Annotated in this window: 37 protein-coding genes (2 of these 37 cut by a window edge); 20 read left to right on the top strand and 17 right to left on the bottom strand. The window is 46.7% G+C overall.

What is annotated here, in order from left to right; genetic code table 11:
• The 3 genes from H6F86_RS24670 to H6F86_RS24660 form a co-directional block, all read left to right on the top strand.
• Positions 1 to 1,075, top strand: partial view of an AAA-like domain-containing protein gene (locus H6F86_RS24670; RefSeq protein WP_206756091.1) — the 3' portion only. The gene continues 284 nt to the left of window position 1, outside the view; only the last 1,075 of its 1,359 coding nucleotides appear in the window; its start codon lies beyond the left edge, outside the window; the stop codon is at positions 1,073 to 1,075.
• Positions 1,072 to 4,851: an AAA-like domain-containing protein gene (locus H6F86_RS24665; protein WP_190452253.1), complete on the top strand. Its 3,780-nt coding sequence runs from the start codon at positions 1,072 to 1,074 to the stop codon at positions 4,849 to 4,851. The genes H6F86_RS24670 and H6F86_RS24665 overlap by 4 nt, the downstream gene beginning before the upstream one ends.
• Positions 4,852 to 5,167: 316 nt before the next feature.
• A complete protein-coding gene (locus H6F86_RS24660; protein WP_190452251.1) occupies positions 5,168 to 5,317 on the top strand; it encodes a hypothetical protein in 150 nt (49 codons plus the stop codon).
• Positions 5,318 to 5,553: 236 nt separating this feature from the next.
• Here H6F86_RS24660 and H6F86_RS24655 read toward each other — a convergent pair whose 3' ends face one another.
• Positions 5,554 to 6,144: a rhomboid family intramembrane serine protease gene (locus H6F86_RS24655; protein WP_190452248.1), complete on the bottom strand. Its 591-nt coding sequence runs from the start codon at positions 6,142 to 6,144 to the stop codon at positions 5,554 to 5,556.
• Between the two features lie 198 nt (positions 6,145 to 6,342).
• Here H6F86_RS24655 and H6F86_RS24650 point away from each other — a divergent pair, with 198 nt between their 5' ends.
• A complete protein-coding gene (locus tag H6F86_RS24650) occupies positions 6,343 to 6,618 on the top strand; it encodes a GIY-YIG nuclease family protein (RefSeq protein WP_190452243.1) in 276 nt (91 codons plus the stop codon).
• Between the two features lie 440 nt (positions 6,619 to 7,058).
• On the opposite strand, the gene H6F86_RS24645 is transcribed toward H6F86_RS24650, so the two are convergent.
• The gene (locus tag H6F86_RS24645; protein ID WP_190452241.1) at positions 7,059 to 7,853 is read right to left on the bottom strand and encodes an SDR family oxidoreductase; all 795 of its coding nucleotides are present in this window, start codon (positions 7,851 to 7,853) and stop codon (positions 7,059 to 7,061) included.
• Between the two features lie 672 nt (positions 7,854 to 8,525).
• Between H6F86_RS24645 and H6F86_RS24640 the strand changes: the two genes are divergently transcribed.
• Positions 8,526 to 9,932, top strand: a complete 1,407-nt coding sequence (locus H6F86_RS24640) for a glycoside hydrolase 100 family protein (RefSeq protein ID WP_190452239.1) — start codon at positions 8,526 to 8,528, stop codon at positions 9,930 to 9,932.
• A 256-nt stretch (positions 9,933 to 10,188) separates the two neighbouring features.
• Here the strand turns inward: H6F86_RS24640 and H6F86_RS24635 are convergent, their stop codons facing one another.
• Positions 10,189 to 10,704, bottom strand: a complete 516-nt coding sequence (locus tag H6F86_RS24635; protein ID WP_190452236.1) for a hypothetical protein — start codon at positions 10,702 to 10,704, stop codon at positions 10,189 to 10,191.
• Positions 10,705 to 10,856: 152 nt separating this feature from the next.
• Complete coding sequence (locus H6F86_RS24630; RefSeq protein ID WP_190452234.1) at positions 10,857 to 11,372, bottom strand: DUF2059 domain-containing protein; 516 nt, start codon at positions 11,370 to 11,372, stop codon at positions 10,857 to 10,859.
• A gap of 421 nt (positions 11,373 to 11,793) precedes the next feature.
• Here H6F86_RS24630 and H6F86_RS24625 point away from each other — a divergent pair, with 421 nt between their 5' ends.
• From H6F86_RS24625 to ggt, 3 genes are all read left to right on the top strand, one after another.
• Positions 11,794 to 12,558: an AhpC/TSA family protein gene (locus H6F86_RS24625; RefSeq protein ID WP_190452308.1), complete on the top strand. Its 765-nt coding sequence runs from the start codon at positions 11,794 to 11,796 to the stop codon at positions 12,556 to 12,558.
• Between the two features lie 225 nt (positions 12,559 to 12,783).
• The gene (locus H6F86_RS24620; RefSeq protein WP_190452232.1) at positions 12,784 to 13,200 is read left to right on the top strand and encodes a hypothetical protein; all 417 of its coding nucleotides are present in this window, start codon (positions 12,784 to 12,786) and stop codon (positions 13,198 to 13,200) included.
• A 196-nt stretch (positions 13,201 to 13,396) separates the two neighbouring features.
• Positions 13,397 to 15,118 carry a gamma-glutamyltransferase gene (gene ggt / locus H6F86_RS24615; protein WP_190452230.1) on the top strand — a complete coding sequence of 574 codons (1,722 nt, stop codon included), beginning with the start codon at positions 13,397 to 13,399 and terminating at the stop codon, positions 15,116 to 15,118.
• Here the strand turns inward: ggt and H6F86_RS24610 are convergent, their stop codons facing one another.
• A complete protein-coding gene (locus tag H6F86_RS24610; RefSeq protein ID WP_190452229.1) occupies positions 15,119 to 15,304 on the bottom strand; it encodes a hypothetical protein in 186 nt (61 codons plus the stop codon).
• A 110-nt stretch (positions 15,305 to 15,414) separates the two neighbouring features.
• Entirely contained in the window at positions 15,415 to 16,434 is a 1,020-nt protein-coding gene (locus tag H6F86_RS24605) for a M28 family peptidase (protein ID WP_190452226.1), read from the bottom strand.
• A gap of 145 nt (positions 16,435 to 16,579) precedes the next feature.
• Between H6F86_RS24605 and H6F86_RS24600 the strand changes: the two genes are divergently transcribed.
• Complete coding sequence (locus tag H6F86_RS24600; protein WP_190452223.1) at positions 16,580 to 17,107, top strand: DUF4131 domain-containing protein; 528 nt, start codon at positions 16,580 to 16,582, stop codon at positions 17,105 to 17,107.
• Positions 17,108 to 17,342: 235 nt separating this feature from the next.
• On the opposite strand, the gene H6F86_RS24595 is transcribed toward H6F86_RS24600, so the two are convergent.
• The 8 genes from H6F86_RS24595 to cas6 all read right to left on the bottom strand — a co-directional run bounded on the left by H6F86_RS24595 (position 17,343) and on the right by cas6 (position 27,561).
• Complete coding sequence (locus tag H6F86_RS24595; RefSeq protein WP_190452221.1) at positions 17,343 to 18,290, bottom strand: TnsD family Tn7-like transposition protein; 948 nt, start codon at positions 18,288 to 18,290, stop codon at positions 17,343 to 17,345.
• Between the two features lie 9 nt (positions 18,291 to 18,299).
• The gene (locus tag H6F86_RS24590; RefSeq protein WP_190452219.1) at positions 18,300 to 20,000 is read right to left on the bottom strand and encodes an ATP-binding protein; all 1,701 of its coding nucleotides are present in this window, start codon (positions 19,998 to 20,000) and stop codon (positions 18,300 to 18,302) included.
• Positions 19,987 to 22,281, bottom strand: a complete 2,295-nt coding sequence (locus tag H6F86_RS24585) for a DDE-type integrase/transposase/recombinase (RefSeq protein ID WP_190452217.1) — start codon at positions 22,279 to 22,281, stop codon at positions 19,987 to 19,989. Before H6F86_RS24585 ends, H6F86_RS24590 begins: the two co-directional genes overlap by 14 nt.
• Complete coding sequence (locus H6F86_RS24580) at positions 22,275 to 23,084, bottom strand: TnsA endonuclease N-terminal domain-containing protein (protein ID WP_190452215.1); 810 nt, start codon at positions 23,082 to 23,084, stop codon at positions 22,275 to 22,277. The genes H6F86_RS24585 and H6F86_RS24580 overlap by 7 nt, the downstream gene beginning before the upstream one ends.
• Positions 23,085 to 23,755: 671 nt before the next feature.
• A complete protein-coding gene (gene cas5, locus H6F86_RS24575) occupies positions 23,756 to 24,394 on the bottom strand; it encodes a type I-MYXAN CRISPR-associated protein Cas5/Cmx5/DevS (RefSeq protein ID WP_190452213.1) in 639 nt (212 codons plus the stop codon).
• Positions 24,391 to 25,302: a DevR family CRISPR-associated autoregulator gene (locus H6F86_RS24570; protein ID WP_347241043.1), complete on the bottom strand. Its 912-nt coding sequence runs from the start codon at positions 25,300 to 25,302 to the stop codon at positions 24,391 to 24,393. The genes cas5 and H6F86_RS24570 overlap by 4 nt, the downstream gene beginning before the upstream one ends.
• Before the next feature lie 46 nt (positions 25,303 to 25,348).
• A complete protein-coding gene (gene cas8a1, locus H6F86_RS24565) occupies positions 25,349 to 26,857 on the bottom strand; it encodes a type I-MYXAN CRISPR-associated Cas8a1/Cmx1 (protein ID WP_190452211.1) in 1,509 nt (502 codons plus the stop codon).
• Positions 26,858 to 26,871: 14 nt separating this feature from the next.
• A complete protein-coding gene (gene cas6 / locus H6F86_RS24560) occupies positions 26,872 to 27,561 on the bottom strand; it encodes a type I-MYXAN CRISPR-associated protein Cas6/Cmx6 (RefSeq protein WP_190452210.1) in 690 nt (229 codons plus the stop codon).
• A 673-nt stretch (positions 27,562 to 28,234) separates the two neighbouring features.
• Between cas6 and H6F86_RS24555 the strand changes: the two genes are divergently transcribed.
• Complete coding sequence (locus H6F86_RS24555) at positions 28,235 to 30,163, top strand: hypothetical protein (protein ID WP_190452208.1); 1,929 nt, start codon at positions 28,235 to 28,237, stop codon at positions 30,161 to 30,163.
• A 505-nt stretch (positions 30,164 to 30,668) separates the two neighbouring features.
• On the opposite strand, the gene H6F86_RS24550 is transcribed toward H6F86_RS24555, so the two are convergent.
• The 3 genes from H6F86_RS24550 to H6F86_RS24540 all read right to left on the bottom strand — a co-directional run bounded on the left by H6F86_RS24550 (position 30,669) and on the right by H6F86_RS24540 (position 32,377).
• On the bottom strand, positions 30,669 to 31,223 hold the full coding sequence (locus H6F86_RS24550; RefSeq protein ID WP_190452206.1) for a hypothetical protein: 555 nt from the start codon (positions 31,221 to 31,223) through the stop codon (positions 30,669 to 30,671).
• A 183-nt stretch (positions 31,224 to 31,406) separates the two neighbouring features.
• Positions 31,407 to 31,685 carry a hypothetical protein gene (locus H6F86_RS24545; protein ID WP_190452204.1) on the bottom strand — a complete coding sequence of 93 codons (279 nt, stop codon included), beginning with the start codon at positions 31,683 to 31,685 and terminating at the stop codon, positions 31,407 to 31,409.
• Positions 31,686 to 32,209: 524 nt separating this feature from the next.
• Positions 32,210 to 32,377: a hypothetical protein gene (locus H6F86_RS24540; protein WP_190452202.1), complete on the bottom strand. Its 168-nt coding sequence runs from the start codon at positions 32,375 to 32,377 to the stop codon at positions 32,210 to 32,212.
• Positions 32,378 to 32,488: 111 nt separating this feature from the next.
• On the opposite strand from H6F86_RS24540, the gene H6F86_RS24535 reads away from it, so the two are divergent.
• The 10 genes from H6F86_RS24535 to H6F86_RS24490 all read left to right on the top strand — a co-directional run.
• Positions 32,489 to 33,802 (top strand): glucosaminidase domain-containing protein, encoded by a 1,314-nt coding sequence (locus H6F86_RS24535; protein ID WP_190452200.1) that lies wholly within the window; start codon positions 32,489 to 32,491, stop codon positions 33,800 to 33,802.
• A 300-nt stretch (positions 33,803 to 34,102) separates the two neighbouring features.
• A complete protein-coding gene (gene drmD / locus H6F86_RS24530) occupies positions 34,103 to 37,261 on the top strand; it encodes a DISARM system SNF2-like helicase DrmD (protein WP_190452198.1) in 3,159 nt (1,052 codons plus the stop codon).
• A 42-nt stretch (positions 37,262 to 37,303) separates the two neighbouring features.
• Positions 37,304 to 37,795 carry a hypothetical protein gene (locus H6F86_RS24525; protein ID WP_190452196.1) on the top strand — a complete coding sequence of 164 codons (492 nt, stop codon included), beginning with the start codon at positions 37,304 to 37,306 and terminating at the stop codon, positions 37,793 to 37,795.
• A 41-nt stretch (positions 37,796 to 37,836) separates the two neighbouring features.
• Positions 37,837 to 38,637 (top strand): endonuclease/exonuclease/phosphatase family protein, encoded by an 801-nt coding sequence (locus H6F86_RS24520; protein ID WP_190452194.1) that lies wholly within the window; start codon positions 37,837 to 37,839, stop codon positions 38,635 to 38,637.
• A 62-nt stretch (positions 38,638 to 38,699) separates the two neighbouring features.
• Positions 38,700 to 39,278 carry a hypothetical protein gene (locus H6F86_RS24515; protein WP_199305476.1) on the top strand — a complete coding sequence of 193 codons (579 nt, stop codon included), beginning with the start codon at positions 38,700 to 38,702 and terminating at the stop codon, positions 39,276 to 39,278.
• A gap of 15 nt (positions 39,279 to 39,293) precedes the next feature.
• Positions 39,294 to 43,496: a type IIL restriction-modification enzyme MmeI gene (locus H6F86_RS24510; RefSeq protein WP_190452192.1), complete on the top strand. Its 4,203-nt coding sequence runs from the start codon at positions 39,294 to 39,296 to the stop codon at positions 43,494 to 43,496.
• A gap of 205 nt (positions 43,497 to 43,701) precedes the next feature.
• On the top strand, positions 43,702 to 51,492 hold the full coding sequence (locus tag H6F86_RS24505) for a hypothetical protein (RefSeq protein WP_190452190.1): 7,791 nt from the start codon (positions 43,702 to 43,704) through the stop codon (positions 51,490 to 51,492).
• A 1-nt stretch (position 51,493) separates the two neighbouring features.
• A complete protein-coding gene (locus H6F86_RS24500; RefSeq protein ID WP_190452188.1) occupies positions 51,494 to 54,211 on the top strand; it encodes a DEAD/DEAH box helicase in 2,718 nt (905 codons plus the stop codon).
• Between the two features lie 109 nt (positions 54,212 to 54,320).
• Positions 54,321 to 57,077: a DEAD/DEAH box helicase gene (locus tag H6F86_RS24495; RefSeq protein ID WP_190452185.1), complete on the top strand. Its 2,757-nt coding sequence runs from the start codon at positions 54,321 to 54,323 to the stop codon at positions 57,075 to 57,077.
• A 210-nt stretch (positions 57,078 to 57,287) separates the two neighbouring features.
• Positions 57,288 to 57,671 carry the 5' end (the start) of a UvrD-helicase domain-containing protein gene (locus H6F86_RS24490; RefSeq protein ID WP_190452183.1) on the top strand. It continues 1,707 nt past the right edge of the window, so only the first 384 of its 2,091 coding nucleotides appear in the window; it begins with the start codon at positions 57,288 to 57,290; the stop codon falls past the right edge of the window.

The raw sequence follows: 57,671 nt of genomic DNA, 5'->3' as shown, positions 1-57,671 counted from the left end.
GCACTTTCGTCCTGAAATGATGAAGCCTCTAATTGTAAGTAGGCAATCACAACCACTGCTTGACTTAGAATTTCCGGGTAGCCCAATGGCGATCGATTCTCCCTTTTACATTGCTCGATCGCCGATTGAAGAACGCTGTGCTAAAGAGATTAGAAAACCTGGTGCACTTCTTCGCATTCGTGCCCCTCGACGGATGGGCAAAACGTCTCTACTGCACCAGGTTATGGCAACGGGAACTCAACTGGGTTATCGATCATTGCGGTTAGACTTACGGCAAGCAGAGCCAACTTGCCTGCAAGATCTGGACAGCTTTTTGCGATGGTTTTGCCTGAATCTCAGCCTTAAATTAGGGATCTCTCCTCAGCTCGAAGAGTACTGGGATCGCGATCGTTTCGGTAGCTTAGTTAGTTGCACAACCTATGTGCAGGGATATTTATTAGAGCAACTAGAGCAAGGCTTGCTCTTGGGGTTGGATGAAGTGGATTGGCTGTTTGAATTTCCGGCGATCGCCCACGGCTTTTTTGCCCTCTTACGAAGCTGGCACGAAGAGGCGAGCAACCTGGAAATCTGGCAGCGTCTACGTTTGGTTGTCGTCCATGCAACGGAAGTCTACATTCCACTGAATCTCCATCAATCTCCGTTTAATGTTGGGTTGCCCATTCGCTTGCCAGAGTTCACCCCTGAACAAATGCAGCAATTAGTACAAGCCTATGGGCTGTCCTGGTCAACGGCTAAAACGACCAAGTTAACTGCTTTAGTTGGTGGGCATCCTTATCTGTTGCAACTGGCTCTCTACCACTTGCAGACTGGCGAACTGACTCTGGATGAACTGCTGCAAACTGCCCCAACTCAGGCTGGCATTTACAGCAGCGATCTCCGGCGGCACTGGCAAGTTTTACAAACCTATCCAGAGTTAATGACCGCATTGCAAACTGTAATTCAAGCTGGATCTGCTGCTTTAGATCCGTTACAGGCTTACAAACTCGAAAGTATGGGATTGGTGCAGTTACAAGCTAATCAAGCCAGGGCTAGTTGTGAATTATATCGACAATATTTTGGTGAACGCAGCTCATGAACGTACATCTAGCAGAGTATGAATATCAGGTTGGCGGTAGTTTGCGGGTTGGTGCGCCCAGTTATGTCACTCGTCAGGCAGACCAGGATCTTTATGAAGCGTTGAAAGCCAGACAATTTTGCTATGTGCTGAACAGTCGGCAAATGGGCAAATCGAGCTTGCGGGTGCAAACGATGCATCGCCTGAAAGCCGAAGGCGTTACTTGCATCGCGATCGATATGACCCGCATTGGTAGCGAACACATCACACCGCAGCAATGGTATGAGCAAGTGATTTCAGAGCTTTGGCGGGGCGCGAACTTAATTGGAAAAGTCAACTTAAAAGCCTGGTTTGGGGAAGAGGGCGATCGTAGTTCAATTCAATTATTGATTCGTTTTATTGAAGAAGTGCTGCTAGTACAGTTGCCAGGTTCAATTGTCATCTTTATTGATGAAATTGATAGTATTTTAGGGTTGAATTTTTCAGTTAACGATTTCTTTGCCCTCATCCGAGCTTGTTATAACTACCGGGTTGATAATCCAGCGTATCAACGCTTAACCTTTTGTTTATTTGGAGTAGCATCCCCGTCTGACCTGATGACAGACAAAACCCGAACTCCCTTCAACATTGGGCAAGCAATCACCCTTAATGGTTTTCGGTTTGAAGAAGCGCAGGGGTTAGCCGCAGGCTTGGCGGAACACGTCACCGAGCCACAAGTAGCGCTTCAAGAGATTTTGAGCTGGACAGGAGGACAGCCCTTCCTAACTCAGAAAATCTGTCGATCGCTCGCGGAGTCAACCAGTTCATCTGCCCAGCAGTGTGTGAATGACTTTATCAAAAACTGGACATCACAGGATGAGCCAGAACACTTACGCACCATCCGCGATCGACTTTTGCGAGATCAAAAACTTGCCAGTGGTCTACTGGGCTTGTATCAACAAATTTTGCTGCATGGTGAGATTCCCATCGATGACAGCAAAGAACAACAGGAATTACGTTTGTCAGGATTAGTCGTCAAACAAGACGCAACGTTAAAAGTTTACAACCCAATCTACGCTGCTGTATTCAATCAAACCTGGGTGGAAACCATGTTAAACAACTTAAGACCTTATGCCGAAGCACTGAACGCCTGGATTACTTCAAATAAAGCAGATAGCTCTCGTTTGTTACGGGGACAAGCTTTAGAAGAGGCGTTGCAGTGGTCAGTTGGGCGCAATTTGAGCTATCAGGATTCTGAGTTTCTTAGAGCAAGCCAAACGGCTGAAAATCAGGATGCCAAACAAGCGAATCAAATTCTTACTCAAGCCAATCACAAAGCCAAATGGATGATCCGTGGTGGTGCAGGGCTTTTAGGCATTGCAGTACTCTCCGCTGGGGCGATCGGGCTATGGTCAAACAAATCGATCAGTACCGCTAAAACCCTGACTCAATTAGAAAAAACAAGCAGCGATGCGTTGAAGCAGTTTGAATTTGACCAGCAAGAAGCTCTTCTAAATGCCTTGAGAGCAACAGGTCAATTAAAACAACTCACCCAACCGGAAGAAAAGTACCCAACGTCTAGCCCGGTCGTTGCCCTCCAAACCATTCTCGATAACATTCAGGTGAAGAAAATACCGCCTTCTTGGAATACAAGAATTCAGTTAACGGCTCAGGGTGTTCGCTTTATTGCTTCAGAACACCACAAGGCTAGTGTATGGGATTTGCAAGGAAACCAAATTGCATCTCTTCATCGACACTCAGCTAACATTTCATCAGTAAGACTTAGCCCCGATGAACAATTTGTTGCAACAGAACCTTTGGCAGGTTGTACCATCCATCTCTGGAATGTTCAAGGTCAGCAGCTAGCAACCTTGAAAGGACAGGGGAACATCCTTACCAGCAATTTTAGCCCGAATAGCCAATTTCTCCTAGCGACTGAGATGAACCGGGCATGTGATGATTCAGTTAGTTCGAGCAGTCGTACAGGAAGGTTGTATAGTCTCCAGGGTCGTCAGCTAGCCGTATTCAAGGAACTTCCAGTTACTGATAAGGCCGCACAGTTTAATCCTCAAAGCGATCGTATTCTTACTCTAGAAGACACTGCCAAACCAGGTCACCCAATGATGCGGCTTTGGGACCTGCAAGGGAAGCAACGAGTTGCCTTTCAAGGAAAACTCAATACTTCGGTCGTAAGTGCAACATTCAGCCTAGATGGTCAGCTAATCGCCAGTGTTGAGAAGGATTTTGAAGGTCAGAGCGCTATTAGCTTGTGGAATGTGCAAGGTCAACAATTGGCAACATTCAAAACCCAACAGCACCTACCTGAGGTGATTCGATTTAGCTCAAATGGTCAATTGATCGCAACGGGTGGATATGATGGTACTATCCAATTGCGAAACCGTCAGGGAAAGTTAATCCGAACCTTCAAGGGTTATCCAGGAAGTGTAGCAGCGATTCAATTCAGCCCAAATAATCAACGAATTGCCACTGTTGGTGAGACTGAGGCAAGAGCAACTGGTCAGGCAACTGGATATATATGGGATCTTCAGGGCAATCGCTTAGATTCGTTTGACAGTTCAGGTGATAACCCACATGATAACCTTCACTTTAGCCCAGATGGCTCTCGTATCTTAACAACAGCTCGCTTGAAGTATTTTCAGAATCCTCATCGTAAAACACTGGGAGCCAATCGAGGCAAAATCCAGGTTTTACGAGTGAGTTCTAAGGGCGATCGCATCATGGCTTACGTGGAATCTGAAGGGACAATTCGGGTTTGGAACAATCAGGGCAAGGAACTGGCAACCATCAAAGTTGGTGAATTGCCGAGGTTTGAATCAGGATACGCAATGCAATTTAATGCCGATGGCGATCGTATTCTCACTTTTAAGGTGCCTAAGAATCCCAAGCAGGAGAAGCACGGGGTACGTGTTTGGAACTTGCAGGGGCAACAGGTCGCCTTCCTTGAAGGATCTTGGTGGAATGGAGACTTAACCCCTCCAAGGCAATACTATGCTTCAGTCGTGGATCAAATGTCAGGGGTGCGAGTGTGGGATTTGCAAGGAAATGTAGTTACCACCATCAAAGGGAAGACTGATCCCAGCCGCCAGCTGCTTATAAATCGAGTTCGGTTAAGCCCTAGTGGTAATTACGTTTTGATGACCAGCAATGTTGGTGGTAGCACTTTATGGACATTAAAAGGGCAACAACTTGCTGAGATTGAGGAGTTAAAATTTCAGAAGATATTCTTCAGCAATGATGAACAACGCTTAATTGCCTTACAACAGTACGATAGCATCGCACGACAATGGAATCTTCAAGGAAAACCATTAAAACCCATTAAAGTAACATTCGAATCCGAGGAAGATGGTTATTACGAAGTACCATTAAAGCCCTCCACTGTGTTCAATGCGAAAGCTGATTTATTTGTAACAGCTAACGATCGCGTTTTCCTATGGAACTTGCAGCGTGGACAAATTGTTGAGTTAGATGCTCGAACAAAAATTTCCCCCTTTAATGATCCGGATCAGCAAGTTCAAATGAGCGATCGGGGCAATCGCATTGCAACCTTAGGGCAAGACAATAAAGTCCGAGTGTGGGACAACAAGGGCAATCAACTGGCTGAACATGAAGGCTACAAAATGGCGTTGAGTGCCGATGGAAAACAGATTGTTGTAGTTTCGCAAGCCGACAATATTCCCAGAGTTTGGCAAGTCAGCGATGTGGATGGGCTGCTGAAACGGGGTTGTGACTGGTTACGGCTTGCGATTGCGTTGGATCATGATGCAGGCGATCGACGCTTGTGTGACATTGACAAATAGAGTGGTACCAAACTCCAAAAGCTGCAACCTGAAACCACAGTAACCTGATGAGTTGCGGTTATTAATTAGGGAACGAATTTAACTGCCAGTTCACCTATGCTGAGGCTGCTAAACAGACCGAAGTGAAGCTCGTGATCTGAGTTGGTAGTGGCTCCGAGTAAAACTTTCAAGCAAAGGTTTTACTCGGAGTTCTTCACCTCTAGACGACAGTTTTCACCCGTATGAGTGGTTTAACAAGCCGCTTACTGAAATAACGTAGTCTTGTTTGAAGCTAAAGATAGGCTTTCGTTTCATCCTTTGCAATCCGGTTGACTTTATGCAAAAACGCTATTGGTATTTGCAATGGGGCGCATCGCTCTATCTGGTTCGTTCCTGTACGATCGCGCACCTACCGTTTCTGAGAGTACCTGTCTTTGACTCTAAAGAAGAAGCGTTAGACTATCGCGCTTGGCTTTCTATGTCATAGGCTGTGACAAATCGCTTACTGATCAAGCGACAACGTTAGCGAACATTGCCAACGCTGCTCGTTGTCATCTCACATCAACGACGATCGCAGCTAAAATTCCCATACAGCAGTGCTTCGAGTTGTCTTGATTAGTAATGATCGTTTTGCGATCGCTTTTTCATCACAGGGCTAGAAGTGATCATCCTGCCCATCGCTACCGTCACTGTATCAGCGCTGTCTGCGATTAATGGCTGACGTTAGAACGTGGCAAACCACTGCCGCAACTCCGGCAAATAACGTGCTGTGAGGATACCACCGACAAATCCAAACAGATGCCCTTGCCAGGAAATGCCACGTCTTCGTGACGGCAGGATGCCCCAGATAAGTGGACCGTAGAGCAAAGCAACCACGACTGAAATAACGGCAGAGAAAAGCTCTTGCTCAAAGTAGCTCCGAGAGAGCAAAAAGCCGAAATAGCCAAAGATGATGCTGCTAGCACCAATGTGCATGGTGCGGGGTGCTGCAAAGAGCCAAACACCTGCACCACTGACCAACCAGATCACAGCCGTCGCGATCGTGAATTCGGTGACTCCACGCAGTAAGGTCAGCCAACCGAGTACAGCGAAAGGTAATGTATTTGCCATCAAATGCTGCCAGGTACCATGCAGCAATGGCGCAAACAAAATGCCCCGCAGTCCAATTTGAGTCCGGGGCGCAATGCCGAAACGATCCAAGCGTCGCCGCAACAACACCTGGTCAACAAACTCTAACGCCCACATAAGCGTGAGCAAGCCACCGATGATTTTGGCTTGGGTAGCAACATCACTAGCAGACAGGGAAAATGGCATCGATCGCAGACATCACGTTCTATAGTAGTTTAAGCGACCAACTACGCTTTAGCTTGAGTAACTCAAGCAGCATAAACGAGCAACTGAGACACTACAACCGATCGTGCCGTTGACGTGTAGTGCCTGTAGGAGCAGAATCATTTGAAGCTAGTGTGCTCTAAAGTGAGCTTTAACGTACGGGCATTGGCAGCACACCTTATGAGCCATTTTGTCTATCTTGTGCAATGCGCTGATGGCACACTCTACACAGGGTATGCCAAAGACGTGCAACAACGAGTAGCAGTGCATAACACTAGCAAGGGTGCTCGCTACACGCGCAGCCGTTTACCTGTTGTCCTGCTTGCCTCCTGGTACTTTCCCACAAAATCAGCCGCACTCAAAAGGGAGTATCAGATTAAGCAACTCAACCGGCAACAAAAACTGGAGTTAAGCAAAAGCTCAGTACCTTTTAACATTGTTGCAGAGCAGCAGTAGGGCATTGGTCGTTAGATTGACCCTCTGTGCTGCCAAAGGCAATCACGTCGGTTGAAATCCACGACCCGCATCCAGCGCAATTGCACCGTAGCTACCCGCCAAAATGAGACTAGCATCTACCCTTCAAATTATCCGTTGAACATTCCATCACCTATAGCAGTCGAAGAAAACGTTAGGACAGACATCAACCTTGAAACATCCTTTAAGCAAGGGCTTCAATTCATCCCTTATCCTTCATCCTTTTGCTATAGGCTGCGCTCTGAAACTCATTATGGTTTGGTTCCGCTAGGTAATGGGAAAGGGGTTGCACTACTGGTGCGATAGCGAACGATGTACAAACCGTGACCCAATATGATCAAAAGTTGCGCTCATAGCCTCTTAGGAAGTTATGCCATCGCTCTAGCGAAATTGGGTTGATGGAACGATCGAAAGTGGGAGCATTATTGTTTGCCAACCTCATGTCCCAATACCAGCTTCCAGAAGCTAGAAACCCCCTCCCGTGGAAAGAACCGAGGCAGCGTAGCAAGAACAGGATTAATCAGATTGCCAGGAATCACGATCGACTCTCGTTTTTCAAATGCTTTGAGGGCATCTTGTGCAACAGTCTCGATCGAGGTATCAAATTTTGTAGCTACATTAACTAGAAACGGCGGAAAGCCTGCTTCTTTGAGGAATTTAGCGCCAACTGGTCCTGGACAAACGGCTAGCACATGCACTCCATAGCTGCGATTCTCCGCCCACAAAGCTTCGCTAAAGCTAAGGATAAATGCTTTTGTTGCCGCGTAAAGCGAGAAATAGGGCATCGATTGAAACCCTGCTACCGAAGAAAGATTAATTACCCCTCCAGTTCGACGCTGTCGCATCCCAGGTAAGAAGCGATGGGTCAGATCCACAAGCGTCGCGATATTAACCTGCACCGTTTTAAGTTGAAAGTCTCGATCGCTTTCGGCAAAATCACCATAATCTCCAATGCCAGCATTATTCACCAACAAATCAATTGAGCGTCCAAGGTGCTGCACAGTCTGAAAGATTTTTTCTGTAGCGTCTGGTGCAGTCAAATCCTGCACGATTATATCTACTTGGATGTGATGTTGCTGACTAAGTAAATTAGCAAGTTCTTGTAACTTGTCCTCGGAACGAGCAACCAGCACAAGATCAGTTTGACGCGCTGCTAATTGTTGGGCGAAGGCGGCACCGATGCCAGCAGACGCTCCGGTAATCAAGGCTGTTGTCATATAAGTTTACATTTCACTTTACTAAACAGATTGAATGACATTTCTCATTTCTGCATCACTCCAAAGAACTATTACAGCGGCGCTTAAAGGGTAGTAATCCAGTAGCCGTGTTCCACTACTTGGTTGCAGCGGACAAACGTGTTGGAGTGCCTACTATCTTCAAACACCATGTTGAAACGATGGAACAGAGGCATCAGTTGACAAACCTCCTGAAAAAGAGACTCACTGCAATGCTCACGAATGAGTTCTATAATTTCGCGATTTGTCGTTTTTGTGAGGAAGAAGTGATGTCATTTAGTGCCGCAAGTTTAATGCCATCTTTGGTGCTGCCAAATTGGTTAGTCAGTAAGGGACACTTGTTGGAAACTAAATGCCCTGGCAAGATATCAATACCAGCTCTGTGTGTAAGGATTTTCCCTTTCCCAACTTGCCTCCCGTGTACTGTTAGCAAGGGCGGTATGAAGTTGTTTATCTGCAATCTGGCAGTAGAATTAGATACCCTGGGCATTAGCTTAACAACGTGGTACCAGGGGCGATCGCAACATCCATCAATACGAAACTACAAAAGATCTTGATAGCTGAGTGGTTGCTTTGGAACGACCAGGAGCAGTAGTAAAAGATGAAGGATGAGAGCTGGAGTGCTGGTTATTTGGTTAGTTAAAGAGTAGCTGTATGCTGGCAGAAAATACCTTGGTGAAAGAGGCTTACGCAGCCCTTGAAAACGCAATCCTCTATTATCGGGGGCAGCCCGTTGGCACTGTTGCTGCTCGTGATCCTGAAGCAGTGGCACTCAATTATGATCAATGCTTTGTCCGAGATTTTGTTTCCTCAGGTTTGTTTTTTCTGATGCAGGGTAAGCCAGAGATTGTACGCAATTTTCTGGTGGAGGTGCTGAGGCTGCAAAGCCGTGAACCGCAGCTAGAATGCTTTCAACCAGGGCAGGGGCTATTTCCTGCCAGCTTTAAAGTTGTTGAGCGAGAGGGCGAAGAATATCTAACGGCTGACTTTGGCGAGCAGGCGATCGCACAGGTTGCTCCGATCGATTCCTGCTTCTGGTGGTTGATTCTGCTACGGGCTTACGTCAAAGCAACGGGCGATCTGAAGCTGGCTCACAGACCTGATTTCCAACATGGAATTCATTTGATTTTGCAGCTTTGTTTGGAAGCTCGCTTTGATATGTTCCCCACGCTCTTGGTGCCTGATGGCTCGTTTATGATCGATCGACGCATGGGAGTCTACGGTTATCCACTGGAAATTCAAGCGCTATTTTATGCGGCTCTACGGGCAGCACGAGAACTTTTGCTACCCAGTGGTTCTGGCAGCACCTACCTTCAAGCAATCGAGACCCGTTTAAGCCACTTGACCTACCACGTGCGGAAATATTACTGGCTTGACCTCAAACGCCTGAATGAAATTTACCGCTATAAGGGTGATGAATTCGGTGCACTGGCAGTGAATCGCTTTAATGTCTACTCAGACACCATCCCCCCCTGGTCAATTGAGTGGCTTATGGGAAAAGGCGGCTACTTGGCTGGAAACCTGGGACCGGGACAAATTGATTTTCGCTTTTTTGGACTGGGGAATTTGATGGCAATCATCGCTTCGTTAGCAACGGCATCACAAGCTCAGGCAATCATGGCGTTGCTGGAACAGCGCTGGCAGGAGTTAGTGGGCTATATGCCGATGAAAATTTGCTTCCCAGCCGTTGAGGGGCAAGACTGGCGCACCATTACTGGCTCTGACCCGAAGAATATTCCCTGGTCTTACCACAACGGTGGCAACTGGCCCGTTTTGCTCTGGCTTTTAACCGCCGCCGCTTTGAAAACTGGAAAGGTAGAACTCGTACACAAAGCCCTAGCAATTGCTGAACAACGCTTATTGGATGATCAATGGCCTGAATATTACGACGATAGAAATGGCAGACTGATTGGCAAAGAAGCCAGAAAATACCAAACCTGGACGATCGCAGCTTTTCTAGTCACTAAAGCTCTGTTAGCCAATCCAGAATACATAGCGCTCATTAGTTTCGATGAAGAATCTTTTAATGAAGAATCTAATGCAACGGCTTGTACTGTTTGAGCTTAATGCTCCATAGTCTAATTAGAGACGATCCCACAACGTCATTGGGGACATCGATCGCTCTTCTTCAGTCCAAGTCTCCCGCCGTGGCTTGAGATGTTCCATGCTTGAGGTGAGCGATCGCAGTTAAAGCTACTTTAATCACTTAATATCCCGTTCACTTATGGTTAGTAAGCTTTCAGAATAGTGTGCAACGGGATTGCTAGCTTGCCGTAATAATCCTTATGAGATCGGCTCTCACTTCACAGTAGTTACCTTAGCCACGCCCTTCAATATATCCTTTGATGAGTTGGGTAATAGCTAAGATCTCAAGCATCAAGTAAGTAAAAGCATTAGCTAGCAAAAATGATTGCTTCACTTTTCCTTGCTCAACTGCTTTGAATCTAGAACGACCGACAAATGATTCCAGCACAACAGAAAATAAAAACATCGGAATCAGTGTGACGATAACTTCTAAGGGCAGGAACGGAAAAGAACCCGGTTGCACTGGCACAGTTGATCCAAAAATTATAGTGCCAACGAATGCCCCAATCGGTAATACAACAAGCAACCCTCCAACAATTGTTGATAAAACATTTGTACTAAGAGCAACTAAAATTGCTTTCTTAATAGTAGTTTTAAGTAGTTTTTTGTGAACAAAAGCTTCGATCGCAATAACCGGAATCAGTAGGAGAATTTGATAGAATATGCTCTGAGAAAACAGTGGAATACCCGCATTGGCAAGATAGAGAGAGTGGTTTCCTAAATAGAAGGAAGATGCAGAAAATAGCATAAAAACTTACAGGAATTTGCGTTTCTTAAAGCATGAATAGATGCAGACTAATGGCTGAGAGCATCAACAAAGTGTCTCTAAAGCAATACCGAAACGCTTCGATATTGCCCGATCCAATAATTTGTTATGTCCCTTCTGATTTAGCTGTAAGTTTAGTCTGGCGGCAAACTTATCTTGCCGTTGTTATAATTGTTCCACAAATCAAATCCCATTTTGAATCTTTGTTTCGATGTATCCAGATATGCCTTGACTTCAGACTGCAACAACTTTTTCATCAAAGGCTGCTTTGACAAATTTAACAGTTCCTTTAATTCATCTTCCGAAAAATCGGCTTGTAGTCTTGCGGCATAGGCTTCTTTGTAGTGTTTCCACCCAATTTCCCGCGCAAACATCTTCCTAAATCTTGCGTAAAGCTCAAAATCGTCACCCTTACCAATCAAAATGCCCATCAAATGGTCAAAATGCATATCGTATCTTCTTGAAATTCCTATTGCTGGCAGCACCTCGCTTGCTAATTTATACTTAGAGGTCTCTCCGGCAGATATTGGAGATTGATCTTTACTTAAAGGCAGTTGTTGAGAATTTGCTACATATACCGTGAAGAGGGTAAAGCAGACAACCAGCAACAATGCTAGAAACTTTGAAAGTTGCAACTTTACTTTAAACATTAAAATTTAAGTATCTCAACTTTGATGTACATCGCGCCAAAAATCCAATCTAAATTGCGGCTGAGTTTCCCTGCTATCTAACTTTTCTATAGTGATAAAAATATATCAACTCTATGCTTTTATGCAAAGCTACCGCCCTTCTATTTTCCGAATCTAAGCAAAAAGAGACTCCTTGCTTTAGCTGTGATCGCGCTGTGAGCATCCGTAGGTATAAACGATCATTTATTTACAGATATGACTTGAGCATTCCGCAGCGAGAAACTGACGTAAAGGGCGATCGACCCAAGCCTGAAGCAGGAGGATTAGTAGTACTGGCTGAAGTGGTAGGGACAATAGCCTGCTGACACTACCCAGTAGTCATCAACTGGTTAGCCGCTTATACTTTTCGAGGTATGCTCTTTGCCCAAACGCCTGCACGCTTATAATGCCCTACAACCTTTTAAGCCAGATTAAGCGTCAACGAGTGAGTGATGGCGCTGTCGTACCCATTTTGGAGCCGTGCGAAGCAACTGCTCGGCAGCTAGTGTTGATCTGGCCCCAGCTAGGAGATTTTGATAGTCTCGAATATGCCTGGTGGCTGCAACGGGAACGCGGACGGCTCCAAGCCCAGGATATCAGCATCCGAGCCGTTGGCATTGGCGATCGCGCGGCTGGACAACAATTTTGCGCCTATACGGGGTTCCCCTCTGACCGTTTATTTGTCGATCCAACGGCAGAACTGCATCAAAGCTTAAACCTGTATCCCGGACTTGCTTTAAAACTGCCCGCTTTATCGACGACTCAGACTGCCTGGTTAAATCTGGTGCTGATGTGCGCTGGCATTGGTAGCCCCGGCACGCTGGCTGAAGTTTTACGAGGGTATCGGGGCGATCGCCGTGCACCGCAACTCATTGGAGATGATGAAGTTGTCCAGGCAACCCCGCTGCCACCTATCAAGGGTGAGTTCTTTCAGTGGGCAGGTGGCAAAGGTTTTCAACGTCCGTTTGAACTAGCAACCCTACGACTACGCAACATGGCAGAAGTGTTGAGCCACTGGAAAACCTATGTTCCTGATGCTGCCTATCTCACTCAACGGGGCGCGACCTTTCTGTTTGATGCTCAGGGAAATCTACTCTACGAACACCGCGATCCAGGTATTCTTGGTTTCGCAGCCGATAAGAGTTACCCCTTGTCCTTTCTCAAGTGAGTCCGCTGCCCTTTCGGTTTTATATCGCGATCAGTAGTGCTTCTGAACAACGACAAACTTTTATCAACCCTGTCGCTTTATGGACGGTAAGCCGCTGCATCTTTAGGCGACCTTTGGCTTTTAGCCCTCAGTTTTTTGCAAGACTTCTGCTCTTTTGTATCCTATTAGCCTGTTTCATAGCAGCGACTCGCCCATAATCATCACAACCTTCACTCGAACAAGGCTATGACTCGATTACGCCCCCCTCTATCAGTCATCCTGCCCGCTTCCATTGTTGCAGTTACGCTTCTCTTTGGTTCCTCCATCGCTACTCAAGCGTGTCCGCTAGCTGACGGCAAGGCGGGTCTGAGCCAGATGTTGCGCCAACCAGATGTTAGCGACCGCTCTGCTAGCGCAAGTCTGCCAGAGACCTCGAATCGGCAACCGCTTGATTACGTCGATGTGGTAGGTTTGAGCGGCATCATGGGGTTATTTGCGATCGCTCTTTCCTTTAAGGTGCGGCGTTCCCACGCTATCGAACCTACTGAAGCTGAGTTTCTCAATCGGTTCCCTCAGATTGAGCATCCAGAACTCGCGTTGACTTCAGTGCCTCAAGAAGCGTTACCGTCTCATATTGATCGAGAGCTTGTTTCGGTGCGTTAGCGATCGGGCAAAGGCGTGCAGTACGTCTCCTTAAGTTGTTCATGTGTTTCTCCTTGGTTGTGTGCGGAAATGACCCTTTGACAGCAATGTCAGGGGTCTTTTTATTTGAGGCGCAGAGGGGCGAGGTTTTGCTGTGAGCAGTCAGCCGAACAGTGTAGGGTGTAAGAAGCAATGCTGGATGAAAGAGGGCTGAGGAATGAAGCGATTGGTTACGCCTAGACGACTGGCAATGCCACTGGTTTGCCTGATAGTGCTGTTTGTCAGTAGTCAGAGTGGAGAAGCCTTTCCCTATCCCGATCGTGCCAAAAAAGGGATGGTAGTTTCTGCACACCCATTAGCAAGTGAAGCGGGTCTCACTATGCTGCAAAAAGGTGGAAATGCGATCGATGCAGCAGTGGCAACGACTCTAGCGATTTCCGTCGTGGAGCCAGCCTCAGCCGGTATAGGTGGCGGCGGTTTTTTGCTGCTGCGGTTGGGCGCTACAGGCGAAGTGAAGGCGCTCGATTTTCGCGAGCGGGCACCACTGGCAGCCACTCGTACACTGTATCTGGATGCTCAAGGAAAAGTACGCCCCAATGCAAGCACCGATGGCTATCTAGCGGTTGGTGTACCAGGTACGATCGCCGGACTTTATGAGGTGCAGAGCCGCTATGGCAAGCTACCCTGGAAGGCTGTGGTGGCTCCGGCTACACAATTGGCAGCGAAAGGCTTTCCAGTAAGTTGGCGCTTGGCAGCGGCGATCGCCCAGCAAAAAACACTTCAGCAAAATCCTGCTGCTCGCCAGATTTTTACTCGGAATGGTGTGCCGTTGCAAGCAGGCGATCGTCTGGTGCAAGCAGATTTAGCACAAACGCTGACTCAAGTAGCGGCTGATCCTCAAAATTTTTACACAGGAAAACTGGCAGAGACAATCGCCCGTGACATGGCTACGAATAAGGGTTTAATCACACTGGCTGATTTGAAGCGCTACCGCCCCCTTTGGCGCGATCCGGTCTGCGGCAACTTTCGAGCGACGCGTGTTTGCTCAATGCCGCCGCCATCTTCGGGTGGTGTGCATCTGCTGCAAATCCTTAACCTTTTAGGTGATACCGATCTTAAGGCGATGGGGTGGCACAGTCCTGATGCACTGCATTTATTGGTGGAAGCCATGCGGATTGCCTATGCCGATCGTGCGGTGCATCTAGGCGACCCTGATTTTGTAAAGGTGCCCGTTGCAGCCTTGATCAACCCTGCCTATGCCAAACAGCGACGTCAAGAAATCAATCTGCAACGAGCCAGACCGTCTAGTCAGGTACAAGCAGCTAACCCAGAAACCCTCAAGCGGCTGGGCAAAGAATCTAACGACACCAGTCATCTTAGCGTGGTGGATAGCACAGGTAATGCCGTGAGTCTCACCTTCACGGTCAACCTTGGCTTTGGTTCTGGCGTTGTAGTGCCAGGTACAGGGCTCATTCTCAACAACGAAATGGATGATTTTGCGATCGCTCCTGGTGTGCCCAATGCCTTTGGTCTGGTCGGCGGCGAAGCCAATGCGATCGCCCCAGGCAAAACACCACTGTCTAGCATGACACCTACGATCGTCACTGAAAATGATCAACTTCGCTTAGTAGTGGGCGCTCCTGGTGGCAGCACCATCATTACTACCGTCCTGCAAATCGTGCTGAATGTGTTGGTCTATGACATGGATGCTAGACGTGCGATAGCGGCTCCGCGCCTGCATCATCAGTGGTTACCCGATCAGCTCCGGGTCGAACGCAACGGTCTTGACCGCCTCACCTTGGACAATCTTCGTCAGCGGGGGCATACCATTGCAGAAGGTAACACGTGGGGCAATGCTCAGGCAATCATCCGTTCTTCTGATGGCACCCTTGAAGGGGCAGCCGACCCACGGGGCGAGGGTGCAGCGTATGGTTTCTAATTAATCAACGACCCGCAAAAGACCTCGACGCAAACGATCGAAGACTTCATTCAGCAAGGCTTGTTCATCACGGCTCAACTTTGCCAATGAAACCAGCAACCGTTGATCAACGCGAGTAATACAGCGAGAGGTCAGAATACGGGTCACAACATCTTGAAGGGAGGGAGACAACACTTGGGCTTCCATGTTTTTTGGGGCAACTCGATACTGTTTAGTATGCGGTTGTACCGAGGTCTGCCTGGTGATTGAACTGAGTCGTACAGTGTGACAATTCTACGATCAGAGCGTGATCCAGATCAGTTCGCTGTCGTTGTCAGAGCGTCTCGGCTATCCAATAACGTTGTGACAGCATTTACCACTCGTTGTGTTGCTCCAGCAAGGAACGCGCGATCGAGTGTTTCTGGTGTATCGCTGGGTTGATGGTAGTGGGGATTGCGGAAGTTTGCCGTGTCGCCAACCATCACTGCGCCAATGTTCCTTGCCCAAAAAGGTGCATGGTCACTCCGCAATACATCTGGAGTCAACAAACCTTTGAGGGGAATCGGCACTGTGATGATAGCTGGCAGCGTTGGTGAAGTCGAAGCAGACATCTGGAAAGCATTTAGCAATGGTAAATGCTCCTGATCGCCAATGACGCCTAGAAAGTCACCACGATCGCTCAGCAATTTCACAGGTAAGCCTTCAGGATATTTCTGACATCCCGGCGTGTAACAGGCATAGCCCATCATTTCTAGATTCACTACGCCAGCAAGGTTCACTAAATTTTCAGGACGCGATGTGAAATTGAGACTGCCTAACAAGCCGGTCTCTTCACGATCGAAAAAAGCAAGCCATAAAGGTCGTTGAGTGGAACGAGAACCTAATAGACGAGCCACTTCTAAGGTCGTAGCGATCGCGCTGCTATTGTCATCCGCACCGGGCGATCCTTGTACCGTGTCGTAGTGAGCGCTCACCAAAAGCGCATCCGCGTCAGCCGTTGTACCAGGACGTTGAGCAAAAACATTCACGCCCCCCTCGAAGACTTGCAGTTGTGGTTTCCAGCCAAAGCCTGTCAGCGTTTGAACCAGATAGCGACGGGCACGATCGCGATCGCTGCTTTCAAAACGCTCAAAGCTCAACGCTTCGATATGCTCAAACAAACGTGTGGAATTGACTTGGGGTGGCTGGCTTGCAAGAGACGCTTGAGGAGGGGTGCTAGATGTTGAAGTTGGGCTGTTGGGGGAGCGTTTTGGAAGGGGTGGAGAAGATGCCAGATTACAGCTTGTTATGACGAATAAGGCGATCGCCAACAAAACTCCTAAAATCGATCGCTGCATTACTTTGACCTTTGAACCAACGTGCGACGTTTCTGAGAAACCTGTAAAGCTTATCCTCACTCTAATCGCTTTACCGTTATGTCCGGCATCAGTAACAGATTGGGCACTCTTAGCGTAGTTTTTCTCGCTGGCTTTGGGGTGCGTTATGACTGCAACGGGTGCAGTAGTGTTGAGTCTTGCCTACATTCTGGGTTTGCTAGTAGCGAAGCTTCCCTGGGGCGGCTACGGGTTACTGGTGCTGGGTGTTGGGCTATCGTTCGGCATCAAGCGCGTCTGGCGATCGGCACCCAAATTATGGGTCTGGCTGCTAGCTGGATTGCTCGGACTTTTTGCCAGCCTGTATTGCCAGTTTAGAACCCCCCAGCCCGCCATAACGGATATCAGCCGCTTGATTCCGACTGCAAATGCGCCTAAGCAAGAATGGGTAGTGATTGGGGATCTCGATAGTGTGCCCCGCTTAACCCGCAGTCAAAAGGCACAATTCTGGCTGGAAGTCCGGCAGGTCAATTCGGTCAGTGGTGAAGTGCAATATGTGGAGGAGAAAGCACCCACTGGCAAGCTCTATGTAACGGTGCCACTCCTTCAAGCAACGGGACTCCATCCAGGGCAGCTGGAGTTTTGGAAAACGGTTGAACAATTTGAAAAACGGTTGAACAATTTGAAAAACGGTTAAACAATCGGAGTCACCATCTAATCCTACATCAGCACTAGCATTTCAATTTGCCGAAGGAGAATTCAGGGCAGGCGAAGAATGCAGACGCTAGGATTGGGCAATCAAAGTATCCCATCGACAATAGCCTTCAGACATGGTTGTGCATTTACTCAGCACCAACCATCGCGTTTTATGAACTGAACTGCCTATTCTTCCAACTTATCAGGAAGAGTATTGGATGTTCACGCGATTAGACTCAGTTAAAAAAGTGTTCCAGGGAGCCTGAAAGAAACTTAATTAGTAAGAGATGTGTGATGCGATCAATAACCTGATCTATGTCGCAAGCTAGAAGACAGCATTCAAGATACACTTTCATATTTGCCACTTTGTCAGGCTTTATTAAGTCTAATACTTCCAAACCATAGAAATTAGTAATATCTTCAAAAAGGGTTTGACTATTAAAATCAGATTTTGATTTCGGTAGAGTACTTACGTAATCCTGCTGAGTCAGGAAAGTTTGATATCGTTTTCTAAGCCACTTTAGCCCTTTGAAAGAAGGCGCACTATACATCAACCACTCAATATCATCGTAAAGAGTAAGTAGAGTTTGGAGCGCCACCTCAGAATATCGGTTTTTACTCCTATTATTTGGACAGTTATATGTATTTGCTGGGACATACTCTCTGTCAATGTTATGGAGGGGAATAAGACTATCCTGCAAAGGTACCTTATGATTTGAACATACGAATACACCAGGAGCTTGGTGCATTCGGTGCCAGTAGGCTTCACCATATCTCGCTTCTTCTTCTTCTAAACAAGCAGGGCAGAACTGGAGAAACTTTCTGTTGCTGTCTAGACCATCTGGAGAGAGTTTAGCTAGCGAAATAAATGACTCATTTGTCGCCTTTATCATCCGATGTTTCAGTAACCAAGCTTCAGATGGTGTTAAAAAGCTTTTATAAAAAGGGTATAGCGTGTGGTTCTGAATGAGATCCTCCACAAAGTGTGGGGATGCTGGAGGTAAACTCATCATCAGATTACTCAATCCGTCAGGCAAGTCCTGACGGAATAATTTCTTAGAAGAATATCCTAGTAAACCTTTAAGCGTTTTACGAAGTTTTTTATCTGCGCTCCGCATATGGCATCTGGTAAGAAGACTGTAAAAGTGTTCATCAGGGTAAGGATGAGGCAGAAAATTTACCATGCCGAGTGCTTAATAGAGAATTTTTAGAGGATTATCTAAAATGCTTCCTGATTCAATGAGGGCATCGTAAACTTTTACGTTGTTTTTCTTAGCGTTATCAGCTATGAGGCGCAGATCATCCTCTGCATAAGTTGGATTAAGCTTTTTTTCTTTAACTTTTTTCTTTGCTTCTTCAATAGAACTAGCTTCTTCTACTGCCTGTTCCGTTTGCAGCGCAATAATATATGCTTTGCTAACCAAAGAAGCAAGATCAGCACTTCCTTCATCAGCCGCAACAGCTTTTTCAGCAGACTGCTTTGCAACAGACGGTGCTACACCCAAATCCTGGACAAGTGCAACAATCACTTGACGGACTTTAGGCGACGAGTAAGAAACTTTTTTAGCCCACATTTGATTTTGCAGTCGCAGCGCTTCTAATTCTGCAATCTCTAGCTTTTCAAGGCATCTAATACGGTATTCGGCTGTCTCTAGTTGAATATTGCTGTATTTAAGTTTCCAATCATCTTTATCAGGATGCTCTCTGATGTATTTCAGCATTGGCTCAACCAAAACAAGGCTCTCGCTTGCAGCCTGTCGGATTAGGTCAATACTGATTACTTCATCTCCACCCAATGAAATGGCTCTCCACTGAACCATCTTGTATAGTTTAATGGCAATATCATGGATGCCCTGTGTGATCTCGTAAAAGAGACTCATAAGTTCATCCGAACAAGGCGTAAAAGTCCTTGTCCACTGATATTGCCACATGCCTTCGAAAAAGAACTCCCACTCTTTGGCATTAATGATTCTGTCCCACATAATAACTGCTGTACCTGTTGCTCTTCTAGCACTTACAAAAGTGTCTTTAAAGAGTCCTGACATTTCGTCTGTTCCTATACGAATTAAGGGAACTCCAAGCGTATTATCAAGTTTTGTCAAAAATTTAATAGCCTCGTCACGATCGTTTTTCAGCTTGAAAAATGCTTGCATTTCTTCAACAACTAGTACCCCTAAGTGATGCTTGTGTGCGAGTATAGCTACTTGAGCCAGCATGTCATCTACCGACTTATTTCTTGAAACATGCCTGTCAAAGTAGTTGCTGCCCAACAATCGATCAAAACCCATAAATATATCACTGCAAAACCCTTTGAGTGATGTTATCGGACTATCAATACAAAGCCAGACAATTTGATAGTAATCTCCGCCCAGTTCCGGATGCGCGATGATTTGAGGAAAGAGCTCTAGAATGCTAGTTCTATTTGCTGTTTTTCCAACTCCGGAGGGGGCAAAAAGAGTAATACTTGGGGCTGAAAGTGGAGCCTTGACAAAGTTTTCAATGTATTTACCACCTTTCGATGAAAGTGCGGTGTAGAGTTGTATTGCTCGCTGTGCATACTCAGGGCGTATAGGATTTCTTCCCAAATAGCCGCTAGCGATTACAGTCCATATTTTGTAATATAGTTCAATAGTTTTACTTTCTGGGTCAAAGTATCGAGATAACCTCTCGATACAGTCAAATCTATCGTAATTTCCCCACTCTTTTTCTCTTTCATCAAAAATGGGTAGAGTTTTCACATTTTTGATGAAATCTTGTATGGAGAGCTTAAGTGGCAGAGCCCTACTTAAGGGGTTTAAATTGTACTCAGGCTGTTTGTGATCACAGTATTTAGCTACAACAGCCCAAGAACCATTAGGAATTTTTATTACGTCTTTGTAATTAGAGACCTCCATTCTGATTCTCCTCGCGGCTTCGAAGTAGAATGTCTAAATGATCGGGTGCGTATGAAGTTAATTGAGTAGGATTTGACGTAGTTCTAGCTTCATCAGTTTTGTTCATTTGGTTATTAACTTGCTCAGTTGCTTGTTCAACCGATTTATCTATCTCAAAGCCTTCATCCTTGCTGCGGCTAAACTTCTCAATGGCTTTCTTCGTTGACATATCAGCTACCCTTTGTGCACCACTGGTTGGATTAGCTTGCAAGGCAGCTTGCGTCATGTCTGCACCAGCTTTGTCTATAGCACTTAACTCGGTCATCAAATTAACCTTCGCTTGCCTTTGGTTGCCCTCGTATCTCGACTGTTTCAGTTTCTCCTGCCCAAATTTACATTCCGTGTCTTCAAAATGCTTTCCTTCGTAAAGACCTTGAGGGTCAATGACATAGCATTTCTCAAACTCTTTGCCATCAGAAGTATGGAGATAAATAAATTTTGTTTTTCTTAAATCAAGGCTAGCTGTTAACTTTTTCTCGGACTTAGAAAGAGCCTTATTTCTAGCTCTCACAAGCCACCCTTCTTCATCAGCTCGATCACAGCGGTAGTAAAGTGCCTTACCATTTAAAGGCAACTTGATGCCGTTTTCTGTCAAAGTCACAGTACGCGTCGGCATTAAGCAAAAACAAACATAATCAAGGTCATCTTTAACTGGTCTGAGACCACCAGAACGTTTATTAATCATCCAGTGCCATAGTTCCCGGGGAATAGGGTTTATACCGGCAGTTAACATTTGCTGATCTAGCTCATAGTCTTTCAAATAATTCTCGTTGTTGTAAAAGAGGATAATTCGAATGATTTGTGCGGTGATTTGGTCTATATCGAGATTTGCTTTACGCCTATAATCCTCTTGACCTTTTTGTCTGTAATCAGGATCAACAAAACCAGATGAATAAGGTTTGATATGCCCTTGTATTCTTCTGAAGCATCCTTCGATCAACCCTTTCCAGTCGGGCCGACCAGAAGGCGCGTTTTCAATAGCGATATGGAGGTTTGGTATATACTTCTCTTCCACTGGCATATGTACCAGTTCGCCTCGATCGCCCAGAATAACTTTTGGTAAATGGTGGCAAGGCCATTCCTCAGGCATAATGTTAATTCCATATCTTTGACAAAACTCCACTTTATCCTCAGCGCAGTTAGCCAATGCCATCATTGCTCCCGTCCACGAGGGTCCCTCTAGTCCGACGTAGAGACCCGTAATCATCTCAGTGCTGACATCAATGACAACATAAACTACTGGTCTACCAATAACGTCGATTCGAGTGAATTTAGACGCAGCATAGACCCCAAGAATAGTGGCATCAATTTGAAAGCGTGAACCTGCCCCTACTGTCTCAGCTCTGGAACTTCCCGTAATAGCTCTTGCATTCTGCTCAAAGTACTTTGTTCCTTTTCTAGAAATGATTACTCGCTGAATGTCCTTCCTAATTTTTCTATAGTAAAAATCTTTATATTGATCAAGGCTAGGTACTTTGGACTGTGGTTGAAGAATAACTTTTTGAACCCCTTTCTCGTCCAAAAAGCTTTCTGCACTATAGAATCTAGCTAGCATCATGTCGTAGCTTCTGTCGAGCGAATTTTCCTTTAAGTTGCAATAATCCGTCAGTAAAGATAATCTAATATTACGCTGGTCTTCCTCAGATAAATTTATACCTGGTCCAATAATCGAGTCATGCGCAAATTGTCTGGGTCTTCCTCTCTTTTTATCACTAAATCCTTTTGGCTTTCCCTTCCCAGCAGAGTTAGAATAATCAGGCAGAAGAGCATTAATAGTTTTGCCTCTCTGAAAGTATCTTCTCAAATAAGAGTAAACAGTTTTTTCGACTAACTTTCCCTCAGTTCTATCAATGTTATAAGCCTCGACAATTTTTTTGATTGCAGAACCACGAAAATCTCTGTAGTATATATCCGGCTCTTGCTCAACAATAGGGGAAATGATATTCCAGGCTTTATCTCTAACTGCCAGTTCTCTGCTCGAAAAGTTATTGTCAAAAACTAAGCGTTCCCAAGGATCGCGAATTTGGATTGCTGTACCTCTTGAAACTGCTTCTAAGATTTCAGCTACTTCCTTAACTTCTGGAAATCCAGATTGAACATTAAGATCGAAGATGAAAGCAAATACATTATTAATGTCGATCCAAAGAACTCTTTTGGTTGACTCATGCTCTGAACCAACTTCCCACTTAATCACTTGACGTTCGAATAAACAGAATTCCATATTAGAAGAAGGTCTTAACAAATAATTTCTAAAATTTCATTGGTTAGAAGATAACCATTTATTGACTTCTGCTTCATATCAACAATTACTTCTTTTCTGGCTAGCAAATGTCTGAAAATACGTAGTGAAATCCCTTCGCCTGCAATATTCATTTCTTTGTCTAGAGCTGTTGTAATTTCATGAATAGCTTTATTTTTTGTTTTTAGTCGAATTTTAAGTTCGTGTTTCAACGAATGTAAATTTGGGTCATCTTCTAGCCAATAATCAGAAAAAAACCATTCAATATTCTCTGCCATGCCTCTGTGAATTCCTTCTTGGGTTATGATGCTCCAGCGATTGTTACCTTTTGCAGCATAATAACGCTTCTCCAACTCGAAATTTTGCATTACAGTCTTAGACTGTAATTTGTCCGTCGGTTTAACAGTCCAAGGAATTTGTATACGCTCTTCGCCTTGCTTTAGAGTTAGCATAAAATCTGTTGTAAGAACCCAGGGAGTGCCATCTTTACCCTGTGGGTACTTTATTCCCATATCTGCTGCGATTTTCATCGCTAGTTCAAGATCAAGAAGAGGATACTGCTCTCTAATATCCACAACTCTATTAGACCAAGCGCATAAGTGGAAGAGACGCCTTTCATGATCCGAAAATAAGTGGTGAACTCTGCCGGTTTGCCACCAATCTAGACGGCGTGCTCTTCCATTCGATGAAAATTCATCAACCTCAAACCATGGTCTATAGTTTCTACCTTCACCTATCCCACGTTGTTCTTTCAAAAAGCGATCCAAAGTGGCATGCGTCCACTTTTCTACACTAAGTTTACTCATAAAGTTGCCCCTGGATAGGTGTGATTAAGATTGCCCCACCACATAGAAAATCAGCCTTAGAGAAGTAAACAAGTAGGTTGTTTCGCGTCTTAACCTCTTAATTAAAAGCTTATGTTGATTTTAATAGAAGGTAATTACACGAAGTAGCATGACCTAATATTAACGTTCAGAGAGGCTAACGCTTTACGATGTCTTAACTGATCGCGTTGCTGCTCACAATCCATTTATTCAAGCCAACATTCGAGTTCTCAACGCCTCGCGACATCTCAGCTTATTGCGCTGACATACAGCTTGCCAGGGGGTGCTTTTTCATCCAGTTCTTAACGCCTTGCGACATCTCAGCTCATTGTGCGTGTTGTTTAATGGCTGCCTCATCCGGACCCGAAAAGTTCTTAACGCCTTGCGACATCTCAGCTCATTGCGCAGCAACGATTGAAACTCCTACCGCTACTGAGTTCTGACTCTGATATACAAGCACCTACTAAAAGAAGATAAAAGTGTTCGATGTTTCAGGTTTCCTATAAGTCTTTTCCTTGTACAGTCCTTGCTGTAAAAGCTTTGACACTTTGCAAGCATCTGAAATGAATCAAAAGCTTTAAAGCCTTATCAGACAACCTCTTCAATCTCAAGGCTACTCAAGAATGTTAACTGCTGACGGTGCTTGCAAAAATCTACGAACTGTCATGTTGATAAGGCTGAATCTCTGTCCAAGCGTTAGCTAAAGGATATGGCTGCATGAGCTTCTGCAACTCATAACGCTTCCAGTATGTGCCCTTCAAACCAACATGATTGACCCAATAAGGTAAGGTTAGATAGCCAGTTCTACTTTGAACTAGCCAGTACAATGCTTTCTGCTGTTCTTCTCCCACAATATTGATTGCATTTACTAAGTCATGGCTTTCACCCAAGCATAAGCCACCAAACCGAGTGATTGAAGCGGGATTAGCAAAGGCTTCTTGTATCCGCTCTGGTAGATTCGGGCGAGATTTGTCAGAACCAGCAACAACCCAAACAAACAACTCAACATTAGTGACTAACTCCTGATAGTCCAGTCGAATATTACTGGAATCAGCAACATCTCTTGTCTTAAAGCGATGCACTGTTCGAATTACAGTAGACTTTTCCAGTTTCTCAGCAAGAGCGATCGCCAGTTGCGTACCGCAGTGTGAATAACAGTTGAGTTCCCCAAGCACTGAAAGCAGCATCCCATAAACTGTCGCAGGCGGTGGTACAGGATAAGTTTCAATGTACTCTCTAGCGTGTGATTGACGAAAGCAAGCGATCGGTACTTCGACTCTAAGTGCAATCATGGTGATACCTGCAAATCTTTGGCGATGACGTTTTTAATTGCTTCTACAGCAGCCTTTACACCCGGAAAAACGTGAACGCCGTATTCGGCTAAAGCCTCAGAGTAAAGCCCACCAGCCCACAGTTCCTCTGGCTCTATATCTCCAGAGGAAATTTGTCGAATTAAGTTCTGAGAGGAAATATTTCCATCCTCATCCTCTTCAAAGCAATATAAAAGACGAGGTGCAAAGTCAGGTGTCCAGCGTAAAACCAAGCTACTAGGAGAGAAATCATAGAGAAAGTGAGCATGATTTCCCCCAACCGCCCTAAGTGAGGCGAGACAGTCAAGCACGGCAAGGGTACGAGTTTTGTCCTTAAGATGGTTGGGAGTCAATGTGAAACCATATTGATACCTAGTAGCATGAACTTCAGTGCTGTAAAGAGAAGTTCGTCCCTTCTCTCCAGACTTGGCGTTAAAAATGACGTCCCCCATAAAAGGATTTATAGAAACGGCACGCCCCACTTCTAAAGCGCCACGCCTGGCAATAACTGTGCCTTTAGGACGCTGATACTGTGCTTCAGCATTATTAGATGTAGACTTTGGTTTCTCGTGATTTTGGTCAGATCCATCAATTTTTGCTGCTTCTGCTTTCATAAAGCCAAAAATATCGTCGTCTGCGTAAACTTCACTATCAAAGTCAGTATTTTTTAGGGAAAACTTTAAGATGTCGTTATGCCATTCACGATTGATTGTATAACCTCTTTCTTGCAGGCTAAGTCTACATGCCCATCGAATTGCCTCTGCTGAGACGGTTGAATGGACTTCACCTTGCCACATAATTTTCTGGAGAGTAGCTAGATTGCCTTCACTTTGTCCACGATTGTTAGCAGCAGCACCGTAGGTGGTTAAAATGTTGCCGAATAAATGCACTATCTTTACTCCTGAAATGTCTTATAGCTACAGAAATTTCAAATGCCTATTCACTTTTTTGGGCTGCATCTTCTTTTACTAAATTTCCAACCTTTTTGTAACTAACCATGGAGAGTAAAAAGAGGTCTTTTGTGACTCTCCAATCCACTGTACCTGTAAGAATGGGCATCAATTCAGACTGATTATCCACAACGATTTTGTTTGGAGCAGCTTCCGCTAGAAAGCTTGTAAGAAAACCTCGAAAAGAAGCTTCATTTTTACAAAGTCTTAATTGATACCGAAGTTGCTGATTTTTTCGTTCAATCTGAGCAACCTCTCCCTCTTGAGTGCGATCGTAAATTTTGGCATAGATTCTTTTAAGCGTTTCATGGCAAGCCTGGATAAATAATTCTTCTGCGCTACTATTACGCTTTGTCTTCCTCAACATATACAGCAACACTTCCCTTCCATCCAAAATAAGCTTAAAGAATTCTGCATTCTGAGAATATTCAGACAAACCAAACCACCAAGGCTGATTATTTGCTAAATTTTCTGTAATTATTTTACCAACAAAACTATAAGCTAATTTGCTTCTTTGGTTGGTGCAGCCACAAATTATTGCTTCCAAATCAAACTCACGAAAAACTCTGTAAGAGCTTAAAGTCTCTTCTCTTACACATAAATCTAAAACAATGCTGCGGGTATTCTGCTGCGGTGACCAAGGAGCCTGATCAAATAAGATAACTTGACCCCGATGAGGTTGAAGTTCTTCCGACAATTCTTTTCCTGACTTACAAGTAATAGATTTCAATCCAGCATCACCTAAACCAAAAGCAAAAAAGTCTCCGTAATTAAGTTTTTCAGCTTGTTTTTGATCTCCAAGATAGCTTTCCAAACTAGTAAATTCAGGAATGACCAAAACGTACTGCCTCTTGCTTCCTTGAGCGCTATTTGGAAGTATGAAGTACCTGCAAGCAACAATAGCAAAAAGTAAAACAAGAATCAGTTCCACAGGTTCTTCAAATTTAGTATGCTTATGAAAAGCATTATGACGTACCGTTAAACCTGGATATAACCAACTCACAATGCCTATTGGTTCCGTTCTCAGCAATCCTTTCTGATCACAAAGCTTCTTCGCAAAGTCCTGATGTCCATACCTTTTCACTTTTTTATATTTAACTTCAACATCTCGACCATTTAATCGAATAAGCTCACTTCCCTGCCCATCTGAACTCACAGACTTGTTGTGCTGCAAGAAGGTTCTCGTTATACATTTATGGAGCGCTAACTGGGCTTCAATACTCATCTGATCTGAGCAAAGACCAGTTAAAACTATAATTCCTCTATCGCTTACTTGAAAGGCTTGATTAAGTAACCAATCTAAAACTTCAAAGTCTTCCCCATTCCAGCTGATGCAGATCTCACTTGAAGTGAGAGACCAATTTAACCTACCTGGTCTTAAGTTTTCTGTAGGGTAATTTTCTTGCAGCTTTCTGAGTGTCATCGAAAGCCCTGCAAGTCCAGCGAGGTGTAAAAGGGTCATTGCAGGGCAACCAATCCTTAATCTGATCTTCATAGAACTGTTCTGGCTTAGCGATTGCCAATTGTATTTAACTGAGGAGTAAAGAAACCGCAGCCCATTTTTTGCTTCCCGCCTAGGCCATGAACTTGTAGAAGTAAAGAATCCTGCTCACAAAGATTAGTTACCTCAAGACCAAACCCTATAAGCGTGAACTGCTTAACTCGCATGGTTCTCCGGCTAGGCTCACTGTTACTATTTGTCAGGAGGTTAATTCTTGCCTCAATATCAAGTTTTTGAAGCTGTCGATACGCTGCCTCTAGAAACGATGATGGTTCTTGGTAACCTCTAATTACTACGATGGGTGAGTAAAGATTCTGTGCAGCTTCTAGAGGATGGATCTGAGGAATACCCAAACGAATTTCTTGGCTGCCGATAGAAAATACCTTGCCTGCTAAAGAGTAAAAATTTGAAATTTGATCGTTAGGCAGTCGCATTCGTAAACGTGACTGTTTAGTCAATCGAATAATGTTTTTTTGAATGGGAGAACCGTTGATTAGCTGAATACTGATGCCTTCAAGATAGTGCAATAGAGGTTTGTAAGATGAGAGTGCAGCATATAACTGGTAACCGTGTTCGCGGTTTATTTCTTGTCCAGTTACCCCAAAAACCAAGTCTACATAAGTTTGATTCAGTAACTGGGAATTGTGACTGGAAGAAAAACGATTTGATAATGTCGTTCTCAAAATACCTGAAGTCATACTTTTTTACTACTTAGTAGAGCTAGTCTTTGCCGAGCAACACTTCGTCTGAGAATCCCTTAACAGAGCGCTCGAGTCTCTGCGTAGTAGACAGGTAGACATTCATAAGCATTAGTTACTAGAAGGACAGTGTTGTTAGAGCAGACGGTTGCCAACGTCCGTCTGCTCCAGTAGAAGAACCACGATGGTGAAAGAGAAAGAACCCATACAAAAGCAGCTGATGGTTCGTTGATCTAGTAAGATTTCTAGAGCTGATGTCTGGAAGAAAACGCAGCTTAAAAAGACTGCGATGGTAGTGCCCTCAGTGGTTTTAAAGCAAAGGTGAGGAAATTTTTATGAAGCGCTAGCTTGAGTTTTGTATTCAAGGTTGAATACGACTGAGCGTGCGATTCTTTTCCTAGCCCAGCCTGCAATGCTGCTACCCCTTGAGGAAGGAGTGTTGCCATGAGCAGGAGCCAGCGGTGTTTAATTTCCTCTAACGTTTGCGACCCAAGGCATTTCAAACAGAGAATCCAGCCACTGATGGTGCCCTAGCGGTCAGAGCAGCCTATAGTAGTCGAGCGTCTGACTGCCGAGAGCCTACAATGAGGAGAGCGTCGCTCCTTTAAGAACAAGTTACTAAACTTGTCATAAATAGTAAACCCAGTCGCTGGTCTGAGACAAGTTCAGACCAGTGAACTTTTGTGAAGCGCGCACTCAAGACCCGTCTTCAGCGGCAACTGCCAAGCATAAGTTGATGGTGAATCGAAACGCTGAACCCCAATCCCTGCTGGAGGTCTGGCAGTTATATGCACTCGAAACTCGGACCACTCACTCTGAGCCACGGGCGTATGCCAAATTGACCCTAGTAAAAACGGCTTTAATCCGCTACACGTTACCTTGCTGGGGGTTGCCCTCACTTCAAGGTCATAAAGTGACCGAAACTGAGACGGCTAATGCGTTTGAGTTCATGGCACGCATTAGCCTCGAACAGCTTCAATCAGCTCTGTTGGCACAACACCAGGTCTTTGAGCAGCAGCAGGTACCAGATAAAATTCGACGCAGCTACCGCTCCGCGCTCAAACAACTGCTCACTTGGTGTCAACAACAACCATGGTCTTGGGCAACAACCGCTGCAGAGCCAAAACTGCTCCTACCACCGAAGCGGCATAAGCGCTCAGCCCAGGTCTTGCATACGCGTAAGCCGTATGACTATGACCCGGAGCCGCTTCGACGCCAGGAGTATCGCTATGGTCTAGGGGCAGTTGAAGGCGATGTGATGAATGAGCGATTACAGGCAGAACTAGAGGCGTTTGTGCAATGGCGGCAAAACTCGTCACGTCTTGGGCTTGACGCTGTGCAAGCCTCCACTGTTGAGCGAGAACTGGCAGGTATTCGCCTCATCCTGGGTTGGCTCCATCGCGTGCAAGGGGTTCGGAGCGAAGCGTTAAGCCTAACCCAGATCATCCCGCTCGTACCGCTGCCGACTGTTAGCGACCCAGCAACGGCTGCACAAGCAACGGCAGCAGCACGGGCCAGTCTAGACTTAGCTTACCGCTACATTCGGTGGCTCAGAACAACGCCCGAAGAGGGTGGTAGAGGCCTCACAACGCAGCAAGTGGAGTTGTCAAATCTGCAGCTTTTCAAGTCGGTTGCTTGTTTTCTTTACTACAGAGAAATGCCGTCTGAGCACTTAGCACAACCATGGCGGTGGTTGGAACAGAATCCAGTCGTTCAAGCTTTTAGTCGAGAGCTTGCTCAATGGCGGCGGCGCGGTACTCACACAGTTAGTGGACAACGCGCTGAACCCTCCCATGCCAAAGTCATCGCGACGTGGTCCGAGGTTTTAGCTTTTGTGGAAGCGCTGCGAGCCGAATGTGTACCGCGGCTGCCGATTGAACAACAAACGCGCAAACAGGCTCTTAGCTTTGGACCTTTAAGAGCGCTACCCGCGATCGCTCAAAGCTACCAACGTTTTTTGCTGTGTGCCCTCATGAGTTACCTGCCACCGCAACGCCAGCAGGCATACAGAGATCTCTTGGTTGAGCCCAAGCCCTCACTCCAGCTTGAGGCCTTTAGTGGCTATCTCTATACAAAAAATAATCTTTGGTACCTGGTTACCGGCGGTCGCAAAGAGGGACGCACACGCGGACAGGAGTTGCAGCTGCAGATTCCTAACATTCAGTATCCCTGTGGACGCTACTTCTACCAGTACCTTCAAGAGTGGCTGTACGAATATACGTATGTGGATGCAAAAGGGCAAGAGCATCGAACGAACGGTTTAAGGACAGCCTTGCAACCACACCATGCCTACCTCTTTACTAAGAAGAATGGAAAAAAATACGAAAAGCCTACAGATTTAAGTCGGTTAGTGCGCGATGCCGCTTTCAGGCTGACCGGTAGCACGATCAACCCTCACCGCTTTCGGTCTCTCTTTGTGAACCACTGGGTCGAGCGACAGCCAAATCCAGCCACCCTTGAGGGCTTAGCCAAATACATAGGACACTCCCCGCAAAGGTTGATAGAGATATACGAAAAAGGACTAACGCAACCTGAAACAGCCCAAGTGATCAGTAGAGAAGCAGCACGTCTGGCGCAGGCTTTGGTCGACCAAGCTCACTAAGGCCAGCAGTAGGGTTCTCAAGGCTTTTGCGACAGTGCTGAGTACAGAGTATCGGAGGCGGTGAATCGATCAAACAACAGGGCAGTTTTTGCTTCAGCATCCGTGGCTGTAGTCTGGCTAGTGATCTATGTAGGGTACAACAGGATACATGTAAAACCGTCGCATATGTTTACTGTATGGTGAAGGACTGAACTTAGGAATGATCTGAGAAAGGCTTGCAATCAACAAAGCTAAGGGCATCAGGATCGAGCGAGGAAGCGATCGCAGACGACAAAACCTGTATACCAAGTGCGTAGAGGGTTCACAACGGGTTTTAGATTTGCAACATCTGATCCATAACTGGGTACGACCGCACTAAGGACGGAAAAACAAGATGGCTCCAGCGAGCGCAACGGGATATTGTAAGTGCCCGATCTCAATTCCTGATCTCCTAACCACTCGAAGGTTTGGTTGCCTCACCTATTAAAAGACCAGTGCCGGTTCATCTTTGCTCTGCCCTGATTTGTTACGACTTGGAAACTATCTCTGAAGACTCACACCAACATATGAAAGCTCTTGCATAATGAGCTTCTTCTGGTGTTGTAAGCCGCATTTCCATCACTGGTAGGTAAAGCACAACTTGACGCATGGTCCAAGACTTAGGCGGATCGTAGATGATCATGTCTTCGTCCATGGGATCGATATCACTTTCTACTTGGTCACCGACCTTAGGGACATTCACGCTGTCAGTTGGGCTAAGTCCTAACTCTTCTTTGCCAATCGCTACAGCTTCAACAAGAAGACTCTGTACCGAGTCCATCATAGGTTCACTGTCCCATTCTACATCTGGTGGCACGGGCCTCCCTACTGGGTGAAGATGAGCTAAGTAAACGCTATCCACCGCTTGAGTCGTCGTGGGTTGATAGACCGTGATTTTCACAATGCACCAACGCGCTTCGGCTCCCATTGAGACGACTGCTCCTAGCTGAGGAGGAACAGGAGACCACTCCAGTCGCCAGTCTGCTTCCACACGTGCGAGGCAATATTCCGTCTGGCAACAAGTGTAAATAATCGAGTTCATAGCATCTAATCACAAATGGCTGAGTGGTCTGTAGCAATCCTTTGAGGGCAAGCGATCAGCGATCACACTCACAGCATGAAGGCACTTCACTTCTTAAGAGGCAACTTTCACAATAAAAAGACTACGGCTAGCAGTCAAGACACAGGGGGGCATAGCTTCCGGTGAAAGATCTCGTGTAAAGATTTATAGCTTTTTCTTCTGTTCTAGAACCGCCTCAAAGATGCTCCGTTGGCTACCAGCCGCTTCTAACATCTGCTTGATGGTGAGAGCATAGCCAAGTGTGTTCTCGTATTGAGAAGGCATACCAGGAAAATTAAGCCCGGAACCCCAACGGTCAACGGTGTCCTCTTCTAAGCCAATTACTTCCGCGAGGAGCTTAACGCACTGTCTGCGGTAACCGCGCGTTTCTTCTGCTTCCGGCGTGGCGTGGAACCAAGCACAACAAAATTCTCTAGGCTTCATGCTTCTCGGCAAATCATTCGTGGTAAATGATCTACCTTTACTCCGCGTGTGAAACATTGAAGCGACGTTGGGGATAAACTGTGGGGCTAATTTAGCACTATTCTTGGCTCTACACACCGGAGGCTATCCGGTGTCGATTAAGCTGGTTTTCACCCTTTGAGCGGTTCAAGTGACAAGAGAGCCTCTGCCGCAAACAAAAGGCCAAAGTACTACAGAGCATGAATGGTGCCAGCAGAGCAAACTGACTGCGGTTGCACTTTCAAGGAATTAGTGTTCAATAGAAGATTGAGGGCTAGTAAAAAGGTACTAGATTGCCACCCTCTAGCGAAAACCATCAACATCAAGAGGCAGCAGCAGAGATTAACCTATGACTGAAGCACAGCTCTATGCTCTTTTGGATGCCTGTGGGCAAAAGGTGTCCAACAACTTTCAAAGATTCGTTGACCAATGCATTAGGAAGGTTTCCGCGGGGACAGCAGTACTTCAATCAATGGGCATGATGGCTGTCGCCAAGTTGTCTTTCATCAATGAGGCATGGTTGAAGCGGCATCAAGAAGCGTGTTGAAGTTGACGCTGTGGAAGCGAACACCTGCTTTAGCCGTTGCTAGTTCACGTGCAATGATTACCCACGGGGCACTGGTGAGATAGCTTTGATCGACTTTGGAGAGCAGTAGTGTTGTCGTGATAGCCACAGACTGATAGGTATCTCGTCAAGTCTGCTCAAACACCTTCTCAAACATCTTTGTAATCACCAAACGACAGCAGGTCGCAGACTAAGTCTTCCAAACAAAGGGGTGAAACCGATGGGACAAATTTTTCTCTGGGCTGGGCAAGGAAGCCCCATTGATAGCGACATTGATACAGCCTTCTTAGCACGGCTACATAACCAAAGCGCTAGAGCGCTAAAAGGGCAAGGCTTTTCGGTGCTCGAAGTGCCGGTGGGACTGAGTTTGCCCAAGGCGATCGCCTGGATTAATGTCCGAGCCCGACCGGGAGCGGTCGCCTTAGCGCTCGAAACCGCTACCTTCCCCAGCGCTAAGGTGCGAGGCACCAGCGTTTTTTATACCGCGAACAACACGGAGCGCTGTACTCAAGCCGAGCAAGTGTTGCGCTCGGTGGTGCAGCACTTGCCATCCCTGGTCAGCCGCGGAGTGCAACCCGATACGGACACGGCAACCGGTCGCTTGGCTTTCGCTCGCGAGGTCAACATTCCGTCGCTCGTCTTAAGTCTCGGCTTTGTTACCAATCTTACAGACCGGTTGCTTCTGCTGGAACGCCCCAATGAATTAGCGCACGGCATTTTCCAGGGTTTGTTGCATTGGAGCCGCCGCTTAACCGAGCGGGGCAACAGGTTGCCCTTTGCGCCGCTGAGTCTCTACATTAATGAACAAAGGTACGGCGAACAGGGCATCCTGGTCGAAGGTGATGCCTACGTGCCTGCCGATGTGCTTGACCACTGTGCCATTGCTCTGCCCCGGGCGACGACACCAGGATGGCTCCACTACGGTGGTATCACTTATATCCGTGCGATCGAACTGCGCGAAGCCGGCGTGTTTGTGCGCTGGGAGGCTGAGACGAAGACAGCACGGCTGCAGACGCTGATGTCCTTTCAGCCGGGGGCGTTGGGTGACATCATCGGTCCTGGCTACCTTTTACCGTCAGACTATGAAGCATTTCTGCAACAGGTTAACCCCGGAGGGTTGCAACAGTTTCCCGACATCACTCAACTTTATCAAGCAGAAGCGGCGACCGAAGGCGTTAATCCTGACGTCGCCTTTGCGCAAGCCTTGTTAGAAACCTACTTCTTTGGCTTTAGCAGTTTGTTGTCACCGATTCAAAACAATTTTGGCGGTCTCGGTGCCACCAGTGGCAGTCACGCCTTTGCTAGCTTCCCGAGTGCCCAAATTGGAGTTCGCGCCCATATTCAACACCTGAAAGCCTATGCCAATGAGGAACCATTAGTGCAGGCAGTGGTTGATCCACGTTTTTCCTTTGTCACCCGAGGTGTGGCTCCCAGAGTGGAGCAACTCAGTCGGCGGTGGTCAGCCGAGGCTGACTATGGCGACAAGATTCTCGCCATGCTCAGACGTTTGTATGGGGCTGCCGGTCTACTCTAGTGGCGCGATTACCTATATCAAGTCTTCCTCTGCCAGTTCAAACTGAGAACGAGTTTCTCATGGCACCTATGCCTCAAATAACGGCGAAGGCATGGGGTAAGCCATTCCTTAAAGCCTCAGCCACTAAGGCATTAATTTGAGCGTTGCTCCTTGTACGACAAAAACACTCTTTGCTGAACCACCGCTTTCAGTTGTTTACAGTCTCGATGACAACCGTACACCTTTATTGCTGCAGATGGGCATGATGACCAAGGGAGATGCTTGTGCCAGACTCGATGAGGCAAGCGACTAAATTTTCTTATGAGTGCTACGCAAGCGACGCCAGAGCAGGGACAACTGGTGAGAGTCCGGCAGCGACAGTATGTGGTGACGGCTGTCCGTCAAACCATGCTGCCCACCAGTCCCCTCCTGCGGCAAGCGACACCGCCGCAAAGTCTAGTTTTGCTCTCCTCGATTGAGGATGATGGGTTAGGAGAAGAGCTACAGGTGATTTGGGAGCTAGAGCCTGGGACGCAGGTTTATGAGCGGGTAGAGTTACCGCAACCCACTGGCTTTGATAATCCGGCCCGACTCGATGCCTTTTTGGATGCCGTGCGCTGGGGTACGGCGTCTTCGGCAGATATTCGCACACTGCAAGCGCCCTTTCGCAGTGGGATTGATATTGAGGATTACCAGCTTGACCCAGTGGTACGGGCCATTCAAATGCCCCGGGTTAACTTGCTGATTGCAGATGATGTGGGGCTGGGGAAAACGATCGAAGCTGGGTTGGTCGCCCAAGAATTAATCATTCGCCATCGTTGTCGCCGGATGCTCATTGTCTGTCCGTCTGCGTTGCAAGTGCAGTGGCGCGACCAGATGCGGGATAAGTTTGGGTTAGAGTTTCGGCTTGTCGATAGTACGTTGATGAAGTCACTGCGGCGGCAGCGCGGCATTCATGTGAATCCCTGGGTGCACTTCCCTCGGCTCATTACCTCGATCGATTTTCTCAAGCGCGATCGCCCCCTACGGCTGTTTCGAGAAGTGCTACCAGCCGAAGGGGAATCGCTCTATCCCCGCCGGTTTGATCTCTTAATCGTTGATGAAGCCCACAACGTGGCACCTTCAGGTAGTGGGCAGTATGCGATCGACTCACAGCGAACGGCGACTATTCGCCTGTTGGTGCCACACTTTGAACACAAGCTCTTTCTCACTGCTACCCCTCATAACGGCTATCCCGAAAGCTTTACAGCCTTGCTCGAACTGTTGGATGCTCAGCGGTTTGCGAGAGGGGTCGAACCTGATCGCAACCAACTGCAAGTGGTGATGGTACGACGCTTGAAGCAGGAGATGAAAAATTGGGATGATTCGCCCATGTTTCCGGAACGGAAGTTAGCGGCGATCGCGGTGGATTATCCTCAAGCAGAACGTCAAGCCCATGCTTCTCTGAAGCGGTATACCGAACTGCGAACAAAAGGCGCTCATGACAACCTGGAAAAGTACGCCACGGAGTTTGTCTTAAAGCTGCTCAAGAAACGGCTATTTTCCTGTCCACAGGCATTCCTGACAACCCTGACGCAACACGAGGAGTCGTTAACGACCGCGCGTCGTCGTCAAGCCACTAGCCTATCTGCGAAACCAACCGAAGGGCTGTTGCGGCGACAGCTAGAGCAGGTGGAAGAAGAATTTGCCGACGATGCGGTGTATGAAGCGGTGACAGATGAGTCAATCAGTCACACCAGCCGTCTGTTTCGGACACTGGCACCAGAAGAACAGGACTTGCTGCGAGCCATGCTTCAGTGGGCGGAAGGGGCAGCTCGACAGCCCGACGCTAAGGCAACCCAACTGCTCGACTGGATCAACGCCACCATTCGTCCTAAAGGGCAGTGGTCAAACGAGCGCGTGATTATCTTTACCGAGTATCGGGCCACGCAGAAATGGCTCCATAACCTGCTGGCAGCCGAGGGGCTAGTGCAGGGCGATCGTCTGCTGACGCTTTATGGTGGGATGAACTCGGACGATCGTGAAGCGGTGAAAGCAGCCTTTCAAACCCACCCCGATGTGTCTCCAGTACGGATTTTGCTCGCGACTGATGCGGCTTCGGAAGGTTTGGATTTGCAAAACTTCTGTTCGCGGCTGATTCACTACGAAATTCCCTGGAATCCCAACCGGATGGAGCAGCGGAATGGGCGGATTGACCGTCATGGGCAGCGAGCGTCCGAAGTACTGATTTATCATTTTGTGGGCAAGGGTTATCAGGAGCAGGCTACGAGTGGGATTCGTCCTGGTGCTTTGGAGGGGGATTTAGAGTTCCTGATGCGGGCGGCGCTCAAGGTGAACAACATTCGGGAAGACCTGGGCAAAGTTGGTCCGGTGATTGCGGCCCAGGTGGAGGAGGCAATGTTGGGGCGACGGGTGACACTGGATACCGCCAGGGCGGAGCAAGAATCGGCACCAGTGCGACGAATGCTCAAGTTTGAACGCAAGGTACGAGAGCAAATTGAGAAGCTGCGCGAGCAGTTACAGGAAACGCGGCAAAACCTGCGGCTGACGCCAGAAAATGTCGAAGCAGTCGTGCGAATTGGCTTGGAGTTAGCGGATCAACCCCCCTTAATCGCTGCAACGGTTGAGGGGGTAAAGGGTCCAGTCTTTCATTTGCCCCCACTGAAAAGTAGCTGGGCTGTCTGCGCTGAGGGGTTAGAGCATCCTCACACTAAAGCAATGCGTCCGATCGTCTTTGATGCTGATGCAGCCCATGGACGCGATGATGTGGTGCTGGCACACCTGAATCACCGTTTGGTGCAGATGTGTTTACGGTTGTTGCGGGCAGAGGTCTGGTCTACAGAAGGCAGGAAGCAACTGCATCGAGTGGCTGCCAGAGTGGTGTCCTCGAAGGCAGGGTTAGAGACTCCGGCAGTAGTGGCATATGGGCGGCTGGTGCTGCTGGGGAGCGACCAGCAACGACTGCATGAAGAGGTGATTACGGCGGGTGGAGTGTTGAAGGAAGGACGCTTTAGCCGTTTGGGTGTGATGCCGCTACAGGCGGCGTTAGGGGCAGTGTCTGCTGATGCCGTGCCCATAGCGATGCAACAGAAGTTGGCGGAGCGGTGGGATAAGTACGCCGAGCCACTGCTGCAGGCACTAACAGTGCGGCAGGGCGAGCGAACCACCAGCCTGCAACGGGATTTGCAGAACCGGGCAGAGAAAGAGATGGCGGACATCACAGCTATCCTCACTGAATTGCAAACAAGCATTCTCAAAGAGTTAGATGAACCGCAGGTGGAGCAATTGACGCTCTTTAGTACGCCTGAGCGAGAGCAGTTTGAGCGGAATATGAACAGCCTTAAAGCCAGAGCCGCCCAGATTCCACAGGAAATTGAGCAAGAAACGGCTCTCATCCGAAAGCGGTTTGCAAACCCAACGGCACGACTGTTTCCCCTGGCAGTCATGTTCTTGGTGCCGCAGAAACTTATTCGCCCCTAGTAGGCTAGAAACGCTCGCTTTTTATTCCATAGTGATGACTTCATGCAAAAAACTCACGCTTTCGCGATCCTGGCTCCGGTGCCAGAGGAGCATTTGCTTTCTGGGTTAGAGGCGATCGCCGCTCAACTTGATGCCGATGAACTGCCACCAGATCATGTGCCCAAAGTAGCCTTTGGCAGCATGGACTTTGAAGTCTTTGGGGCAGCCGAAAAGCTGAGGGATGGTCAAGCGATCGAGGTCTTGATCTATGCCTCTCACGCCAAAGGCGACCAACCCTTGAACCCACAGATGACTTGGCATGGACTGTATGTAGGATCTGTAGGGTCTCGTCGCGGTCGCTATCCCGGTAAAGGGCTTTATCGACCGAAATCGACCGCCACCGATAGTCCAAACTGGGCTGTGTTTTGGGAGGTTCAGGGGTTGGAACCCCTCAAAACACCCGTTCCGATCGGCAGCTTGCGAGGGAAGGATAAGAAGACGAATTATCAGGCTCGATTTCTTCCAGAAGGTCCAGTCTTGATTGAATTTCCCTGATCGCGGTGGTGAGCTGATCTCAAGCACAACGAAAAACAACCATGAAAATCGCGACCTATAATCTTCGGTGTGGCGGCAAAGCCAACCAGCCTGTCCACTGGACTCAGCTTTTTGAGGCGGCAAACCCAGACATCTTTCTGGTGCAAGAGACCTGTTCCCCTGAACAATACGTGACCAGCCGTTTTTGGGAGGGTCATCAACAGCAGGTGCAGTGGGCAAAAGTGGGGACTAATGCGTGGGGCAGTGCCGTGTTCGTGCGATCGGGCACCGTCAGCCGCATTCCTGTAGCGGATTTTGAGGGGTGCGTTGTGGGTGTGGAAGTGGAGGGCTTTGCCGGGTCAGCGAACCAAGGACGAAAGCTCCGCATCTTCAGCCTCCATGCGCCTGCACCGTATAAACCCTCAGTCAATCGGATACTCGACTGGATTGGGAGTCTTCCCGATGACAGTGATCTGATCATTGGGGGTGACTTTAACCTGACAGTGGGAGTGCGTCATCCTGATGAAAAGCAACAAGATCAGGATTTGTGGTTGCTGGAGCGACTGCGAAAAGAGTTTGGCTTGATCAGCTGCTGGCAAGCCGCGAACCCCAACCGCAATCTGCCTCAGACGTTGCGTTGGAGTCAAGACAAGGCAACGCCCTACCACTGCGATGGCATCTTTGTGCCGGCTGCCTGGTATCGCTATCTGGATCACTGTGAGGTGCTGGCTTCACCCCTGTGGGAGGAGTTGAGTGACCATAATCCAGTGGTGTCAAGCTTTGCCCCAGGGCAGGACAACGATAATTTTTCTCCCAAGCTTGCGGCAGGACACACTGAGCAAGGAAATAAAGTCGTGTATTGAGATCTATAAAGTAGAGGGTCTTCTGGGCACCTTGTAGAGGTCTACCTTTTACACCAACCATTATGGGTATCCAACCAACTTTTCCTGATACGCTTCGCGCACTGAGCATCGCGGGTCCATATGCTTATCGGATTGCGACTGGGGAGAAACAGTCTGAAGGACGAAGCTGGTCTACGCGCTTTCGAGGTCTTGTCCTGCTGCACGTTTCAACCGGAAAAGACTTTGGAGAACCACAATCTAAAGAAATGGTTTCAGCCATTATTGGTGCTGCAGAGATGTATGACTGCATTCCGAGTGAAAGCCACGATGGTCATTATCATCACCTGATGAAAAACCCGATTCTGTTTAAGCAATACATCCCAAACGTCTCTGGGGCACGGAACTACTGGTCACCTAAAACGCCAGAGCACATCAAAGCGTTTAATCAGGCATGGCAACAGATCGAGGTGCAGCAGCCCCATGCCGTTTTCAAAATCCATTACAAGGATGGGATTATCAGTGTTTCAAACTCCCGGACATCGAACTACTTTCAGGTGAAGGATGCTGGAGTCTGGCAAACGCTTGCACCACGTCTTCAGGGTGAGGAGATTGCCTTGACGAAGCTGGAATATGCCGATCTCTACCGTAGCCGTCTCGCTTAATTACCGCCTTTACTTATGTCTATTGCCCGTCATCACGCTGAATGGTTGTCGCTGGTTGAAGCATCGGGCCCGTTTCTGAGCTTGCCTGTGCTGCTCAAGGCGTTTCCAGCAGGGTTGGATGCCCATGAGCCGGAGCAGTTGAAGCTGTTGCGATCGGCATACGAAGAATGGCAGGACAACCAGTTTGGGTTGAAGCCGGAGCCAGCGATTCACAGGGCGTGGGTGGAGTTTGTGCTGAAGCAAACGCTGGAGTTGCCGGAGGACGTGTTGCGGAGTGGGCAGCAACTGCCACCGGGGTTGAGTGTGGCTGTTGCCGAACAAAACGAAACCTTGCGCCCGGACTGGGTAGTGGTGAATCCGGCAGGGACAGCGGATGGGGGGAAGCCCCGGATGCTGGTGCAGCTTGTGCCATCAGGGCAGGCTTTAGAGAAGCCCTTGAAGGGATCACGATGGGCGGCGAGTCCGGCGACGCGGATGATGGAGTTGCTGCATGCCTGCAATGTGCGGTTGGGGTTAGTGACGAATGGCGAACACTGGATGTTGGTGAATGCGCCGAAGGGAGAGACAACGGGGTTTATCTCCTGGTACAGCATTCTGTGGGTAGAGGAGCATCTGACGCTGCGGGCGTTTCGGAGTTTGTTGGTGGCGCGGCGGTTCTTTGGGGTCGAGGACTCCCAGACGCTGGAGGCTTTGCTGAGCCAGAGCGTAGCGGATCAGCAGGAAGTGACCGACCAGTTGGGCTATCAGGTGCGACGGGCGGTGGAGGTGCTGGTGCAGGCGATCGCCCGTCTCGACCAGGATCAAAATGGAGCTTTGCTGAAGGACATTGCTGAGTCCCAGATTTATGAGGCAGCTCTGACAGTGATGATGCGACTGGTGTTTCTCTTCTGTGCAGAGGATCGGGGGTTGCTGCTGTTGGGCGACCCGATGTATGACCAGCATTATGCAGTGTCTACGTTGCGGGAGCAGTTGCGATCGCACGCGGATCTGCATGGGGAAGAGGTGTTGGAGCGCCGATCGGATGCCTGGTGTCGCTTGTTGGCAACCTTTCGGGCAGTGTATGGCGGCATCTTTCACGATACGTTGCAGCTTCCAGCCTATGGTGGCAGTTTGTTTGACCCTGATCGCTTTCCGTTTCTGGAGGGGCGTGGGCAGGGGACGCATTGGCAGGAAGCGAGTGCTGACCCGCTGCGGATCAATAACCGGATTGTGTTGCACTTGCTAGAGGCGTTGCAAATCCTCCAAATTCGGGTGCCGGGCGGTGGCGTGGAGCCGCGTCGGTTGTCATTTCGGGCGTTGGATATTGAGCAGATTGGGCATGTCTACGAGGGCTTGCTGGATCATACGGCAGTGCGAGCAACTTCGACCGTGTTGGGCTTGGTGGGCACACGCTATGAAGAACCAGAGGTGGCACTGGCAGCGTTAGAGCGGTTCCAGGCGCAAGGTGAAGAAGCTTTGCTGGCGTGGTTGAAAGAGCAGACGGGACGATCGCTCTCCGCCTTGAAGAAAGCCTTGGGTGCGGAGCTTGAGCCACGCGATCAACAACGCTTGCGGACGGCTTGCAACAATGACTCAGCACTGTTCGATCGCGTCCTTCCCTTCGCTGGGTTAATTCGGCAGGATACGCTGGGCTACCCGGTGGTGATTTCGGCAGGGGCTGTGTATATGACGGAAGGGGTCGATCGCCGTCAGTCTGGGACGCACTACACGCCGCGCAATCTGACCGAGGAGATTGTGCAGTATACGCTGGAGCCGTTGGTGTATGAGGGTGTGGCAGAGGGCAAGCCAAAGGAAGAGTGGCGGTTGCGATCGGCAGCGGCATTGCTGCAACTGAAGATCTGCGATATGGCGATGGGCAGTGGGGCGTTTTTGGTGCAGACCTGTCGCTATCTGGCTGGAAAGCTGGTAGAGGCGTGGCAGCAGGCGGAGGCAGAGCATCCGGGGCAGGTGGTGATTGCGCCAGAGGGTACGCTGTCGGGGGCACGTCCAGAGGAGTGTCCGATTCCGAAAGATGCTGATGAGCGGTTGGCGGTGGCACGACGCATTGTGGCGGATCGCTGTCTTTACGGAGTCGATAAAAACCCGTTAGCGGTAGAGATGGCGAAGTTGTCGCTGTGGCTGGTAACGCTGGCGAAGGGGCGACCGTTTACGTTTGTCGATCATGCGCTGAAGTGGGGCGATTCGCTGTTGGGGATTACCAGACCAGAGCAAATCGAGTTTTTGAAACTGAATCCTGAAAAGGAAGCAGTACAACTGAGAACGGTGTCCGATCGCTGGAAACCCTTTGTGCAACGAGCGATCGCCAAGCGGCAAGAGCTAGAAAACTTTAGTGTGTCGGATATTGCCGATATTCAGAAGAAAAAACAGCTAAACCGGGAGGCGGAAGCAGCGATCGCCCATGTGCGGCATGTGGGTGATTTTTTGGTGGCGGAAGCATTGGCGCAGGTAGGCAAAACCTCTGACCTGACGGATGAGGAAATTCAGGTGTTGGCGGAGGTGGTGATTGAGGCGTTGGATGAACCCGATGCTGAGAAGCGAAACCGGGAGATTGCCGCGATTCTGGCAAAGACGGAACGCATGATGAATCTGGGCAACCCAGAGAGACAACGTCGAAAACCGTTTCACTGGCTGCTGGAGTTCCCTGAAGTATTCTTACAGGAAGATTCAGCGAAGGGATTTTCGGCAATTGTGGGGAATCCACCATTTTTAGGCGGTTCTATGATTACAGGTATTCTCGGTACCGAATATCGTGACCTTTTAGTAGAATCAATCGCTTACGGGAAACGCGGTCGTTCGGATTTGAGTGCATACTTCTTTTTGAGATCTTATTCTTTGCTATCAGCAGGAAGTACCTTTGGTTTAATTGCAACTAACACTATTGCCCAAGGTGATACTCGTGAAGTTGGTTTGGAGCAGTTAGCAGTTCAAGGAGGAGTTATATTCCGGGCTGTTCCAAGTCGAAAATGGATTGGCACAGCTAGCCTTGAGGTTGCACATATTTGGATATACAAAGGGAATTGGAGTACAACTGCCGTGCTAGAAGAGGTTGTTGTACCTTCTATTACTCCTTACTTAACGGTTCCAAGTAAAGCTTCTGGCAAACCTTATCGATTGTATAGAAATGCTGGCATATCTTTCGAAGGTTCAAAACCTACAGGTATGGGGTTTGTTCTAGAACCGGAAGAGGCATATGCTCTGATAAAAAAGAATCCCAAAAATAAGGATGTTCTTTTTCCTTATTTAAACGCTGAGGATTTGAACTCACATCCTGAACAATCACCTAGCCGTTGGATTATTAACTTTTTTGATTGGGCACTAAATCCTGAACAGGATGACCCTAAAAATCCAAAGGGTGAGCCTTATGTAAGCAGCTATCCAGACTGTTTAAAGATTACAGAGGAAAAAGTAAAACCTGAACGCACTCGGAGGAATGAGAAAGGAGACTTTGTTTTACGAAAACCTTTGCCTGAGAAATGGTGGATCTATGGAGAGAAAAGACCTGCTCTCTATTCAACAATAAAGAGTATGGAAAAGGTCTTAATTATTCCTCGTGTTAGCAAATTCTTAAATATATCTTTCTCTAAATCAGATTTGGTAATTAATGATCGGATTACAGTCATTGCTTTAGAGGAATTTGCCAATTTTGCAACTCTCCAAGCAAGTATTCATCAAACTTGGACACTGGTATATCAAACCACCCTTGAAACTAGAGGATTGTATACTCCCTCTGACTGCTTAGAAACCTTCCCCTTCCCCACACCCGATCCCTCAGACCTCAGCACACAGTTCCCAACCCTTAACACGATCGGCGAAACCTACTACACCCATCGTCAGGCAGTCATGCGCGAACGGCAGGAAGGACTCACCAAAACCTACAACCGCTTCCATAACGCCAGTGAGATGGCAGATGATATTCAGACATTGCGAGAGTTGCATGTTGAGATGGATCAGGCAGTGGCGGCTGCTTACGGTTGGCAAGACCTCGACTTGGGGCACGGTTTTCATCAGACGAAGCAGGGCGATCGATTCACCATCAGCGAAACGGCAAGACAGGAAGTGCTCGATCGGCTCTTGGAGTTAAACCATCAGCGCTACGCCGAAGAAGTCGCCCACGGTTTGCATGATAAAAAAGGTAAGAGTAAAAGCACCAAAGGTAAATCCAGCAAAAAGCAACAGTCAAACACCGAATTTGGGAATGATCAACTTAGCTTGTTATAAAGGAGCCAATACAGCATGGCTAGATGATCTATAGCTCGTATAGACCCGCATCATCAGGAGAGGTACTGCTTTCAAGCTATTTACTGTTGCAAGAGTACAACGAATAAAACGAATAAATTACTTTATAAAGAGCATCAATAGGTTTCTCTGTTCACCTAGTTCAATGCCACCAACCCAACTTATCGGCTAATAGCCGTGAAGACTTATGACTAATTATGGTGCCATACACACTGCTCGAAGCGATATTAACAACATTAGACATACTTTGCTTTTAAGCGAACGGCAGAAAACCAGTTTGATGTTTATCTTAAAAGAAATTGTACAAAATGCAGATGACTGTAAGTCAACAAGATTGGGAATTGGTTATTCACAGGGCTTGCCCCAAGCAATACATCCTTTACTTCGCGACCCTGCTATTATTGCTGTCAATAATGGTCCCTTCTCAAAACGGGATGCTAAAAGTATTAGAGGTATTGGTTTAAGTGCGAAAGAGAACGATAGCTCTGCTGTGGGTAAGTTCGGCTTAGGCCTAAAAACAGTCTTTTTAATTTGTGAGGCATTTTTTTACTTAACTGAGTCATACGAAGAGGGCATTGAATCAGGTTCAATCTTAAACTTATGGTTCACAAAGGATGAAGGCGATGTTCCACGCTCAACTTGGGATGACATAGAGTTTATAGAAGAAGATCAAAGACTCATTGCTGCAGAACGACAGCGTCTTCAATTAGATAATGGGTTTACCCTCTGGTTACCACTTCGACGCAAAGAACATTGCCAGCGAGGAGGGTATACTGCCCCAATTATTGAGAAATATCCAGGCGAAGGTGATGACCAAACTCAGTTCATTCAGGAGTTTCAGGGAAAGTTAGCCAACGAATTAGCAGAGTTGATGCCGTTATTGAAGCATTTACAGAGGATTGAACTCTTTGACGGCGAACGCTTACAGCAGTTAAGCCTGCAAGAAGGATCCAAACAATGTTTGAAGCAGCTTCATGAAAGACCTGAAGATCGTTCGTTAAGAGGAACTATTCAACGCAATGGCTCTGAAGCCTCTACCTATTTCGGTTGTCAAGACCTCCTAAAAGAAGCAAGTCTTCAATCTCTTAAAGAACAAGATAAGTGGCCAACTAATATCCCCCTCATAGGTCCACCTGAAAAACAGAAAGCAGAGCCTCATTGTGCTGTTGTTCTGCATTCATCACCTACAAAAGAACGCGGCAAATTATCGATTCGATGGGCTGTATTTTTACCAACAGCAGAAATGCCTGATGGAGAACCTTCAGAGGTACTAAGTCTTGAGGAAAGGAATACTGAGTCCGAAAACTATGTCTTAACACTACATGGGTTCTTTTTTTTGCAGAGCGATCGACGTCGCATTTTAAATTGGTCTAAAAACCACCAAGAAAACACTGTTTTACAAGAATGGAATCGAGTTCTGGCAGAGCAGGGAACCCTACGGCTCCTACTACAGACTTTAGAAGATTTCGCACGCCAGCGATCGCCTAACTCTGTCAAAGCATTGACTAATGCTTTACTTAAATCAAAGCTTTGGAGCAGCTACTGCCAGCATATTTGTGCAGAGGGCTCTTGGCTCTGCAAAATCAACTTTGGTCATTCCAGCCAATTAGCTTGGTGTTTTATCCCAAACCAGGAGCAACCCTTAACTATTCCGGAGTCCACCGTCGAACTACTGCCCGAGATTTTTCCAAATCTAAGCCAGGTTTGCCAAAGTGGAACTGTAACCTTGAAAGAGTGGCCTAGATTAACCAAAACCAATAATACGGCTACATGGAAAACCACTGATATTATCAAACTTCTGCAAGGGCGGTTCTCATCTGCATCAGATATTTGTGCAAACAATAGGCAAGTTAAGGTTCTGAATGACTTTCTTGATCATGCTGTTCCCCGGTGGTCATCTAACACTCCTGAAACGTCCGCCATTACTGACGCTTTAAGAGTATTTCTGAAGAGTGCTTTCTCAACACCCAACTTTCAAGCTGCCGATACCCTACACACCCTGATTGATAAACTTCCGGCAGAGCAAGTCCTCCGAATACCAAATGGTTTATCTAAAGGATTAAAGCAAAAACTGTTGCAGTTAGAAACCTCGTGCCTGATTATCCCTAATGATCTGAGACCTGCGAAGCAAACGGTGCTTTTAGAGTCCGATGCCTATTGGATTTTAGTGACACTGATGAGTGAAGTTAAAAACTCACAGGATGTTAGGTCATTTGTAAACTCAGTTATATCTATGATGGCTTCACGTCAATCCGAATATTGGCAGAAAATCGGTCAATTGGATTTGTTTGAAGTTTCAATAATCAGCAATAGCAAAAAAATTCGAGAATTTCATTCTCGTTCTTGGTTAGAAGAAGCTAAAGAAAGTTACAGGCTATTCAAATATGCTACCTCTTCAGAAGACGAACCGCTTGCTAAAATAGTAGCCTGTGCCTTAAAAGACCCTATTTATTTTGGTTTTAGCCATTTTATTGAGCTACCACAGTGTAATGCCAATAATGTCATAACTTTAGTCAAAACAAAGCCAGCACTACATGCCTTACCAGAATCTCGTCAAGCATTAGTTCAAGAAATCGCACACTCTATTGCCCCCAGCAATCGAGGAGCCTTACGCTATTTGCTACATGCTGATCCGAATCATTTTGATGATGTTCGTGATCCACTGTACGGAAGTCCTAATCAAACAGCTAATGTAAATACACTTTGGTCTAAAGTTCTTAAACATATTATTGAGCCTATCCAACACTGGCGATTTATCGATAATAAATTGCTAGAAGTTTTAGCTCCTCAACAGTGCCAAGTAGTTGGTATAACTAATGTTGATGCAAAGGGTGTTGAGCAAGAGTTAAATCGTATTGCTACTTCTGGTACACCCCTTAATTCTCTAAAGTGGAATGATTTTAGCTGGGAGGAATGTGAACAGTTGATTCACAACTTATCTTCCGAAATTAGTAGCCAGTTAAGAATTCATGAGCCCGTAGACGTAATACATGGCTCTTCACGAGTTGTTATCGATAAACATACCTATCTGCAAGGAGATAGTAACGACTTTCAGCTAGAACCATCTTTAGCTCAGAGATTAGAAATTACATTGCTGCGCCGTAGTAGCCGTATTGAGGTAGCTGAGAGTCAATTGAGACTTAAGCCCCCGATTAACGCTGCAACGCTGATTGAGCACTATCTGTTGCAACCTGAGAACAACCCAAAGGAGCACTGGTCTGTGATCATGAATGCTCTTAGCTATGCACCAGCAGAATGTAGCAAGCTAGAAGAACTACGCCAGGTTGATTGGTTACCAATGCAATCAGGAAAATGTTGTGCTCCTGAAGACGTCATTCATCTCCCGGTTATTCAGGAGGATGTGCAGCAGTTATGTCGGGAATCTGACCAGATGTACGTTGCATCTCAAGATCTTTTACAGGATCTGAAGAAACATCAGGCATTCAATTCTCTACAGCGACTGTTTCCAGTTTGGGAAAAAGCCTTGAAGATGTTGGGAGAAATGTTGCTGTTATCGGAGAATAATTCCTATAGTATTGGCACTTTAGCGACTACACTGACCACGAATAAGAATGTCCGTCAGCAATGGCTGGACTCCTTCGGGGAACTTCCAAGTCATATCATGCCTGCAAGGCATTTATTAGCAAAATTGAGCGAACGTAGTGTCAGCGAAGCAAACCAATTATTTGAGATACTGGCACAACCATTAGATGCTGCTAGATTGATTGAAACTCTCAACGCTCTGGCTCACCAGCACAGCATCGTTCGTAATAGCAGTGAGTTGTGTTCAGCTTTACTTCAAACATATCAACAGTACTTAGGAATAGCTAGCCAGAGCATTGAGTGGACAGGTATATTCTCACAAATTCAACTCCTTAGCCAATCGGGTGAGTGGAAGAGCGCCCATCAACTATGCCATGGCGCTACCAATATTGATCCAAGTGATATTCTATACTCTAACCTCGCTGACGTTATCAGTCATCAAATCAAGCGAGCGAATTCAGAAAGTAGTGAATCCCAATCAGAATCTAGTGGAACAAAAAAATTGGGGGAAGATAACTTTTCAAGTGAGGCTCTAAAGAACAGCTATGAGTTATTACGCGAGTATTTTAAGCATTGGCCGCGCCGCACGAATAATGCAGTTGGTATTCTGGTTCGGATTTTAGGCGGTCAAAGTGAGTTGAAAGAACTTTCCAAGCTGTATTTCCCGAGGGTTGACTATTTCTTAGAGCAACTTAATCTACATGATGATGAAGAATTTGAAGAGGAGGAGCCAGAAAACGACGAGTTTGAGGATGATGCAATTGATTTTCTGCTAACCGAAATTGAGAAGACCAGATTTTTTGTTAACAGGCATCACGGCGAGCGAATTCAAGTCATAAGCCTAACTGGAGAAGCATTGCAGGCTCACCTGCTTGACGAAGGTGACGCAGAGAGCTTAATTGTTGGTAATATTCAGAGAATATACGTAGACTCGATTCCGCACATCCAGTTTTCATTGCGTCAGCCTACTTCTTTAGAAAATATCTCTTTGCTGAAGCTAGTTAAGCAGAGCTTCAAAATTGTCTTGGAAGAATGCTATGGATATAATGCAGTTAATCTCGATCATTTCTGGAGAGAGCTAGAAGCTGAAGCTCCTCCTGATATTCGTGAAACTCAAAACACCCTTTTGAATGATGCAATCGCCAGTCTTCGCAGTCAGCTAAGGTTAGAGCAAAACAGTACTATCAAGCAGCTTATTCATAAGCACTTTGAATTACAGAGACAACGAAATAATTTATTGGATCTACAAGAGAAGTATCCGGATCGAAAACGTAAATATGCCATTGATATCCAGAAGATTGATGCAGCTTTACAAGAACTAAAGAAGCAAATTCGTGATGATCTCATCAACGACAACGAAACTCAAAGGGTGTTTTTGACGAGCGTGAAGCAGAAGATTGAGAATGCTAATTATGATAAGTACTCAATCCTCTTTGAACTATTTCAGAATGCCGATGATGCTTGCTGGGAGTTACAAAAGATGGGGCACCCTCAAGTCTCAAAACAGTTTTCAGTTAGTCTAAAAAATAACTCATTGTGCATCGCACACTGGGGGCGATCTATTGGTCAGTATCAGTTCAATGGACAGGACTTCAGCGATCGTGGTTATCGCGATGATTTACTAAAAATACTGTTACTGAATTTTTCTGATAAGGCAGAGGGAGTAACAGGCAAATTTGGGCTGGGTTTTAAGAGTGTGTTTTTGCTTACAAGCAAGCCTCGGATTGTGAGCGATCGTATTGGGTTCGATGTTATTGGTGGCATTTATCCCAAAGAGTTATCAGACAATGAGTTTCAAGAAACAGCTAATCAATTAGGAGAGAACAAAGAGGGAACGATTGTTAAACTTACTGTCAATGAATTGGAAGCACGGTCGGTAGTTGAACGATTTGCTGAGTGCGCACCTTTACTTGGGGCTTTCTCTCGCTGGCTTCGAGAGTTCAAAATACGGATTAAGGATAGCAAGCATAACTGGAACTGGAGTGAACAATCCCTCAATGGGTCTCCTAATATCTATCTAGGCAAGATGGAGTCCAAATCCAGTTCATCTCTACAAGCACTGTTACTTGGTAAACCTGAAAGACGTTGTCTCATTCCAATTAATTCATCTGGAGCTATACCTTTATCCCCCAGTTATCCAACTTTCTGGGTTACAGCCCCTACAAGAATGCACTTAAAAGTTGGTTTCGCTATTAACGGCCCTTTCCGTTTAGATGTTGGGCGATCGCAGTTAGATTTGAGTGGTGGAGGCAAACAATTTAACGAAGAGCTTGCGAAGGAAATGGGGCGTGAGTTTGGTCAGGCTCTCACTAATCTATACCAGCTCGATGATGTAAAACTTTGCCAAGCTCTCAATCTTGCTACAGGTACAACACGGTTAGCATTTTGGACAAGCATTTGGGACATCTTAAGTGACCAGTTGGCTAACCAGAGCTTTAGTGATAAAAGTATTGACTTACTCCATCAAATGTTTTGGTCAGAAAAGGGGGGAATGCGACTTTTCTATGCTAACTGCAATGCTTTACCAACGAAGTTGCCAAGAGGTGCTGGACAATTTAACTGTCTGACTCAACTAGAAAATATTCGCTGGGCTGTAGATGGTGTCCTTAATTCCAATGAGGCTATATTGACACAAGTTTTAAGCTGGCCAGCCCTAGTGGAAGGACAGCTTAAAATTCTTCCCGGACAGATTGTATCGTATAAAGTTGCTGAGGTTCTGAAGAAGCTTACAGGGCAAGGAAAATCGGTTGAATATTTAGATTTACTGACAGTTCTACAATGGCAGCTTGCCCGTATAGTTTCCCCAGAAGTTTCACTGATTGTCGAGCAATCAATCAACCAGGTCTCTTTAAACAAACTGCCCCCCTCGGAGGCACGTTCTATCCAGGAGTTTTTGAGAACTGTACAGTTTCAAAGCCGGGATAAAAATAGGGCTACTGCACAAAATCTCCTAGTTGTCGAATCTTCGCCTACAGGATCAGAAGAATCCCAGCTTTCTCTATTTGCTCCTGCCTCTGCCCTACTAGCTGAAGATTATGAATGCGGATCTTTGGACTTGTTTTATGTATGTCGGACTGATGATCTCTCACTAGTCTCTATTTCTGTTGAAATACGTGGAAAGTGGGTATTAGAGGCTTCTGTTGATGCCCATAAGTTTTGCGTTCAATACCTAGTTAACAGTAAACACCGTGACAAACTAATTGACTGGCTTAAAGACAAACTTAGAAATAGCTGGCTAGCATATCTCCCATTAAAGCGAAAAACTTCAGAGCAGGAATACGGAGTCCACTCTGTTTTATTTGATGCACTGCTATATAGCTTGGGATTACTAGTCTCATCTAGTGAAAACGATATAGATTTTGAAGCCATAGACATCGATAAAGACAGTGATTCTGATAAGCATAAACGGACAGTATCACCGCCTTCTCCAAGTATAAAAGATGTTTTATCAAATATTTTGAAATGGTGGTCAGAAGAACACAATCGTCTAATCCCAAAGTACGAAAAGAATCTTTATCCGCGCATTGACCTCAAGTTGAGGCAGAACAATTACAACGATTCCAACTTCTCCAGAAACCGTTGGCTAATTTTATTCATGCTAGGAGCTTTGCATACAATGGGGCGCACTAATCATGAACAGCATCGTACCTTTCTACAACACTGTGAGGATTGGGGATGGCTAGATGTTATGGTTGCTGGTGAAGTAAACGAGGCCAAATGGATCAATTTACTTGATAGGTATTTTACATCTCCACGCGTGGGCGATCGCCTTCAGTACTACCAATGGGTACGTTATTATCCTGCTTTTTATGCGTTCTCTAAATGGTTGGATGCATATCGCGACAGCTTGTTAGCAACTAATGATCTGAATGCATATCTAGGCATCAGTCAAACTCAACTTCGGAAGCCAATCGATTTAGTTCTAAATCCTCAACAAAATCCAGCACTACAAGGCACTGGTATAGGGCAAGGAGCACCACCAGTAGGTAGTATTTTAGGAATTGGTTCTACGTTTATAGTTCGCGAGTTAGTACGCGGTGGAATATTGTCGAATCCAGGAATGCGCCCTTATGCCTATGTACCATCTCGACGGGTACGAGCAATGCTGTTTGCAATTGGTTGTAGCGATGTCAGGGGTGACAGCAGAAGGACAGCTGTAGAGAACTCGATGAGTATCCACAATTTTTTAGTTGAACACCTGGGTAAAGAGGATGCCACCTACTTTGGTGACTACGATTTGCCTTTTCTAATGCTTCAGGATGAACCAAAGAATATTCAAGAGAAGTTATTAGGCAGGATCCCTGTGCCGCAAGAACCTTCGGAATCGGAGGAGGATGTATTCAACTGGGTAAAACATAGTAACTCTCAAGGTACAGCAGGCGATTTTGTTACGCTTGCAAATGGAGTAGTAATTCCACGATCGTATATGGGTTGATATGGCATTTGAAACAGGTGATTTTGTAAATCATGCTACATTCGGTTCTGGTGAAGTCATCCTAGACCGAGGTGCAACGGTTATCGTTCGATTTGAGCATGGCATTGAGGAATGTGAGTTCACATCGATCAACAGTTCATTAACTCTCCCACAAGTTATTGAAGCAGGAAACTGGCAAGCTTCCCTTCCGGTAATTTTGCGTGGTTTGGCCGCAACTATTGACTCTCTCAACGATCGCTGGAGCGTTTTCTCCCGTTCACGAGTCAAGTTACTTCCCCACCAGCTTTGGGTATGTCGCAAGGTTTTAGAGCGTTGGCCATTTCGTTGGTTGATTGCGGATGATGTCGGTTTAGGAAAGACTATTGAGGCGGGGTTGATTCTTTGGCCTCTTATTTCTCGGAAAATTGTACGACGGGTTCTAATACTTACTCCCGCTTCATTAGTTGAGCAGTGGGTAATACGCTTGCGCGAGATGTTTGATTTACGCTTCACTCCTTATACAACTGAAGCTGATACACCTCACAGTGGTTTCTGGGAGACTCATAATCAGGTAGTAGCTTCCTTACAAACTCTCCGTGATGACCGACGTGGACGGCACGAGCGACTTCTGGCTTCACCCGCTTGGGATTTAGTTATTGTTGATGAAGCCCATCATCTTAACGCTGATGAAGCCAGTGGCACGACCCTTAGCTTTCGTCTAGTGCAGAAGTTAAGCGAGTTTGAAAAGCTTAAGTCGTTAATCTTTTTTACAGGTACACCCCACCGAGGCAAAGACTACAGTTTTTTGTCCTTATTAAAACTACTACGATCTGATCTTTTTGAAGATCCGAAACAACCGCTGGAAATATATTTGCCAGCATTGCGAGAAGTCATGATTCGTAACAACAAACAGAATGTTACGGATTTACATGGATCTTTGCTATTTAATGGTGTGGAAACTCAGGCTGCAACGTATCATTACTCACTTCAGGAAACTGAATTTTATGACACCTTAACCCAATTTATTTTGGCTGGTTATACCTATGCATCATCATTGGATGGGTTTGAAGGGCGTGCTGTAAATTTAGTGCTTTCAGCATTGCAAAAGCTAGCATCAAGCTCAGTTGCAGCAGTACGGGCAGCATTAAAAAAGCGGCTTCAAAGTTTAAAGTCGCAACAGAAAGAGTTAGATCAACTCAAGGTCTTACGACAGCAACTAAAGACACTCCTCAATCAGATGGATACAAGCGATCATTCTGATGATGATGTTGCAGCTTTGGATGAACGTATTGTTGAACTTTCAGTCTCTTTATCTTTGATGGAAAATGAGGAGGAGTACCTTGTAAAACTGGTTGACCTCTCCGCTACCATTACTTCTGAAACTCGTATTCATCGTATCCTGGAGTTGCTAAAGGGACGTTTTGCTGGACGACCAGTACTTTTTTTCACAGAATATAAGGCCACTCAATCCTTACTAATCAACGCCCTAATTCAGAATTATGGTGAAACTGCTGTTACGTTTATTAATGGTGATCAGGAAGTTCGTAATGTCAATGGTGAAATCCTACGCTGTCAGAGAGAAAGGGCTATTAAGCTATTCAATACAGGTGAAGCTCGATTTCTAGTATCTACAGAAGCTGCTGGTGAAGGGGTAGACCTACAGCAGAACTGTCATACACTGATTCATGTTGATCTTCCTTGGAACCCAATGCGGCTCCATCAGCGAGTTGGTCGTCTGTATCGCTATGGCCAGATTCATAAAGTTGAGGTGGTGACGCTTCGCAATCCTGATACTATCGAGGCAGTTATTTGGGAACGCCTCGAAGAAAAGATGCAACGTATTCAGCTTGCTCTCAGTGGCGTTATGGAGGAGAGCGAGGATCTTTTTCCAATAGTATTAGGAATGACAGCACCTTCTGTTTGGGCAGAATTATTCTCCGAAGCTGCAACAGTTCCTAAAGATACTTTGAATTCTTGGTTCGACACCAAAACCAGCCGTTTCGGAGGGCAGGATGCTCTGAAAACTGTGCGTGAACTGGTTGGGCATTGTGCAAGCTTTGATTACCGAGAATTAGCCGGGCAACTGTTAGAGGTTGATTTACCTGCATTACGTCCTTTCTTCACAGGAATGTTGATGTATAACCACCGTCAATCCAAACTTACAGAGGATGGTTTGGCTTTTCGTACACCTGAAGCTTGGACTGGGATTGGAATTAAGCCCAATTATAGTGGTTTAGTATTTGATCGTAATTTCAAAGGTAATGATGCTGAACAGCGCATTTTAGGGATAGGGCATCCACTATTAGGTCGAGCGCTTGAGCAGGCACGTGCACTAGAAGAGTCAGCAGCATTACTGCCATCTGAGCTTCTACCTAACCCACTTATCTTGCTGAGCATTACTGATCGGGTAACTGAAAGTAGTGGCTCAATCCGTGCGGTTATTGTTGGAGTGGAGTTTGCGGATAGTCCAATACTACGTCATGATTATGAGATTATAAGTCACTTGAATTCGTTAATAAAACCAGTTTTGAGACGAACTGAACCTGGTGACAGCGAGACAATTCCAATAACAATATTGCAAAACTGGTTACTTGAAGCTGAACAATTGGTTGCTAGTAATACCGCTGATCTAGACTTGCCATTCCGAGTGCTAGATATCAAGCCTTTAGTACTTTTGTATCCTGAAAGTTTGCTTACGAAGGATCTGCTGGAATCGAAGGGGTGCATCTCAGTCTTGTAAGACTAACTTGGATATGATTGGCTTGTACGATTTTCCTGACATATGGGCATCAGGCGATGATGACTATTAAAACTACATTTCATCATTCCGCTTCATCGCGTGGTTAAGTTTGTACCAGCCAGAAGTGGGCACCCTAGAAGGTGGCACTCAACAGGTATCATCAATGGGTCGAAAATACCGTTTCTCTTGGGATGCGTTTAGTGAAGGGACGGTAAAAGCGATCGCCCATGCAAATGGCTATTCTTCTTATTTAGAGTCCGATCCACTAACCTGGCTGACCAATCAATATAGCCGCCCGGATGAATACTTCGTTGAGCGCATGAAATCAACGCTAGAACAATGCTGGCTACCCGACTATTCTGGGACTCCTCAGATTGTGGAGCAGTTAATTGATGCAGGCATCGGTCCACTCGGCAATCCCAAAACTCAAATGGATTGCGTTGCTTACGTCAGAAAATGCCGTAACTCCAAAACAGTGCGGCTACGACTGTTGGAAGCAATGCTGCGCTACGGCGACCAGGATCGCCAACCGGATGATCCCCTTCTGTTTCCCACCGATGGCTCTGTGCCTCGTTTTGCTATTCTCGATCCGATTAAACAGCCTGTAGATTCCCGTCAGCCCTACGATTATCAAATCGAAGCTTGGGACCAACTATCGGTTCATTTTGCAGAGTCCGAAGTAACCAAGGTTTTTCAGGGCTTGCTGGTAATGCCTACGGGGTCAGGGAAAACCTTTACCAGTGCCCGTTGGTTGATGCAGAACGTGATTAATCGTGGCTATCGTTTAATCTGGCTGGCGCATCGGCATGAATTGTTAGAGCAAGCAGCACGAGAGTTTCACACTTTGGCGAGCTTCGCAACCCAACTCGAAAAACTGAGGGTTCGTATTATTTCTGGCATTCACTGCTCGACCACCCAAATTGATCCGGCAGACCAAATCCTGATTGCCTCAGTCAGCAGCCTTGCCCGTCGCCCTGACCTGATTGATAAAATTCTTGCTGACCCTAAGAGCTTTCTGGTCATTGACGAGGCGCATCACTCTACAGCTAAAAGCTACCAGGCGCTGATTAACCGCTTGGGAACAATAGATAATCGCCGTATTTTGGGCATCACTGCCACGCCTACGCGCACAGCAGAAACTGAGCGAGGCACCCTTGCCAAACTTTTTGGCAACCGTATTCTTCACGACATACCTATTACAACCCTGATTGAGCGCCAGTTTCTGGCTCGTCCCTTACCAGTGCGGGTCGCAACGAAGGCTGAGGTGGAGGCAGGGGTGACGTCGCAAGATGAAAAATTTCTCGCGCAATTCCATGACCTGAGTGAAGCTTGGCTCCAGCGCATTGGCCACCTGGAAGAACGGAACCGTCTCATTGTCGATCACTACCTGCAAAACCACGAGAAATATGGCAAGACTTTAATTTTTGCGATCGATGTGTCCCATGCCGCACTCCTGACGGAACGGTTGCAAGCCAGGGGTATCAAAGCAGACTATGTTGCCAGCTATCGTCTTGACGGCGAACCGACCAACAATCGGGAAAGGGTGCATCGTTTCCGTGACCAAGCTAGTGAAGACGCGATCGATGTGCTGGTGAATGTCCAGATTCTCACTGAAGGCGTCGATATTCCTGGCATCCAAACCGTCTTTTTGACTCGTCCAACGGTCAGTGAAATTTTAATGCGTCAGATGATTGGACGTGCGTTGAGAGGTGCGAAAGCTGGCGGAACGAAGGAGGCTTACATTGTCTCGTTTGAAGACCACTGGGAACGCTTCCGTGAATGGCAAAGCCCACTGGCGCTGGTTCCCGACCTTGTGCCTCCAGAGCCTGTCGATCCTGACAAACCTGCAAAGGTGGTGACTCCAACATTGGTTTCGATGCTGCCCTGGGATTTAATTCGAGCAACAGCGGCTCAAATGGCATCACAGGGACGGGGTTTTGAGGCAGATGCCTTTGAAGCAATCCCCCATGGTTGGTATCTGCTCTCCCGCGACCAGGATGGTGAAGATGTTTATCAGGTGATTGCCGTTTACGAGCATCAACATTCATCTTGGGAAGCACTGCTGAAGGATTTATGGGCACGGTCCCAAGCAGCGCTTGAAACGATGCAAGCAGATACTGACTTCGATGACTTCTTCTGTGATTCTGATTATCCCCTACCCTCTCAACACGATGTGCAAAAAGTCATCGCACATCGGCTGGCAGATGGAGATTGCCCAGAGTATAACGACCTCGTTAATCGAGAAGCGTGCGATCCGTACCGCATTGCCAATCACATTTTTGAAGCCGACTTAGGAGCCAAGGCACAGAATACTTTTACTGAGGAACGCTACACCGCTTTGGCTCAAGCAATTTACCCTTCGCTCCGAGACTTTCGAGCCGCGATCGAGGATGCTCTCTACGAAATTCAACACCCAGACGCGAGCACTCGCTCTCAGCGTGCAGTGCCAATTTTCCACCCCAGACCCGAAGAAACGCTACAACCGGGACCGCATCACAATTTAGATCGCGTGATGATCAAAGTGCTGGAGTTGGCTTCCGGCTTGCTAGGGCTCGATCGACCATTGCCTCAGCGGCACTCTGTGGCATGGACAAAGCGCTTAGTGAAAGGTTGGTATGGACAGGCTTACTGGGAGCCCGGTCAGCCTCATGGGCAAGGTAAAATCCGGCTTAACCGCCTGCTTGATAGTCCCGATGTTAGTGAAGACGTGATTCAATATTTGCTCTGGCATGAGTACCTGCACCTCTATCTGCAACAAGGGCATACCAGTACCTTTCGAGAGTACGAGCGTCGGTGGGCGACCTATCAAGAGTGTGATCGCTTTCTAGACAATCTGAATGAACGCTTTGGCGTTCAGTTCTGGTAAAAGACCGATTCAAATGAGCCACTTCTGAGAAGTAGTGACGATTCAGTGTGGAATGGCTTTACTAGAAAGGGACCTGCTCAACGCATAAATGGAATGATGCTTGGAAGTACTTTTTGGCTGCATATAAAGAAGCTGAGAAGCCTCACAGCCGCTTGTTCATCTTTAAGAACTTTATTCAACGCTACGAACCCCCCATTGCCGTCTTAATTTATGCCCTTCGAGATCATTCACAAGCCTACTTTTACCAACCAACTGCTCGCCATTCCCAAGGAGCGAGTCATGCAGATCTTGGAAAAGATTGAGGTCTTGCGGGATGACCCCAACCCCCACAGCAGCCTGAAGAAAAAACTGCATGGGTACAAAGGCGACATCTACCGTTTGCGTTCTGGCGATTTCCGCATCATCTACACCTATGGCGACGGTTGGGTAGCGCTCTTGGGGGTTGATGCTCGTAAGGACGTTTATAAGGGCGATAAACTGGTCGCGGAGGAGACTGAGGTTGACATCAACGCCCTTGCCAAGCTCGATGATCTGTTGACTCCAGAACAACCGCAATCGCCGGAGCCTAAACCGCCTCAAACTGAAACCCCTTTA

The organism is Phormidium sp. FACHB-592, assembly GCF_014695795.1.
In the GTDB taxonomy this organism is placed as follows: Bacteria; Cyanobacteriota; Cyanobacteriia; order Leptolyngbyales; family Leptolyngbyaceae; genus Stenomitos.
Note: the sequence above shows the minus strand (reverse complement) of the source record. Positions and strands in the feature narration are given on the sequence as shown.

Bases quoted from the DNA above. Each gene is read 5' to 3' on its own strand.
- H6F86_RS24640 (WP_190452239.1), top strand. From the start codon at position 8,526: ATGCTGGCAGAAAATACCTTGGTGAAAGAGGCTTACGCAGCCCTTGAA.
- H6F86_RS24630 (WP_190452234.1), bottom strand. From the start codon at position 11,372: ATGTTTAAAGTAAAGTTGCAACTTTCAAAGTTTCTAGCATTGTTGCTG.
- H6F86_RS24550 (WP_190452206.1), bottom strand. From the start codon at position 31,223: ATGAACTCGATTATTTACACTTGTTGCCAGACGGAATATTGCCTCGCA.
- cas8a1 (WP_190452211.1), bottom strand. From the start codon at position 26,857: ATGAAGATCAGATTAAGGATTGGTTGCCCTGCAATGACCCTTTTACAC.
- H6F86_RS24665 (WP_190452253.1), top strand. From the start codon at position 1,072: ATGAACGTACATCTAGCAGAGTATGAATATCAGGTTGGCGGTAGTTTG.
- ggt (WP_190452230.1), top strand. From the start codon at position 13,397: ATGAAGCGATTGGTTACGCCTAGACGACTGGCAATGCCACTGGTTTGC.
- H6F86_RS24645 (WP_190452241.1), bottom strand. From the start codon at position 7,853: ATGACAACAGCCTTGATTACCGGAGCGTCTGCTGGCATCGGTGCCGCC.
- H6F86_RS24525 (WP_190452196.1), top strand. From the start codon at position 37,304: ATGCAAAAAACTCACGCTTTCGCGATCCTGGCTCCGGTGCCAGAGGAG.
- H6F86_RS24535 (WP_190452200.1), top strand. From the start codon at position 32,489: ATGGGACAAATTTTTCTCTGGGCTGGGCAAGGAAGCCCCATTGATAGC.
- H6F86_RS24510 (WP_190452192.1), top strand. From the start codon at position 39,294: ATGTCTATTGCCCGTCATCACGCTGAATGGTTGTCGCTGGTTGAAGCA.
- H6F86_RS24635 (WP_190452236.1), bottom strand. From the start codon at position 10,704: ATGCTATTTTCTGCATCTTCCTTCTATTTAGGAAACCACTCTCTCTAT.
- H6F86_RS24580 (WP_190452215.1), bottom strand. From the start codon at position 23,084: ATGAGTAAACTTAGTGTAGAAAAGTGGACGCATGCCACTTTGGATCGC.
- H6F86_RS24605 (WP_190452226.1), bottom strand. From the start codon at position 16,434: ATGCAGCGATCGATTTTAGGAGTTTTGTTGGCGATCGCCTTATTCGTC.
- H6F86_RS24590 (WP_190452219.1), bottom strand. From the start codon at position 20,000: ATGGAGGTCTCTAATTACAAAGACGTAATAAAAATTCCTAATGGTTCT.
- H6F86_RS24515 (WP_199305476.1), top strand. From the start codon at position 38,700: ATGGGTATCCAACCAACTTTTCCTGATACGCTTCGCGCACTGAGCATC.
- H6F86_RS24545 (WP_190452204.1), bottom strand. From the start codon at position 31,685: ATGAAGCCTAGAGAATTTTGTTGTGCTTGGTTCCACGCCACGCCGGAA.
- cas5 (WP_190452213.1), bottom strand. From the start codon at position 24,394: ATGATTGCACTTAGAGTCGAAGTACCGATCGCTTGCTTTCGTCAATCA.
- H6F86_RS24600 (WP_190452223.1), top strand. From the start codon at position 16,580: ATGACTGCAACGGGTGCAGTAGTGTTGAGTCTTGCCTACATTCTGGGT.
- H6F86_RS24500 (WP_190452188.1), top strand. From the start codon at position 51,494: ATGGCATTTGAAACAGGTGATTTTGTAAATCATGCTACATTCGGTTCT.
- H6F86_RS24655 (WP_190452248.1), bottom strand. From the start codon at position 6,144: ATGCCATTTTCCCTGTCTGCTAGTGATGTTGCTACCCAAGCCAAAATC.
- H6F86_RS24610 (WP_190452229.1), bottom strand. From the start codon at position 15,304: ATGGAAGCCCAAGTGTTGTCTCCCTCCCTTCAAGATGTTGTGACCCGT.
- H6F86_RS24520 (WP_190452194.1), top strand. From the start codon at position 37,837: ATGAAAATCGCGACCTATAATCTTCGGTGTGGCGGCAAAGCCAACCAG.
- H6F86_RS24660 (WP_190452251.1), top strand. From the start codon at position 5,168: ATGCAAAAACGCTATTGGTATTTGCAATGGGGCGCATCGCTCTATCTG.
- H6F86_RS24595 (WP_190452221.1), bottom strand. From the start codon at position 18,290: ATGGTAAATTTTCTGCCTCATCCTTACCCTGATGAACACTTTTACAGT.
- H6F86_RS24620 (WP_190452232.1), top strand. From the start codon at position 12,784: ATGACTCGATTACGCCCCCCTCTATCAGTCATCCTGCCCGCTTCCATT.
- H6F86_RS24650 (WP_190452243.1), top strand. From the start codon at position 6,343: ATGAGCCATTTTGTCTATCTTGTGCAATGCGCTGATGGCACACTCTAC.
- cas6 (WP_190452210.1), bottom strand. From the start codon at position 27,561: ATGACTTCAGGTATTTTGAGAACGACATTATCAAATCGTTTTTCTTCC.
- H6F86_RS24505 (WP_190452190.1), top strand. From the start codon at position 43,702: ATGACTAATTATGGTGCCATACACACTGCTCGAAGCGATATTAACAAC.
- drmD (WP_190452198.1), top strand. From the start codon at position 34,103: ATGAGTGCTACGCAAGCGACGCCAGAGCAGGGACAACTGGTGAGAGTC.